Raw genomic sequence first — 42,938 nt, 5'->3', positions numbered from 1 at the left:
GGTCGTTAGCTCAGTTGGTAGAGCAGTTGACTTTTAATCAATTGGTCGCTGGTTCGAATCCAGCACGACCCACCACTCAATCATCAGCATATATCAAAATCCCCGAAAGCAATTATTCAGTACTCGTTGAGTGCCGGATGAGAACCAGCGCGTTCGACAAATCGTAGGGAACGATTTGCACAGCCGATGTCGCATTATACGATTGCATCAAACATCCTTGTGATACGGTCCAGCCTGCACATCCGTGTGCAGTCGTTCAGGGCTAGCCGAGCTGCGGGCCCTCACTCGTCTCAAGACGCCCTTCACCCAGCACGACCCACCACTCAATCATCAGCATATATCAAAATCCCCGAAAGCAATTATTCAGTACTCGTTGAGTACCGGATGAGACAAGTTTGTCTGGAACAAACTTGAACGCACGAAGTGCGGCCCGAAGGGCGAAGGCAGGGATAGCCTAAGTAGCCAGCGCGTTCGATAAATCGTAGGGAACGATTTGCACAGCCGATGTCGCATTATACGATTGCAACAAACATCCTTGTGATACGGTCCAGCCTGCACATCCGTGTGCAGTCGTTCAGAGGGCCAGACCTTTGGTCCTGTAAACACCCTCTTCACCCATCCACAATGGCTCACCACTGTTATTCGATGATTTTCGGATCTATATTTGCATTTGCACTGCATATAGCCGGGTAATGGTTAAAACAGAAAGTCATAACAGATGACTAAAAAATAAACTGTTGATGCTGCTCTTTCGTATAGTTTCTAGTATAATCCGCACCCTTTTGAAACATGATGTGGTCTGATATGCAGCCGGCAAAAATAGATATCGATTATTCCTTTCCAGGTAAACCTGCCGTTTTAAGCGACGTGCAGCAATCTGCCTATAAGCAACGGATTAAAGCCTTGTTGCAAGAGAAAAATGCCGTTCTGATTGCTCATTACTACACCGACCCGGAAATTCAGGCATTGGCTGAGGAAACCGGCGGGTTTATTTCTGATTCATTGGAAATGGCTCGTTACGGTAAAAATGCGGCGCAAAACACCTTAATCGTGGCTGGTGTAAAGTTCATGGGTGAAACTGCCAAGATTCTGAGTCCTGAAAAAACGGTATTGATGCCGACCCTGGAAGCGACCTGCTCGTTGGATCTGGGTTGCCCGATAAAAGAGTTTGATGAGTTTTGTTCTGCTCACCCAGACAGAACGGTTGTGGTTTATGCTAATACCTCTGCAGCGGTTAAAGCGCGTGCCGATTGGGTGGTGACATCCAGCATCGCACTGGATGTGGTTGAACATCTGGATAGCCAGGGACAAAAGATTCTATGGGGACCAGATAGACACCTTGGCAATTATATCGCGAAGCAAACCGGTGCGGATATATTGATGTGGCAGGGGGAGTGTATTGTGCACGATGAGTTCTCTGCAAAAGCCTTACAAGACATGAAAAACGTCTATCCGGACGCTGCGATTCTGGTACACCCGGAATCACCGGCCAGTGTCGTAGAGATGGCTGACGCAGTAGGCTCAACTTCGCAATTAATTAAAGCTGCGCAAGAACTACCGAATCAGCAATTGATTGTCGCTACCGACAAAGGGATTTTCTATAAAATGCAACAGTTTGCGCCGGGTAAAACCTTTATTGAAGCGCCAACTGGCGGAAATGGGGCAACCTGCAGAAGTTGTGCACATTGCCCATGGATGGCGATGAATGGTCTTGCAGCGATAGAAAGTGCTCTCACGGACACCAGTGGTCATGAAATTTTTGTGGATGATGCACTGCGTGAAAAGGCGTTGATACCCTTAAATCGCATGTTGAATTTTTCAACAGCACGCAAGTAAAAAGAGGATAAACGGGCGGAATCTGGCCCTGGTTAGTGGGTTTTAATGGTGACAGGTGGCTAAATCGCCACTTAAGTCACATTTTCACAATTTTTACTTGATTCAGTGTTTTGAAACCCCTAACATACGCCACCTGTTTTGAGGTGCCTTGGCTGACTAATTTGTCAGGAACAAATTAGACCATGCGAAGCATGGCCCGAAGGGCGAAGGCAGGATGCCGGAGTAACGCGCACGAGTAACGCGCACGAGTAACGCGCACGAGTAACGCGCACGAGTAACGCGCACGAGTAGTGCGCCGACATGCAAACAACACCGAAGTTTGTATGTCACATAAAACAAGTTAATAGGTGAGATGGCTGAGCTGGCTGAAGGCGCACGCCTGGAAAGTGTGTTTAGGTTAACCCCTAACGAGGGTTCGAATCCCTCTCTCACCGCCATATAAACAAAGAGGCCCTGCTCGAAAGAGCAGGGCCTCTTTGTTTATATGTTGCTGAATGGATTCCGAACCCGGAGGGTTCGACCAGATTGCCGGGAGCAATCTGGAACGTCGCTTGCGATGGCCCGTAGGGCGAAATACATGGATGTATTTCGTAATCCCTCATCCTCTATTTCCTATGCCTAACACTCAATCAACAATTATCACATCAAGCGGGTTTTTTCGTATATGGCGGTGAGAAACTATGTGATATGCACAATAAGACAATCCGTCAACAGCAGCAGCCCCTTTAATAAATTCTCTCAATTGAAAAAGACAACTCTTTTCAGGTTTACTCATTCAACACGCAGTAGCCATTGCGGTAAATTTTTTCGCTCTTCGACAGTTTTCCTGCTATACCTTTTTGAAACACAAGGTTAAGGGAACACAATGCGAAACAACACTACAGGAAACAAGGTTAAATTCAGCTTTATTTTGGGTATCGTCGTCATGCTTTTTGGCGTGCTGGTATCTGCCCATGCCACTGCATCCGACACTAGTTACGGCAGTTATGTAATATTAGGGGAAGCTCCTTCCGGCGATGATATTGCCATTGCCCGCACCGTTATCAATATCAATGAAACCTGTCCGACTGTTTCAGAGGTAGGGGGTGACTCAGCTATTACCATGATCTCCCGGGACAATCCTAATCATTTCAGTGTATTAGTGTGCGAAGCGCTAGTTGAGTTTGATAAAAGCTATCAAATCAACTTTGCCACTGGGGCTGTGGAATTGCCCATAGCCAAGTCAAACCCGGAAAATATTCTGGTTTACGGTGATACCGGGTGCAGCCATTGCGCCACTGGTACTGCTGCGGAACCTTTCAAAACCTTGGCTGATGCAGGCGCCTCTGAAAAAGCAGATTTGGTCTTGCATATGGGGGATTTTAATTATCGCGGCACGTCTGGAAAAACTGCCTTCTCATGGTATCAGGACGGCAAGTGGCAGCAATCAGAGGAATATACCTATGATGCCGGCGATGGCGAATCGTTGGGACAGCACTGTGGTCAGGTACCAGGTCAAAGTTTCCTGAGTCAGTCTGCGAGTAATTCCAATCGACCGGATATCTGGGAAAACTGGTTGGATGATTTATTTCTGCCGGCTGACAACCTGATGGCCAGCGCCCCCTGGATTGTAGCGCGTGGTAATCACGAATTGTGCAGTCGGGCAGGGCCGGGGTATTTTTACTTTTTAGATCACAATACCCGCCTGACAGGCAGCAAACAACTCAGTTGCCCTATTCCTGATGCCAGTAAAGACGCTGAACACAATACAGTGCAAATTCCAAATTTTGTGGTGAGTTTTGAGCATCTGGATATTGCCGTAATTGACTCTGCCAATGCCTGCGACAATTCCAGTCAATCTCCGTTTACGCAAAAGTATAAGAAAGTGTTTAGTGATTTGGAGAATGAAGTTGGAGGAAACCCCGCCTGGCTGATGACCCATCGCCCGATATACGGTGTTGAGGGCCCTTCCTCACAAGCAGTTTCCTGTACGAGCAAAGGCGAATTCAGTTGCGTGAACCAGATGATGCAAGCCGCCATAAAACAACAGAAGTCTAAAACATTGCCTTCGGCGGTGGAGTTGATTTTCACAGGTCATATGCATCGCTTTGAAAGTGTGAGTTTTCCCGGTAGTAAAAGACCTCCTAATATTGTAGTGGGATCCAGTGGTGTGAGCCTGTCTTCCGGGGCACCTTATGGCGCAAATACTACTGAGGTAGATGGTGAAAAAGCGCTGGTACTCAGCACCTCAGATAGCCTGACACTAAATGGTGAGGACTATCAGTCTTTTGGTTACATGTCCGTGTCTGTGGCTGCTGATGGTTCCTGGCAGAGTCAGTTGATTAATCCTGATATACCCGTGGTGATCGCTACCTGTAACAGTCAACAAAACTTTGTTTCAGGTGTCTGCGAATTAGGTAAAGGCGTTTCAGTAGAGGCCAAACCCTAAGTCAAAATGGTGGAGCGTGCTGATTTTTGCTGCAAAATTGTGACGCAAAGAGCAGCACACTCTCGACTCAATGTCGTTTTTTGCTCCTGCAAAAAATTTCGGTTTTACTGGTCCGTAACAGCAGAAAATACCTCATCAGCAAAGCCGGGATTAGTAATAAACGGGTTTTCTTTGCCCTGTATTGCCATGATGCGTTCATTGCGCCAGGTTTCTTCGGCGTTTGGACGGTATCTTTTGTGCCACTTCAGCATCAGCGGTAACTGTCCGTAATCCGGTAATTGGTATTGCCAGATAAGGTAAAGCATAGAGCGGGCAATTTCGCCTTTGGCAAACTCTCTGGGCTCTATCCCCCTATCAAAAATCGTGAAATTACAGTAATTGGCTTCGCCGCTGTTTTTATCACTTTCAATAAACAAATAATGCTGTCTGAGCTGCAATGATTTTTCCGCAACCGGCCACAGGTTATGCAGGTCGGCACTGGCTTCCTTATATCGGGCATATTCACATTGATTTTCCGATGGGCAATTCATGGCATTGGCCATCCAGGCCATGGGATATACATGGCCAACCGTTACATCTTGCGAAGTGTTGTCGGACATTGCGCAATAAAGGGTGTGATGTTTTTCCGTATACAATTGCTGCCAGAAAACAGCGTTTTTGACGTGCTGAAATGGTGTCGTATTAGCGGCCACCACCGCAGGGATTGAAATAAGGCAAATAAAAACCAATGTTTTTAGCATTGAATTATTGAGTACTGAATGTCTGATGTGTTTGTAGTTTAAGTTGTGCAGCGCGGCCATGTAAAATTTTTGTGTCCGGATATGAACTTTCGCCAAAGGCTATAGATACCGGTTCACCTGCCAATTTGGACAGTTTGTTTGTTAACTAGTGGAATTGTTACAAATCCGTGACTCTGTCAGCGCAATAAAAATGCACTAAACTGGTCTTTTTGACTGTTTTTAATGCACAACACTAGCTATACTGTGCGCCGCAAAATGAAAGTAAAAGTAAGATATTAAAGGATACATTGTGACTCCTATTACAAAGACATTCCAATATGGAAAACATACAGTAACGCTGGAAACTGGTGTTATTGCTCGCCAGGCCACAGCAGCCGTAATGGCAAGCATGGACGACACAGCAGTTTTAGTGACTGTTGTTGGTAAAAAAGAAGCGAAAGCTGACCAGGATTTCTTCCCTTTAACCGTTAATTACCAGGAAAAAGCCTACGCGGCAGGTAAGATCCCCGGCGGTTTCTTCAAAAGAGAGGGCAGACCCTCTGAAAACGAAACACTTATTGCGCGGTTGATCGACCGTCCAATCAGACCTTTGTTCCCGGAAGGTTTTAAAAACGATGTTCAGGTAATTATTACGGTTGTTTCTGCTAATCCAGAAATTCCCACTGATATCATTTCAATGATCGGTACTTCCGCCGCACTTGCGATTTCAGGTATCCCGTTTAATGGCCCAATTGGTGCTGCGCGTGTTGGTTATCAGGATAACCAATATGTTCTGAATACCCTGGCTTCTGAGCAAGAAAACAGCCAGTTAGACCTGGTAGTAGCCGGTACGTCTAATGCGGTACTGATGGTTGAATCTGAAGCGGCTGTGCTGTCTGAAGAAGTGATGCTTGGTGCGGTTATGTACGGTCACCAGGAAATGCAGGCCGTTGTGAATGCCGTGAACGAGTTCGCTGCTGAAGTGAATACTCCTGCATGGGATTGGCAGCCACCGGTTGAAAATACCGAGTTAAAAGACAAGATCAAAGCAGCTGCAGAAGCTGAAATGGCTGCGGCTTATCAGATTTCTGACAAGCTTGAGCGTAAGGCAGCGGTTGATGCAACCACTGCAAAGGCCACTGCGGCGTTGCTTGAAGCTGATGCGGAGCTGGACGAAAAAGAAGTTCGTGAACTGTTACACGAACTGGAAAGTGACGTAGTGCGTTCACGCATTCTGGCGGGTGAGCCACGTATCGATGGTCGTGATCCACAAATGATTCGTGCCCTTGACGTATCTACTGGTATTCTGCCTCGAACTCACGGTTCAGCATTGTTTACCCGTGGTGAAACTCAGGCAATTGTTGCCGCCACTCTGGGTACTGAACGCGATGCACAGATGATTGATGAACTGAGTGGTGTTTCTAACAGCCGCTTCATGTTGCATTACAATTTCCCTCCTTACTGTGTTGGTGAAACCGGCATGGTGGGTTCGCCTAAGCGTCGTGAAATTGGTCATGGTCGTTTGGCAAAACGCGGTATTCAGGCTGTTATGCCAAGTGCCGAAGAATTCCCGTATGTGGTACGTGTGGTTTCTGAGATCACAGAATCAAACGGTTCTTCGTCTATGGCGTCTGTCTGTGGTACTTCGCTGGCATTGATGGATGCAGGTGTACCTATTAAAGCGTCTGTTGCGGGTATCGCGATGGGACTGGTTAAAGGTGATGAAAACTTTGTGGTTCTGTCAGACATCCTGGGCGATGAAGATCACCTTGGTGATATGGACTTTAAAGTAGCGGGTACAGCTGCGGGTATCACTGCACTGCAGATGGATATCAAAATCGAAGGTATCACCAAAGAAATCATGCAGATCGCGCTTAAGCAAGCGAAAGAAGCAAGATTGCACATTCTGGGCGTAATGGACCAGGCTATCGGTGGTCACAGAACAGACCTGTCTGAGTTTGCACCGCGTATCTACACCATGAAGATTGAGCAAGACAAGATCCGCGACGTGATTGGTAAGGGTGGTGCTACCATTCGCCAAATCACTGAAGAGTCTGAGTGTAACATCGAGATTGAAGATGATGGCACAATTAAGATTTTCGCGACTGAACTTGCCAAAGCTGAAAAAGCCATTGCGCACATTGAAGCTATCACGGCTGATATCGAAGTGGGTAAGGTTTACAACGGTAAAGTAACTCGTATCGTTGATTTCGGTGCATTTGTTGAAGTTTTACCTGGCAAAGAAGGCCTGGTTCACATTTCACAAATCGCTCACGAGCGCGTTAACAAGGTTGCTGATTACCTGAAAGAAGGCCAGATGGTTGATGTCAAGGTTATGGAAATTGACCGTCAGAACCGCGTACGCCTTAGTATCAAAGAGTTGCTGGAAAAGCCACAACCTGCTGAAGAGAAGCCGGCAGAAGAGGGCAACAGTGCTGAATAATTAATTCAGCCAATGACTACTTGAAATGGGAGCTTATGCTCCCATTTTTAGTTACATATTAATGCTTCCAGGATATGAAAAAATATGGATAAATCCTCTCAAGACAAAATCGAAGCCAAAGTGTTCCGCCAACTCCTGGCGCATTTAGATAATCATAAAGAAGTACAGAATATTGATTTAATGATTCTGGCTGATTTTTGTCGAAATTGCTTGTCAAAATGGTATGTTAAAGCCTCCGCTGAAGAGGGAATAGCGTTAGATTATGAACAGGCCAGAGAAATAGTTTATGGCATGCCATACTCTGAGTGGAAGGATAAACACCAATTACCCGCGACACCAGAGCAGTTAGCGGCCTACGAGGCTAAACAATCAAAGAAATCCTAAGTATCCGGACATAATGAAAAGAATCGCGCAAACTTTAAAATCCAGATTGTTATTACCAGGCGGCCTGTTAGTCGCTTTATTCAGTTTATCTGGTTGTGCCGTCAATACCGCCGTCGTTGATACGGACGACTCTCCCAGACAAATGGGGAACTTGCTGTTAGCTGAGCCTGCCCCGGCCAGCTTCAGAAGCCAAATGGCGCTGGCCAGATTGAATCAGGTCTTAACCGAAGTGGAGCAAATCAGCGACGAACAACGCGCCGAATTACTCTATCAACGCGGCACACTCTATGACAGCGTCGGTTTAAGAGGCTTAGCGCAATACGACTTTGACAGCGCCCTGAAATTCAAACCCGATATGGCTGAAGCGCATAATTTCATTGGTATTCACCATACGCAAAATGGTGATTTCATCCAGGCTTATGACGCCTTTGATTCCACCCTGGAAATTCAACCAGACCATGATTTTGCTTTGCTCAACCGGGGCATTGCCTTGTATTACGGCGGACGTCCTGAGCTGGCGGTACAGGATCTGGCACTGTTTTACCAGAAAGACAGGCATGATCCCTATCGTGCTTTGTGGCACTACATCATTGAACGTGAAATAGACAAAGAAAAAGCGGGGCAAACGCTACAGCTGGCGAGAGAGCAACTCAGTGATGAAAATTGGGCGACACAAATTGTGGATTTTTATCTGGGTAAGATTACCGAAAATCAACTGTTAGCGGTGCTGGTGAACGGGGTGACTTCTCAGGAGCAATTGACGGACAGACTCTGTGAAGCTTATTTTTATCTGGGCAAATACCATTCTGCCAATGACAAGTTTGGTAAAGCGTCTAATTATTTCAAACTAACGCTCAGCACGAATGTTTATCAGTATGTTGAACACCGGTATGCGCGCCTGGAGTTAAATCTGTTGCGCGAACAGAATTTCAATTAATTTCAAAACGGGCGTGAGTTATTTTTACAAAGCTGCTTCTTTTTCTTAAAGCAAAAGTTTATTTGCTTGTTCTGATCCTGTTAAGTGGGCAATTGCTTGGTTCCGGTTGCAGTTACGTGCCCCGGCTTTTGGCATGGGCCGAACAGGGTATTGAACCCGAAGTTAACTATTATGCGGCTTTCAAACTGGGCGAGCAAAGCGCTGCGTATAATTTGTTAGCAATAGCTGAACAAAGCAGCAGCCAACACTGGGTAAAGGTACTGGCGCAGAACGAGATACCGGAAGCGCGGTTTTATCTGGCAATGAACACTGAGAGCCCGTCAGAAAAAAGAATGCACCTGATGGCGGCCGGAGAACATGACTACGCCCCGGCATTGTTTGAGTTGGGCATACATGACAACACGCCTGAGTCTAAAGTTCATTTTCTCAACGCAGCCGCGCAACTGGATTACTTTCCGGCGCAGCGGGCTTTATATCAGTGGCACTGGTTTCATGAAGATTATAGCAGTGCACTACCCTGGTTAAAGAAAGTGGCACAGCAGGATGCCAAAGAAGCCACCACGCTGGCACTACATTTTTGGCGGAATCGCAATCGACAGGAAGCGCGGAACTGGCTGGATAAAGCTGCGAAAATGGGTTCGTCGGAGGCGGAAGCTTATCTCCATCTTATCGCGCGCTACTGGAACAAATCCGCAAAAACTCAGGTTCTGGCCGTTGAACCTCAACAATGCACTATGCAGTTACAGTTTGTTGCTACCTCACTGGATTCGATTAAACAGGCACACCAGTTCTACCAAACATTCCTTCAGGATGCGCAATTAGCGCCATTACCGATTTGTTTAAATCCCCCGGTCTGGATTGAGGATGCCGAATTTAATTGCCGCAGTCGCTCAGTTAACAACTACCGTATTGAGTGCCCGTTGCATTTTCTGGATAAAGTATTAACGCCTGACAACTTCACCCATCTGACTGTCTTTGCCAAACAAGGAAAGGCCAACGTCGTCAATGGCGTGATGTATCTCGATTTGGCTGACAAATACTCGGTATTTGTGCATGAACTGGCGCACTTTGTGGGGTTTGTAGATGAATATCCGTTAAGTGAGCAGTTTGCGCATTATTATTGTGATGGTGCACAGCAGTTCCCTAATCTGATCGTGGTACCTGAATCGCAAACTCTGGAGGATGTTTCCCTGGAATATTGGCAAGGGTTATCACAAGACCTGGTGCTTTCAAAAGCGAACACCTGTAAGAATCACAGCGCGCAGGCCTATAAATTCTCTGCGAAATTAACCTTTTTAGAGTTCCACGATACCGGCTACATTCCCGAAGTATACAAAGCTATCTGGCTTGAACGACTGCAATCCCGGCAACATCTGCGTACAGCGGCTCTTGATATCGCCCAGTCACTGGAGCAAGTGGGGAATGTTCCTGCTGCCCAAAAGTGGTGGCGGCGATACAACGAATGGCATTAAACGCATCAAATCACCAATACCTGGCTAAATTTATACTTCTCACCAATACTGAATAACAAACGTGAGCAAGGTTAAATAAGGTTTGGGACATGCAACATAAACGCGAAATTGATTTTAGATTTCTGGCTGAGCCTACCGATGTCAACTACGGTGGAAAAGTACACGGTGGAATGGTAATGAAGTGGCTGGATCAGGCTGGCTATGCCTGCGCTTCGCAATGGAGTGGGTGCTACTGTGTCACGGTGTCAGTGGGAGGAATTCGTTTTAAAAAGCCTATCCTGGTGGGACAAAAAGTGGTGCTGAATGCCAAAATTGTACACACCGGTAAAACCAGTATGCATATTTTTATCACGGTGAATGCCGGCGATCCCAAAGAGCTGGAATTACAGGAAACCTGTACCTGTATTATTTCGTTTGTGGCTATTGATGAGCAGGGGAGCACCGTGGAAGTGGATCGTTGGGTACCAGAAACCGAAGAAGACAAACTGCTGGAGCAGTTTGCCATTCATGCTAAGGATTTTTCTCAGAGGTTACAGGCAGAGTTATGAGAGCTTATTTAACTTCTTCACCCGCAGCCTGTTTATCAGCATGGTAACTGGAGCGTACCAGCGGACCGCAGGCGGCATGTAAAAAGCCAAGTGCATCTGCCTTGCGTTTAAGCGCATTAAACTCTTCTGGGTGCACATAGCGCTTCACCGGGTAATGGTGCTTACTGGGTTGCAGGTATTGGCCCAGAGTCAGCATGTCCACATCGTGAGCGCGCAGGTCTTCCAGTACCACTTCAATTTCCGGGATCTCTTCACCCATGCCCATCATCAGTCCGGACTTGGTGGCAACATCCGGGTGTTGCGCCTTAAATTTCTTTAACAGGTCCAGTGACCATTGATAATTTGCACCGGGACGACATTCCCGATACAAACGCGGAATGGTTTCCAGGTTGTGATTAAACACATCCGGTGCGCCATCTTTAAAGATTTCCAGCGCGCGGTCCATCCGGCCCCGGAAGTCTGGTACCAGTACTTCTATTTTCGTGGCTGGGCTGTGTTCGCGAATCGCGTTGATACAGTCCACAAAGTGCTGAGCACCACCATCGCGTAAATCATCTCTGTCAACAGAGGTGATAACCACGTATTTTAATTGCATTTCTGCGATGGTTTTTGCCAGTTTTAGCGGCTCTTCCGCACTGGGTGGTAGTGGTTTACCGTGCGCAACATCACAAAATGGACAGCGACGGGTACAGATGTCACCCAGGATCATAAAGGTGGCTGTGCCGTGATTAAAACATTCAGCCAGATTAGGACAACTGGCTTCTTCACAGACCGAATGGAGTTTATTGGCGCGCAGCGTTTTTTTGATATTTTCTATGCGATCAGTCGTGCGTGGTAATTTAATTTTTATCCACTCAGGTTTGCGCAACATCTCTGCCTTTTCGGTCGGAATGATGGTGATTGGTATGTGCTTTACTTTTTCATCATCGCGCAGTTTCACACCTGCAGCGGGTTTAGCATTACTCATTGAAACCTTCTATAAATTGTAAATCCTGAATGTTCAGTAAAGAACAAAATGCTTGCACAATGGCTTTGCCGGCGTCTTGCATGTTAGCTATGCCCCCTAATCGGGCACTGTCGGTCATTTCCAGTCCCTGATAACCACAAGGGTTTATGCGCTGAAAGGGTGCTAAGTCCATATTAACGTTAAACGCCAATCCGTGAAATGAACAGCCTTTGCGAATGCGCAATCCAACTGAGCAGACTTTCTGCTGGTTAACATATACTCCAGGTGCATCGGCCTTTGGATAGGCTTCAATACCATCTTTGCTAAGGGTGTTGACGATACATTGTTCCAGCGCAGTAACCAACTCTCTGACACCGGTTTTAAGCCTGCGAATATCTAATAAGATATACATCATTTGTTGACCCGGGCCATGGTAGGTCACTTGCCCACCACGATCTACCTGCACAATCGGAATATCACCCGGGGCTAAGATATGCTCTTCTTTACCGGCCTGACCTTGCGTAAACACCGGATTGTGTTCCACCAACCAGATTTCATCAGGCGTGTCTTTGTCACGGTTGTCGGTGAAAGACTGCATGGCATTCCAGATAGGAATGTAATCTTGTGTTCCTAATTGTCTGACAATCATCAATTACAAAACAACCCTGACCAGTTCCAGGTTCCCCAATTCTGTGTAGATGGTTTCCATGTGTTCTTTGCTGGTGACTCTGACACTGACAGAAACCGAATGATAATTACCTTTAGAGCTGGGCTTAATCGTTGGGTGATAATCACCCGGAGCGTGTTGCTGAAGACAAGCAATTACATCCAGCGGAAGTTGTTCCCCGGCCACACCCATAACTTTAAACGTCTGGTTGCAGGGAAAATCCAGTAGTTCATCAAAACGCGTATCCATGACTTCTACTCAAATAAAACAAAATAGCCTGTCATTATACCTGAATGTAATCGGATGAGATATATAAACGCTGGGAGTCGCCCCGGGCGGGGCGACAAAAAGTGGAATCTTAATTGTCCATACCTAGTTTGAGCTTGATGTAATCGGTCATGCGATCAAAAAAGCCCCCTTCAGCGACAGACTGCAGCGTAACCAATGGATACTCGGCAATGTCTTCACCTTCCAGTTGCAGGTACAGGGTGCCGACTACTTCGCCTTTTTCCAGCGGTGCTTCAAGCTTTTTGTTTAGTTCAAAATTCGCCTGCAGGTTTTTGCGTTGGCCTCTGGGGATGGTGATCGGGGTATCTACGGTGATGCCTAAATCTACGGTATCGCGATCGCCCATAAAAATACGATGGGAAACAAAACTTTCCCCTGCGGTGTAAGGCGTTATGGTTTCAAAGAAGCGGAAACCGTATTTTAATAACTTTTTATTTTCAACTTTGCGGGCTCTTTCGCTCTCCGTTCCCATTACCACGCTGATCAAGCGCATATCATCCTGTGTACCTGAGGTAATAAGGCTGTAACCAGCATCGGATGTGTAGCCAGTTTTAATGCCGTCTACACTCATACTGCGATCCCACAACAAACTATTGCGGTTGTATTGCTTTATGCCGTTATAGGTAAACTCTTTAACTGAGTAATATTTGTAGGCTTCCGGCACATCGCGGATCAGGGCTTTAGCCAACAGCGACATGTCGCGCGGCGAGGTGTAGTGGCTTTCGTCGTGCAGTCCGTGACTGTTCACATAATTGGTGGAACTCATGCCTAGTTTGGCGGCATAGGAGTTCATCATGGTGGCGAATGCAGATTCGCTTCCGGCAATATGTTCAGCCATGGCAACGCAAGCATCATTGCCACTTTGCACCACAATGCCGTGGATAAGGTCTTCAACGGAAACCTCTGTGCCTACTTCGATAAACATCTTAGATGAATCAGGGAAGTTCTTAGCCCAGGCGTTTTCGGAGATCGTCACCATATCGGTCAGGGCAATATTCCCGGCATTTAACTCCTGACCGATAACATATAAGGTCATCATTTTAGTCAGGCTGGCGGGATTCAGTCTGATATCGGCATTTTGTTCCGAAATAATGTGCCCGGTTTGATAATCCAGGAGAATGTGACCCTGGGCATTGACCTCAGGGGCGGGAGGCACAATGACTGCTGCAATACTGTTTGAAATGGCACTCACAGAGAGCGCGACAGCGGCAACAAAAGAATAAAGCTTGTTGTTTCTTAACATTTTCAATCCGACTTTATAGGTTGCTGTTTGATCTCATCCGTTGAGACTGAGAAAATTCGCCGTAATATAACAGATCCCTACGACGTAATAAAAAACCATTCGTTAAAATTTGTGTGTCAGTCTGCAGCCACTAATTTATAAGCCTCAGAAAAACCACTGCTTCTTAATTCCTGCAATAATTTTTCCGGGTCGATATCACTGCTCAGTGGACCCAGCCTCAAACGAAACACACCTCCGGCTTCCGGCGTATGAGTGGGTACCTGATAAAGCTGTGCTAACCCCTTAGCCAGTTCAGACACTTTCTGGCTGTCTGAAAGCGCGGCAACCTGAATAAAGGTGCCTTTTTGTTCCGGCGTTTTTGAAGGTGTTTGCTGCACTTTACCAATGGTCACTACGCCCGCTTCGTCAACGTGAATGACTTCCAGTTTCACCTGGGCCGTACCGGTTTTCAGCACATCCAGTTTTTTTGCGGCCGCCCACGACAAGTCGATAATTCGGTTGTTGTGGAATGGCCCGCGATCATTCACCCGAACGATGGCAGTTTTGTTATTTTGGGTATTCGTGACTTTTACAAAAGAGGGCAGCGGCAGGGTTTTATGCGCTGCTGTCATGTCATACATATTGTAAATTTCACCATTCGCGGTCAGGTGGCCGTGAAACTTTTGGCCGTACCAGGATGCCTCGCCCTCAGCTTCGTAACCTTTGCCCTCCGGAATAGGGAAATAATGCCTGCCCAACACGGTATAGGGACGATTGTTGGCCTCTTTATATTCCACATATTGTGGTTGTGCATCATTGAGGCTGACCTCCAGCGGCGTTTGCCGGGGGGCTGAATCGTGTTTTTGGCTGTAGCGATCGGTAGCCACACAGCCTGTAAATAACAGGGCTAACGATAAGACCAGTAAGCGTTCCATATCACTGCCTCTGCATCGCTGCTCTGAGTTGTTCACTGAGTTTGAATACCACCATGGCATATAGCGGGCTATGGTTGTAGCGGGTAATCACATAGAAGTTATCCAGTACTACCCAATACTCTTTTCCTTCTTCCAGCTCCAAAGCCAATAGTTTTGCCGGGGTATCGGGTGATGGCTGGATAGTATCTTGTAACAGAACTCCGGCTTCAGAGAGTTCTTTCCAGCTATGATTGATTCTTAAGTCACTTTCTACCAGTTCCAGCGCTTGCTCATTTCCGATACTGGCTTTGAAAGCCACAGCTTCGCCGGTTTGCCATTTGTGTTGTTTAAAGTAATTGGCCACACTACCAATTGCATCTACGGGGTTGTTCAATAGGTCTCGCTGACTGTCACCGTCAAAATCAATGGCGTAATGGCGATAGCTGGAGCTGATAAACTGTCCCCAACCCATGGCACCCGCATAAGAGCCTCTGGCTGCCAGTGGGTCCCAGCCTTCTTCACTTACCAGCTTTAGATATTGGCCCAGCTCCTTCTTAAAGAAAGCTGCGCGAGGTGGATAGTGAAAACCCAGCGAATACAAGGCATCTAAAACAGAATAGGTGCCGGTATAGGAACCATAAAACGTTTCCACACCGATAATGGCGACAATAATGTGAGCCGGGACGCCTAGTTCAGCTTCTGCTCTGGCCAGCGTTTTTTGGTGTTTTTGCCAAAACGCGAGGCCGCGTTCCAGGCGTTTTTCGGTTAAAAATATCGGATAGTACTGATACCAGGGTTTCGCTTCCCAGGGACGGGCAATGGCTTCTAATACTGTGGAATTTATACTGGCGGCGTTAACTGTATCTCTGACAAATTTGCCATCCAGCCCATACTCCTCAATGGTATCTGTGATGAATTGTTCTACTTCCTGTTCAGTGGCAACGGGATCGTTGCTTTCCTGAGGAGCCGCATAACTTAAGGTGGCCGCAGTCAATGACACACAGCCGAACAGGGCAAGCTTAAGTTGCCTTATTGATTTTTTTAGCGCACACATGCCAATAGCCTCTGTTTACTGGGGATTTTGTTATTGTTGTTATCCCGCATTGCTTTGGTCTGATTTTTATTGGGCGATTATTCCCGCGAAAGTAACTTTCGCCTTGTCGCCACTGACATAAGAATGCCAAATCCTGCCATTAATGTCACCATTGATGTTCCACCATAACTCACTAAAGGCAATGGCACACCAACAACCGGCAATATTCCGGATACCATGCCCATATTCACAAACACGTAAACGAAGAAGGTAAGGGTGATACTGCCTGCCAGTAATTTACTGTATGCTTCCTGTGCTCTCATGGCGATATACATGCCCCTGGACACTATAAATAAATACAGGCAAATCAATAATATGACACCAAGAAACCCAAATTCTTCGCTAAACACAGAAAAAATAAAATCCGTGTGGCGTTCCGGTAAAAACTCCAGTTGTGATTGCGTGCCCTGTAGCCAGCCTTTACCTTCCATGCCACCTGAGCCAATGGCAATTTTGGACTGAATGATGTGATAACCTGAACCCAAGGGGTCAGATTCGGGATTCAGAAAAGTTAAAACCCGCTGTTTTTGATAATCCTTCATTAAAAAGAACCACAAAATGGGCGTAAATGCCGATACTGCGACGGCAAAGAAGCTGAGTAATTTCCAGCGTATACCGGCCAGAAATATGGCAAAAATGCCCGAGCTTGCGATCAGCAATGAGGTACCTAAATCGGGTTGTTTGGCAATCAGTAATGTGGGCGTGACCACTAAAACTAATGCCGCTAAAACATTGAGAGTGCGCGGCGGCAGATCTTTACGGCCGATATACCAGGCTACCATCATGGGTACGGCCAGCTTTAACAGTTCTGAAGGTTGGAAGCGGAAAAAACCTAAATCTAACCAGCGCTGCGCACCTTTACCGGTTACCCCGATCACCAGAACGGCCACCAGTAGCAATACACCAACGATATAGACATACACCGAAAGTCGGCGGAACACAGTAGGAGAGACCTGCGCTAACAAAAACATCACTGTTGTGGCCAGTCCAAGCCGAATTATCTGGCGCTGCACCAGATCCCAGTCTTGTCCACCCGCAGAATAGATGGTAAACAGACCCACTATCATCAGGGTTAATAAACCCAATAACAATGGCCCATCCAGATGAAGTTTATACAGGAACGACTGATTTCTGGCGTCCATTTTTTCAGAATTCATTGTTAGTTATTCCTGTTTTGCGCCAGGGTGGCGTTACCTTCACCAAAATACTGGTCCATGATCATTCTGGCGATTGGCCCTGCCTGAGCACTGCCACTACCGGCATTTTCCAGCGCAACGGCAACCACAATTTCCGGATCGTCGTAGGGGGCAAAACCTACGTACATGGCATTGTCGCGATGACGTTCGTCTAATTTTTCCGCATCGTATTTTTCGCCCTGAGCGATGGATACCAACTGAGCAGTACCGGTTTTACCGGCAGACAGGTAACTGGTGTTCTTAAAGGAATTGCGACCTGTGCCTTTTTCTCTGTGGTTTACACCATACATGGCATCCAGAACAATGTGCCAATTAGTCATATCTGCAACTTCGATGGGCTCCCGGATTTTAGGTTCCGCCACAACCGTTTGTCCTTCCTGATGTATACCCCGGAAGATCTGCGGAACGTAACGGGTGCCATGGTTAACCAGCGCCGTAACTGAACTGGCCAGTTGCACCGGTGTTGCCGTCCAGGGCCCCTGACCAATGCCTACAACAATGGTGTCACCCATATACCAGGGCTCCCCCATACGGGCTTTTTTCCAGCCTCGCGAAGGTAAAATAGCGCTGGATTCTTCGTAAAGATCTAATCCGGAGTATTCACCAAAACCAAACTGAGCCATGTAACCACTGATTTCATCAATGCCCATACGGTAGGCCAGATCGTAAAAGAAGGTATCGCAGGATTGTTCTATCGCATCAGTGACGTTGACATGGCCATGCCCCCAGGATAACCAGTCGCGCCATTTATGGGTGACATTTTTGAGGGTAAAGACACCGCGATCAAAGATTTGTGTATCTAATCTGATGTGTTTGTTCTCCAGTCCCAGCAGGGCCAGGTGTGGTTTTACTGTTGAGGCCGGAGGATATTGACCTTGTGTGGCGCGGTTGATAAGCGGCTTATCGGCAGAATTCAGCAATGCGCTGTAGTTCTTACGACTGATACCATGTACAAATAGGTTGGGATCATAGGCCGGATTACTATACAAGGTCAGCACTCCGCCATCGCGCGCATCCAGTACCACCACCGCGCCGCGATTACCGGCTAAGGCCTGCTGCGCGACTTTTTGCATTTCGACATCGATGTTGACCGTGATGTCTTTGCCTGGCACTGGCGGGACAAAGTTCAATGTGCGGATAATTCGCCCCTGATTATTCACTTCGACTTCCTGAGAGCCCACCTGACCGTGCAACAACGACTCGTGATATTTCTCAATGCCCAATTTGCCGATGTCGTATGTGGCTGCATAGTTTGCTTCCTGACCGGCTTCCTGAAGTTTCTTTAAATCTTTTTGATTAATTTTTGAGACGTAACCCAGTACATGGGTCAGCGTGTCGCCATGCGGATAGTAGCGGGTCAGTCGGGCTTCGATTGATACGCCCGGAAAACGATGTTGATGGGCAGAGAATTGCGCCACACTCTGTTTACTCAATCTGTTCAACAGGGTTACAGGTTTAAATCGCCGTTGACCGCGATAGTCTTTATAAAAATCCTCTACATCGCTGTCAGAAATATTTAAAAGTTGCGCCAATTCAGTGACGGTTTGTTCCAAGTTTTTGATTTCATTGGGCACTAACTGCAGGCTAAACACGGGCCTGTTTTCTGCCAGCAGCACGCCATTGCGATCGTAGATAAGGCCTCTGTTTGGAGCTACAGGGAGTACTTTTATACGATTGCCGTTAGAGCGGGTTTGATAATCGTCGTAGCGTGTTACCTGTAAGTGGTATAGATTAAACAGTAAAGCGGACGCCATCATGGTAATGATGATCAGAGCGATGAAGGAGCGTCGCGCAAACAGATTGGCTTCTGCGGAATGGTCCCGTATGACTACGCGCTTTGGCGCCATTATTTACTCTCTATGGTATGGATGATTATTATTTAGCGACCAACCCCGAAATAAGCTTTCCGCCACGATGACTCGAACCAGGGGGTGAGGTAGTGTCAATGGAGATAGAGACCACTTTTGTTCCGCAAGGTTCAAACAATCTTGCGATAAACCTTCCGGACCACCAATCATCAGGCTAACATTTCGTCCGTCCAGTTGCCATTTTTCCATATTTTGAGCCAGCTTGTGGGTGTCCCAGGCTGCACCTGTGACCTCAAGAGCAATAACGCGATTTCCTTTGGGGATCACGTTTTGAATAAGTTCACCTTCCTTTTGCAGAATTCGGGCGATATCTGCATTTTTGGTGCGCTTTCCTGGTGTGATTTCAGTAAAAGAAACCCGATAATCGGGTGGCATTCGGCGTAAGTATTCTTCAACGCCCCGGCTAACCCAGTCAGGCATTTTGTTGCCAACGGCAACGACATTAATCTGCATTGTAAAGGCTTAGTTCCAAATCTTCTCTAATTGATAATGATCGCGGGTTTCGTCCTGCATGACATGCACAACCACATCACCGTAATCAATAAGCACCCACTCACCAGTGTCCTGACCCTGGACATTCAGTGGCTTTTCACCTATTTGTTTGCTTTGTTGCACCAGATTTTGTGCGATTGATACGACATGACGTTTAGAGTTACCCGAGCAAATCAGCATGGTATCGGTAACCGAGCTTTTGCCGGTAACATCAATGTCAATAATGTCTCTGCCTTTTACATCTTCGATTTTGTCTTTCACAAAACGTTTAAGTTCTTCGTGCTCCAATTTTTCTCCTGCACATTTTCTACAATCGTATTAAGTATAAGTCATTCACCCTGCAAAGCCTTATAAAATAACGTCATTAAAACTTTGCCGGTAAAACGTTTTCCTGATTTAGCCCGTTTGCGTCTGAGTCATCAGTGGTATTCCAGTTGAATCCCGCTCAACGCCATAGGAACAAAGAGCAGGCATAAGTGGCACAGTTCTACATAGGGACGTTGTACTGCACTACTTTTTATTGCGATATCAAAAGCGGATAATTTATCGCGTATTTCATCCAGTTGTTTTGGGGTTAATCTGCGGGCCACGTTGAGGTACAAGGACTGCTTGTTTTTCCAGATACGGTGACTGCTAAACACCCGATCCACAGGTTGAGATGCCTGTTGCGCACGGGTCAGTGAATCCAGGACTTGCCATTCCCGGGTCAGTGCCCAGCAAATAATGGTGGGTTCAATACCTTCACTTTCCAGCCGGGTGAGTAGTTTAATACATCGTTGGGCATCACCGGCCAGTAGTGTATCGGTGAGCTGAAAAACATTGTATCTGGACTGCTCAGACACCATGCCGGAAATATCCTGGCGGGAGATCTGGCCATCCGGAAACAGCAACTTCAGCTTTTCCATTTCCTGTACAGCGGCTATCAGATTACCCTCAAAAAAATCACAGAAAAAACTCACCAAATCCGGTGTGTTCTGAATACTGTGTTCCCGCAACTTATCATTAACCCACTGTGTAAGGCGGTTGCCTTCTGGTTGAAAACAGGGCAGGTACACGCCTTGTTTATCAAGGGCTTTAAACCATTTGGTGTTTTGTACGTCTTTGCCGATTTTGCCTCCGTGAACGACTAAGACAATATCCGGGTTAGCTTTTTCGCTGATCTCTAGTAAGGTTTTTGCCCCTTCAGTGCCGGGTTTACCGGTGGGGATTTCCAGTTCAATGAGTTGTCTCTCAGCAAACAGACTCATGCTTTGGAACGCGTCTATCAGATGCTGCCATTCAAATTGAGCATCGGCCACCAAACTGTGGCGCTCAGTAAAGCCCTCTGTCTGGGCTTTGTCTCTCACCCGTTGCAGAGCTTCCATTTTTTGCTGTGGTTCTTCACCAAACACCAAAACGGTGTTAGGTAAAGACTTATTCAGATGTTGTGCAAATTGATTGGGATAAATCTGCATCAGTTTTGATTGTCAGTCTTGCTAAGTTGACGAATGATGCGATCTGCAGCCTGGCGACGCATTTCGGCCAGTATCAGGTCCAGTTCCCGTGATTTAGCCAGTACCTGGTCGGGATCATCCTGATATTCCCGGGTAAGCTGAAATTCAAAGTCCCGAATATCACCACTGGGCATTTGTACCTGGTATTGGCAAAAATAAATGAGTTCGTATTCAGCAACCTGTCCAGTTGGGAACAGAGACAACAGGCGTCGTTCCAGCTTTTCCGGCAAAATAAACAGTGTCGGTACCTGAAACTGATGATGCTCTTTGGGATGTGTTTGATTTATTACTTCGGCAGAATACACGGCCAGGCGCCTAATCAATACATCGGTGAGTGGCGATTTTTGCGTAGCGTTTTGCACTCTGACTTTTTGGAATTGATCCGCTATCTGAAAGTCATTGCGCAATTTAAAGCCACAACCACTCATCAGAGTGATTGCGACTACGATTCCCGCCAAAATCGTGGCTTTAGACATTCTTCTGGACACTAGTTAGCCACAATGTTCAGTAGTTTACCTGGAACGTAAATCACCTTGCGAATGGTTTTACCTTCGGTAAAGTTTTTCACGTTTTCATGGGCAAGGCCTTCCGCTTCAACGGATTCTTTGGCGGCGTCCGCGGCAACGGTAATTTTTGCCCTGACCTTGCCATTCACCTGCACCACAATCAGTTTTTCATCTTCAACCATGGCGCTTTCATCAGCTAACGGCCAGCCAGCGGTTTCAATGTCTGAGTTGTGGCCCAAAATCTGCCATAGCTCATGGCAGATGTGTGGTGTAATGGGGTTTAGCATCTGAGTCATGGCAACCGCGACTTCACGTGCGATAGCTCTGTCCTGCGCAGAATCTTGTGGTGCTTTTTGTGCCGTATTTAACAGCTCCATAATGGCTGCGATGGCAGTGTTAAAGGTTTGACGACGATTAATGTCGTCAGACACCTTGGCGATGGTTTTATGCAGATCGCGGCGCAACGCTTTTTGTTGACCATTCAGGCTGCTGATATCCAGTGCTTCCACTTCGCCCTGAGCCATGTTTTCTGTGACATAACGCCAGAAACGTTTCAGGAATCGATGGGCACCATCTACCGCAGAGTCAACCCATTCCAGGGTTTGCTCTGGTGGCGCGGCGAACATGGTGAACAAACGAATAGTGTCGGCACCGTACAATTCAATAACGGATTGCGGATCAACACCATTGTTCTTGGATTTGGACATCTTGGTCATACCACAGTGTTCTACCGGTTGACCGTCAGATTTCAATATGGCTGCCGTGATGCGACCTTTTTCATCACGCTGTACTTCTACGTCAGCTGGGTTAAACCAGATATCACCGCCTTTTTCGTCTTTACGACGGAAAGAATCGGCGAGTACCATGCCCTGGCATAACAGACGGGTGAAAGGTTCGCTAGAATTAACTAATCCTTCATCGCGCAATAACTTATGGAAGAAGCGGGCGTACAACAGGTGCAAAATTGCATGTTCGATACCACCGATATACTGATCTACTGGCAACCAATGGTTAGCTTCTTCGGGGTTTAACATTTGCTCAGCAGATGGCGAGCTGTATTTTGCATAATACCAGCTGGATTCCATGAAGGTATCGAAGGTATCCGTTTCACGTTCTGCTTGTTGACCCTGAATTTGCACTTTACGCCACTCAGGATCCGCTTTGATGGGCGAGGTTACGCCATCCATTTGCACATCTTCCGGTAACTCAACCGGCAGTTGTTCTGGTGGTACGGGTACTGAAGTGCCATCTTCCAGGTTGATCATCGGAATCGGCGCACCCCAATAACGCTGACGGGACACACCCCAGTCACGTAACCGGAAGTTTACTTTTATCTGGCCTTTACCTGCGGCGATTAAATCATCCGCGATGGCTTTAAAGGCCGCTTCGCTGTCCAGACCATCGAACTTACCAGAATTGATCAGCAAACCCTTTTCAGTGTAAGCCGATTTATTCAGGTCACAGCTGTCTTCGCCGACAGGGGCAATAACCTGGGTGATATTCAAAGCGTATTTAGTGGCAAATTCCCAGTCTCTTTGGTCGTGACCAGGTACGGCCATTACGGCACCGGAGCCGTAATCCATCAATACGAAGTTAGCCACCCATACAGGCACTAAATCACCGGTAATGGGATGCTCTGCCATTAACCCGGTGGCACAGCCTTTTTTCTCCATGGTGGCTAAATCCGCTTCCGCCACCTTGGTGTTTTTACATTCATCAATGAACGCCGCAAGTTCTGCATTGTTTTTTGCGGCTTCCAGCGCCAACGGATGCTGCGCAGCAAGTGCCACGTAAGTTACACCCATTAAGGTATCTGGGCGGGTGGTGTAGATATCAAAGGACTCGTCAGAATCGGCCACCTTGAAGGTCATTTCTACACCTTCGGAACGACCAATCCAGTTGCGCTGCATGGCTTTAACCTGTTCAGGCCATCCTTCCATGTTGTCCAGCTCATCCAGCAGTTCTTGTGCGTAAGCCGTAATTTTAATAAACCACTGAGGAATTTCTTTTTGTTCAACTAATGCACCGGAGCGCCAGCCACGGCCGTCGATAACCTGCTCATTGGCCAGTACAGTCTGGTCCACGGGGTCCCAGTTAACCGTAGAGTTTTTGCGATAAACCAGGCCTTTTTCATACAACCGAGTGAAAAACCATTGTTCCCACTGATAATATTCTTTTTTGCAGGTGGCCAGTTCGCGGTCCCAATCATAACCAAAGCCCAGAGATAGCAACTGTTGCTTCATGTAATCAATATTGGCGTAGGTCCATTTTGCCGGAGCCGTTTTATTTTGAATGGCTGCATTTTCAGCCGGTAAACCAAACGCATCCCAGCCAATGGGTTGCAGTACGTTTTTACCCTGCATTCTCTGATAGCGGCTAATCACGTCACCGATGGTGTAATTACGAACGTGACCCATGTGCAGGCGACCACTGGGATAGGGGAACATAGAGAGACAGTAGAACTTTTCTTTACTGTCATCTTCTGTGGCTTTGAATGATTGGTTTTCTTGCCAGTAGTGTTGAACGTTGGATTCGATTTCTTGAGGACTATATTCTGAGGTCATTCAGGGTTCCGTTTAATACAACTTTTTCTGCAGTCTCGGTATTCATTTTCCGAGTGATAAAATTACTGCAAGAATACAATAGTCGATACCTGTGGAACAACCGTTAATTAGAGCCTTCGTAGTGAAATGACGGATTTATTTTGTGATTTGTAGAGGAATCTGGCAATTGCGCTAAAAAACTGTTTTTCATTCCGGTGGATTGAGAAATTCCGCTAACCCGCCCAACTGTTGCGCCTGCACTTTATCGACTATGGGTGCCAGCGTGTCGTAACCGCCAGGATTGATGCCGCTGACGGTATATTTGAGGGTAATTTGTGTTTGACCTTGCTCGTTTTGCTCAAAGCTCCAGTCCAATGCACCGTGCATACCCATACTCTGCAGTGGCCCTAGTCCGCCAGTCATACGCAACAGGGTGTATTGATCCACAAAGCTGATGCGCATGTGCTCGGCGGAATTATTACCGGCGGTTTCACAAAAGCAACCGCCGGCCTGTTCATCGATGGATAGATTTTCGGCTTTGCCCCACCAGGTGTGATCGGCCGGCCACCATTGCCCAACGTTATCTATCATTGCTCGCCATGCTTGCTGCGGCGAAGCATCCGTTTGCACTTTGTTTTCGATGATAAATCCATGCTGATTAACGTGTATTACATCAGCATTAACGACTGGTGACAGGAGTGCAGAAACGGTAATCAGACGAAGCAGTGACTTTAGAAACATAACTATACTCGGCAAAGGTTGATTGAATATCCGGGTCGATCGAAAATTGGGCAAAAAAAAGCTCAATGTGAATCATGGTTTGACAGCGACAAATAATCAAGCTTCACTAGGCTAGAAAATGATAAAAAGCGACGATTTATTAAGGAAATCATGAAGTCTATTGCACCTCTGACGCCAGAACAACTATCAGCCAATATTCACAAACGGATCATTAACCACGCCCTGAAAGATGATGCCGTGTTACACAGCACTTTTATTGGTCAGGAGCGCGCTCGAGAGGCGCTGGAATTCGGCTTAGGCATAGATGCAAAAGGCTACAATCTCTATGTTATGGGGGAGCATGCAACAGGGCGTTATACTCTGGTACAGGAATATGTCGAAAAATTTGTAAGCAAAACTGACACGCCCGATGACTGGTGCTACATCAATAATTTTGACGATGAGCGCGAGCCGATAGCTTTGCGATTAACCCCGGGTGAGGGCAAGCAACTGGTTAAGGAGGTCAACGCCCTAATCGATGAATTGTTAGATACCTTTCCGGCAGTGTATGACAACCCGGGTTACCAGCGTAAAAAAGCGGCGGTCGCTCGCGACTACGATCAACGTTACGACAAAGTCATTGATGAAATCGAGACCTATGCGCAGAAGAAGGATGTGGCACTTTACGAAGAAGATGGCACCATCAGCTTTTCACCTATTATCAATGGCAAACCCATAGATGACGAAGAGTTTGCCAAACTCTCTGATGAAAAACGCCAGTACTTTTATGACCTTATTGATGACCTGGAAGAAATTCTCAATGAAAAGTTAATTGAGTTACCGCAATGGAAACGGGAGTCATCAGAACGTCTGAGGATTTTGAAAAAGGAAACGGCGGAACAGGCTATTAAACCTATTCTTAAGCAACTGGAACATAAATACAGTGCTGATCTGGGGATATTGAAGTTCCTGCGCCAGTTGAAACCTGATCTGGTTAAAATCGTGGTTGAAGTACTGGCACCGGATAGCAAAGAAGACAAACACGACGAATATGATAAACGCACCATTTTAGAAGAACAGTACCTGCCTAATATCATTACCAGCCATGAGCCGGACAGCGGTGCGCCGGTAGTATATGAACCCAATCCCACCTACCAGAATATTTTTGGCCGTATTGAATACAGTAACGTGCAGGGTTCATTGTTTACCAACTTCCGTATGATTCGACCCGGCGCCCTGCACAAAGCCAATGGCGGCTATCTGTTGCTGGATGCCGACAAGATGATTCATCAACCCTTTGTCTGGGAATCGTTGAAGCTGGCACTGAAGTTTGGTGAAGTAAAACTGGATATTTCCCAACATGACTATGGCATGGTGAATTCCATCACCCTGAATCCGCAGCAAATTCCCCTGAGTGTCAAAGTGATCCTGTTGGGCACACGTGATTTGTATTACATGTTGCAGGAATACGATGACGAATTCGAAGAGCTGTTCAGAGTACTGGTGGATTTTGATTCTGAGATCCCTCTAAATAAAGGTAATCTGTACGATTTCGTGGGGCGGGTGCGCAATCATGTGAAAAAGTTGGAGTTTGCCAGCATTTCCAATCCTGCCATGCATAAACTGGTGGAATACAGTTTACGTACTGCAGAGCATCAGGAGCGACTGTCTGCCCGTTTTGCCGACGTAATAGAGCTGCTGCAGGAGGCCGCCTATTTTTGTCGCCAAAAAGGGGCAATTGAAATGGATGTGTCACATATCAATGAAGCGCTGGAAGCCAAAACCCGGCGCAGTGGCCGTATCAGTCAGGCGCTTCTGGACGACATCAAAGAAGGTCAGGTATTAATTGATACCGAAGGGGAGGCCGTGGGTAAAATCAATGGCCTTACCGTGCTGGAAATTGGTGACAGCGTGTTTGGCACACCGGCACGAATTACCTCTACTGTATATGCCGGTTCCAACGGTGTGGTGGATATTGAACGGGAAGTCGAGTTGGGGCAATCCATTCACTCAAAAGGCGTAATGTTGTTAACCGGTTACCTGGGGCATAAATACGCACAGGATTTTCCGCTAACCTTGTCCGCTAACATTGCTATCGAACAATCTTACGGCCATGTGGATGGCGACAGTGCTTCGCTGGCGGAGCTGGTGGCATTGCTGTCGGCACTTACCGGCGTGCCGGTGAAACAGGAGTTGGCGGTAACCGGGTCTATCAATCAATATGGCGAAGTGCAATCCATTGGTGGTGTGAATGAAAAGATCGAGGGCTTTTTCAAGTTGTGTCATCACCGTGGATTCAGCGGAAAGCAAGGGGTGGTCATACCGAAATCCAATCAGATCAATCTGATGCTAAATAGTAAAGTCGTTGAAGCGGTAAAAAAAGGCGTGTTTCACATTTACTGTGTGGCGACTGTGGATGAAGCCGTTACCATACTGACGGGTATTGATGCAGGTAAACTCTCCGCGAAAGGCAGGTTCCCCAAATCATCGGTGAACTACAAGGCATTGCAGCGCCTGAAAAAGATCTCCGACAGTATTAATGGTGCGGATGAAGATTAGCGACTGATTCAGCGGTTATAGCTGAACAGTGTCATTCTCGTTCAAAATCAGTAGTGGTACTGAGAAGTTTAACTGCTGGTGCATATGCAATAGCCTAAGCAGGGCAGAGTGGGAGCTGTGATCTCCCATTTGCCAACTGTTGTTGCCATAACCCCAGGGGATCATCACCTTACATTCCAGCTCTTCGGCAGCAATGAGAGCGTCCTCAGGCGTGGTGTGAACAAATCGGTACCAGGACCCTGCTTCTGGGTGATAATAGGACGCAATCGGCATTAGACAGACATCCATTGCCCCAAGACGGTTTTTAATCTCTTTGAAATGTGGCGAATAGCCCGTATCACCCGCAAAGAAAATTTTGTGTTCAGCTTGCTCAATTACCCAACCGCCCCAAAGCGTGGTGTTTTCGTCTTCGTACAAAAAGGGAACCCAAATCCTGCCACTGAAATGGTTTGCAGGTACAAAGGTCAAATTGAGTTCATTCACTGAAGTTTCGGAAAACCAACTCATCTCATTAATAGTATAACCGCCATCAGGGAAATGCTCTGCAAAACCCATAGGCGTATAGTACTTAGCGCGGTTACCGATGGCTTCGATATCACTTTTGTTAAAATGGTCGTAGTGAATATGGGAATACAAAACGGCGTCTACAGATTTTAGTGTTTGCTCAGATAGCCATGCCGGTTCGCTGCGCTTAACACCGCCAGTCAGTTGGAACGCCCAGTTAACCGGCCAGTCGAATTGCCGACTAACAGGGTCAAGCAGTACCAGGCTGCCATCTGAACTTTTAATGGAAAAGCTGGCGTGCCCCAGCCATTGTATTTCAAATCCGCTTTGTAACTCAGTGGTGGATTGAGGGCCTGTATATCGACAATTCTGTGCCGGTGTCTGGCATTCAACCCAGGGTGATTCTGGATAACAATCCTCGGTGCAGGTCACCGGATATTCTGGCTTTTTGGAAATCAGATTGTTAAAGCGCACTTTGCTGGTGTCTTTCTCATTGTATTTGATAACGGCATCAGGCCCATTAATTTGCGTGATGCGGTTGTTACTACTACAACCGGCAAGAATCGCCATAGCTGACAGCACCACCAGACAGCCGCTAACTCTTTTATGCACTTTAATTCACCCCGAAAAAAACGCTATATTCTATCCGGATGATCGTAAATTGGTATTCTTTTTAGCAATAGTTTCAGCGCTTGCCAATAAATACCCCACAGGGTTTTGATGGTGATGTGGGGGAATTTAAACAGGGTTTTACCCATAGTGCGATTGTTTAACGGTGAACGTTTCAGAGCAATCGCTGCTGAAAAGTGCTTGTGCTCTTTTATGCAATCCAGCTGTAATTTTAGCGATTGACCGGGCGCTGCTATTTGCCATTGATATTGCATGTCGATGGGGTTAAATGGCGACACGTGAAAGGCTTTATCAGTCATATCTTGTTGTGCTAAATCCACCAGGTAGCAATGTCTTTCGTTCCAGGGGGTGTTGCTCACCTCAGCCAGCATGTGGGTGAAGTTTCCGTCAGTATCCTGCAAGTAGTAAAAATTAACCGGGCTAAAGTACATTCCTAAGATACGCAGTGGCGAAAGCAGAAATATCTTGCCAGTTAAGCTTTTACCGGCAAGCGACGACATGGTTTCCAACGCTTCCTGTTTCAGACTGTTTTGGTTTTTAGACAGGTAATCACTGCGCCTAAACTGTACCCAATTAAAGCGGCCTTCACTGAAAAAGCGCAATTGTTTGTCCAAAAGCTGAACTTCGTCCAGGTCCAGCCAAAACATCATGATATGGTATTTAAAACTGTGCACTTTAGGGCTGTACCTGTGATGCCAGGTTTCACCAATGTACAGAGCACTGTTTAATTGAATATCATCTTTATTCACAGGGTTGCACCGAAACGTTGGCATACATCTAAAGCACTCTTCAGGCCATCTTCATGAAAACCGTTGTACCAATAAGCGCCGCAAAAGTGCAATCCCTCAACTCCACAAATTTGTTCCCGCTGTTGCTGTGCTTTGATGGTCTGCTCACTAAATTGTGGATGTGCATAGTTAAATTTGCGCAGAATCTTTTCCGGGTTGATTTTGTGCGTGGCATTGAGGGTGACACAGAAGGTGGTGTCGGATGTCAGACGCTGCAAGATATTCATATCATAGGTTAGTGTGGCCGGTGCGGTTTGTTCATCACTGCTACCATCCAACAGATAATTCCAACTGGCCCAGGCTAATGGCCGTTTTGGTAACAGGTTTGTGTCTGTGTGTAAAACCACTTCGTTGTCAGAATAGGGAATGGCTCCCAGAATTGCCTGGAGCTGTTCGCTGGGGTTATCTAACATTTTCAGGGCCTGGTCACTATGACAGGCGAAAATTATCTCGTCATAAATACCATTCAGGTTTTCGTTGTGGCTTTCGACAAAATAACCTTGCTCATTTTTAACCACCTTTGTTACGCCACTGTTCAGAAAAATTCGGTCTTTAAAGTTGGTAGTTAGTGGGCCAATGTAGCTGCGCGAGCCACCTACCAGGGTATACCATTGTGGGCGGTCAGTGATGTTGAGCAGCCCATGATTCATAAAAAACTGCAAAAAGAAGCGCAAAGGGAACTGCCTGACACTTTCCAGGCTGGAGGACCAGATGGCGGCACACATGGGTAGGATATAGTTGTGAGCAAAATCATCACTCAACTGGTGTTTATTCATTAAGTCGCCCAGTGTAGCATTGCTGTCAAACGTTGGGGTCGAGTGTTCCAGTTTGCACAGCTTGTTGAACTTTAGGATATCCCTGACTATGCGAATAAACTTTGGTCTTAACAGGTTACGCCGTTGGGCGAACAGGGTATTCAGGGTGTTGCCATTATATTCCAGGTTTTGTGCGGTGTTTTTGACACTGAAACTCATTTCAGTGGGTTGCCGTTGTACCTTTAACCGATCCATCAGTTTAATGAAATTGGGATAGGTCCAGTCATTGAATACGATAAAGCCGGTATCAATCGCGTAAGATTTACCCGCCACGTCAACATCGACAGTGGCAGTATGACCGCCGATATAATCATTGGCTTCGAAAATCGTGATGTCGTGGTGTTTGTTTAATAAGTAGCCGCAAGTTAACCCTGATATTCCGGTACCGATAATCGCAATCTTTTTGCTCACAGTTATGCCTTGTAATTCTTGATTTTGTTTTTGACGAATCGAACCAGAGTTTTAAGCACCGGAATGTGTTCATAGAACATGGCCCCCATGTCATAAAAATCGGTTTGCGCAACAATTAAATTGTTATCTATTTTGAGTTCACTTACGCCGTCCAGCTTAATTTCGTTGCCTCCGGCCAGTTTGGGATGTTCCAGTATCATTACCCAGCGAACAAAGGCGAAATCCGTCGCGTTGGTGATGTGTTGGATGTGAAACTCACAGCGCCGGGTGCTTTCCAGCAGGTGTTTGAAATATTCATGCACAGTCACCAATCCCACATGGCTCCCCACCGGGTCGGTAAAAATGATATCTGGGTGGTAGATAGTTTGCAGTTGTTCCAACTTATCTGTTCGTAAATCTTTGTAGAAATCGGTAAAGTTATCTAATACTGACATTGAAGTCGCTCGTGGTAGAGTCTGAATGTTCCTTCGATTAGTACAGGCCAGAAGGAATTTAAGATCAAGGTTAATCCATATGTGTGCCGATTCAGTAAACAACAGTAACGACGAGTTATTGGGAGAATAAAGTTTTGTCAGATTCTGTGCAAATTCCGTTATTTCCTCTGTCCGCTCATATTTTTCCCGGCGGCAAGATGGCGCTTCGGATATTTGAAGCCCGCTATCTGCGCATGGTGAAAGAAACCTTAAAAGCGCAAACCGGATTTGGCATTTGTATGTTTAACGCCCATGGTGATAAAGAAAAAAATCAACATATTTATCCGATAGGCACATACGTCAAGATCATTGACTTTGACATGCTGGATGATGGTTTGCTTGGTATCACTATTGAAGGGCAGTACTTGTTCACGGTGGGGGAAATTCAGACACAGCAAGACGGCTTGCGGGTGGGGGAAATTGAGGAATTACCTTTGTGGTCATCAGATACCTTTCCCGGTATAGACGCCCCGTTATTGCAGGAGCGTCTGGTGCAAATCATAGCCAGTTATCCGGAGCTTCAATCACTGTACACCGATCCTCCCCTCAAAGACTTGTCCTGGGTGGTGTTTCGGTGGTTGGAATTGCTACCCATAAAGGCCGCTGACAAACAACAATTGATGACGCAACAAAACCCCAAAGTCGTCGTGGAATTTTTAGAATCGTTAATCAGGTGATCTTTTTATCGCTAATGTCCGTAGTTTTGGATAAGCTCACAAAAAGGTAGAAATCATGCTGGTTGGAATGTCGGTGACTAAAGAGCAGGCGCGCGTTCGGGAACCCAAAGAATGCGCAAACGAAATGTCTGATTGCCTGCGTAAAGTAGCGGAACAGCGATGTCGGGTATCATTCTCCACGTTGTTCAGTTTTTTTGCTCCGAGGGTTAAATCTTACGCGCTCCGTCAAATAGGCAACGATGCGCTGGCCATGGAGCTGGTGCAGGACACCATGACCAATGTTTGGCAAAAAGCACACCTGTTCAATCAGGAAAAGGGCTCTCCTTCAACCTGGATATTTACCATTGCCCGAAATATTCGTTTTGACATGCTGCGCAAGCAGCAAAATCGCAAAGAAGACATATGCTCCGATGACTTGTGGCCAGTGCTGGTAGAGCAAACTGCCGATCCCGGCGAAGTCGATATCGAAGAGCAAACTACGCTCGACCAGGTGGGAGAATATCTGGACAAACTTCCGGCGAAACAGCAGGTTGTGATAGAGGCAATCTATGTCAAAGGCAAATCCCAACAAGAAGTGGCTGATGAGTTGCAAATCCCCTTAGGTACGGTGAAATCCCGTACCCGGTTAGCACTGCAAAGATTGAGAGAGATTTTAAAGGAACATGATTAAGTACCATCCCGACCACAATCAATTGCTTCAATTTGCCAGGGGCGAGGCAGAACCCGCCTGGGCGCTATTGATTGCTGCTCACGTTGATATGTGCCCGCATTGCCAGGATGAACTGGACAGCATCACCGAAAAGTTGAGTGAGCAGCTGTTACCAGAGGCGTCACCGGCGACAACGGAAATCAGCTTCGATAGCATGATGTTTGACATAATGAAGCTGGAACCCATCAAGACAGAGACAGTTATACCTGAAAAACACTTTCTGGAATGGGAAGGTCGGCAGTTCGAGTTACCGCGGGCGCTGCGAAGAGTCGCGACAAAAACGGAGTCATGGACAAAACTGGTGGGTAAGCTTTGGCAGGCACCAGTAGACCTGGGTGATATGGGGAAAGGTCACTTTATCTATATGGAAAAAGGTGGCAGCGTACCGGAGCACACACATCGTGGCAACGAGCTGACCCTGGTGATCAATGGCGAATTTGAAGATGGTCATCGCTGCTATGACACCGGTGATTTTATTTTGATGAACCAGGACAATACTCATATGCCGGTTTCCAATCATGACGATGGATGTCTGGTGTTTAGTTTTGTGGATCAGCCACTGCACTTTACCTCGGGACTAGCCCGTTTGCTAAACCCCTTTAGCCATTTATTCTTTAAATAAGCGAGCCGCTTTAGATAAAAGCGGCTGGTTTTTATTTCTGCCCCCATTGCCCGTACCGCTGACTAGCAATTAACCTGTAGGTTGAACTTTATTGCCATGGATGGTGTGAATGCCGGTTTTGTAGGGAACGAAAATTGGCTAGTTCGGCAAAATATTCAAGGTTACTACTGTTTTAGGCCTTTTTTGAAACATCAACCTTCAGTGTTCTGATGTACTTTTTTCTTAGGGGAGCTCCCCTAAAACCCCCCTTTGCCCCGGGTGCGAGAAAGCATAAGCCTCAAGCGAAGAACCTGAAAGACCGACAATGATGGCACGTCCTTGTGCCAGCATTGCCTGAGACATCATCCCTGATGTCTCTCTTTCAGGATTTTTCTTCACTTTCGGCTTATCTCGCACAGGGGCAGGAAACCTATGGACTTCGAACTACACAGTCGAGGAGCAATGAAAGAACCAAAAATGAATGTCGTTGTTATTTTGAATAACAAAAAAAACACTCGAACTGGCTGCTTTTTAAAGATAGATGTCACTCACCTTGTACTTCTCCACTGACTGCTAACACACCAAAGCAGTCGTTAATACTATTCATCAGCGGTAATTTTTGCGATGGATAAAACTATCCGTTGCATGATTTTGTTAGGCTCTTCGTTGATACTGTAAAAAGATGCACTGCTAGTGCTCAGAAACTCACTTTGGGCAGCACAGCGTAGTACGTAGGATATGTCTTGGGTCATGGAGCCAGATGCCTTTATATAATGAGGAACGATTCGAGGTTCTTTTACTTCAACTGGAAGCACGACTAGGCAATCTTTTGGATTCAAAGGCATAAAAACGTACTGCCTACCTTCGTGATGCCCAAATATATTACATACATCTGGCAATACAAAATCCGGTGTTTCTGAGCGTACGATAACCCAACGACTATACATTATTGGCCTAGCCAACTTATCGTAGAACTCGTTCTGCCTGTAGAGTGTTTCATAAACATCTCTCATGTACCGCTCGTCTTCCGCTTTATCGGCCCCCACTTCGGAGGCAACCAAGGGAGCAACAGGTTTTTTTAATGACTCCATGAAATGAGGGTTTCGTATCCTCTGAATTACTATGAAGCCGATCAACGCCTCGCGTTGAGGCCGATTCAAAGGCTCCACATCTAACATCATTTGGATAGGTCGAACCGCATCTCCCTCCAAAAGCCCAAAATAGGCCTCTAACCTTTCAGAGTACAGGTTTTTTCTAAAACCCCAGCTGCCAAAAGGAGTTTCCTTTTTTTCCTCAATCCCTTCAGGTGTTTTGATGTTTCTGTAGATAAATTGACCTTCTGACCAGTACCTTTTGATGAAGGACTTCGGGATGAAATGATTGTTTTCAACTGCCTTGGGTGTAATAGTTATTTTATTTGTATTTTTTTCCTTTCTCAGAGCAGCAACTGTTTTTGGTTTCCATCTTTCATTATATTTGCGTAACCATATTTGGCTTGCACAGTTTTTCGCAGTATTTGATATTCGCTCTTTACCTTCTAAACTGAAACATTGCTCGCGTTCTAAATGCTGGTCAATTTCATTTATAGCCCGTCCGCTCGTTCGATCAGATGCGACTTTCTCTGAAATAAATAAGATTAATTTAGCTAGCTCATGCGCCATCTCTTCACGAAGATTGATATGCAAGTCATCCATTTGAGGATTCGCGATATCGAACATTTCCTTTATTATCGAGCTAACTACCTCGCCCCAGATCTCCGCTAGCTGCTGAGCCTTTTCTGGAGAGGCAGACGGATCAATCTTGTATATTTGGTTCATCATCTCTATGAAAGCCAGTTGGAGTGTATTTGAGTAACTTGCAGTTGTTTAGAGACACCCACAATAAAATTTAGTGCGAGGGAGAGGATTCGAACCTCTCTACGTTCCTATTGGCCAGCAAATACTTCTGGTAAAGCCGCATCTCTCGTAAGGGTTGGAATGTCCCACCATGGCCCCGCAAGAACGCCACTCCGCACCATACACATGAATTAACGTTTGTAATTTTCATAGCAAGCTCCTTAAGTTTATTTACGCCAAATTTAAAGGTTTCAATTAGCTCAGTCACTTGGGATTCCAACCCAAACGAGATGTCGACATTTACCTCCATACTCACATTTATAGCCAATTCTTTTTCCCATACGCGGAATTTTATTTGTGCAACATAACATCTTATTATTGAGGGTCAAGTGGGCCGGACTCTTGCAAGCAGAACGACCGCTTTTGGCACATAGCGGCCTTCTTACATTCACCAATCGAACGTCAGCAAAACGGTATAAGCCGCTAATGAGCAAACTCATTTTAAATTGATTACATAATGCCTGGATGTTAGTTCGAAGCTCGGATAAATCTGGCCCTTTCGCGAGATAAACTGAAGGCGCAGATAAAACCCGAAGATTGGCAACAAGGAAGTTGCCCAAGTCAAAGCTGGCACACGGAAGTGCCATCATTGACGGTCTTCGGGTTCTGCGATTGAGGCTTATGTTGTCTCGCGTCCGGGCCAAAAGGGGGTTGAAGGGGATCTCCCCTTCGAAGAAGCAACATCATAGAACCAAATTTGAAGATCAGCATCCATCTTCAAATTGGTAAATTCCAGCGACAGATATACGGTAACCCCTGCCTTCTAGCAATAACCGCCACAATACTCATTTTGAATCCCGTAAAATCCTATGCCTTTATCAGTTCGAAGTACGACAAATCTGGTCCTTTCGCGAGATAAGCTGAGAGGGCAGGAAAAACCTGAAGATTGGTAACAGAGAAGTTGCCCAAGTCAATGCTAGCGCAGGGATGCGCTATCATTGAAGGTCTTCCGGTTCTGTTCTTGAGGCTTATGTTGTCTTGCGTCAGGGCCAAAGGGGGGGGGAAGAGGATCGCCCCTTCGAAAAAAAACAACAGAGAACTAATGTAATAGTTTCGCACCCTTCTTTAAACCTAATATGCCGGAATTACGGCCAAATCGCAGACACAAAAAAACGCGCCGAAGCGCGTTTTTTAATATCTGTTTAGCAGAATAAAACTTATCCCAACAAGTCACTATTGGGATAGTTTAGCCTCAGGGTTTCCATGGCATTATTTTTCAGTTCTTCCAGGCCCAGTAAATCGTAACATTCCACCATAATTTCCAGTGCGGTTTGTACATGCACGGTATCGGAGAAGTTTTCCACTATGTACTGACCTCTGTTAGCAGCTGCCACATAGGCTTCGCGCTTTATGTAATACCTGGCGATAGCTAATTCATAGCGGGCCAGGCGATCTTTAATAAACACCATACGCTTTTTAGCGTCAGCGGCATATTTGCTTTCGGGAAACTTAAAGATCAAATTGTTGAAGTCGTTAAAGGCTTCGCGTGCTTTGGATGTATCTCTGTCGGCGCGATCTAAATTAAAAATCTCCTGAAAGAAATTTTTATCAAACTCCATATTCACGATGCCCCGCATGTAATAGGCGTAGTCTACATCTGAATGATTGGGGTTTAGTCGGGTGAAACGATCAATAGTCGCCAGGGCTTCATCATTCTTACCGGATTTAAAATACGAATAAATCAGATCCAGTTGCACCTGACTGGAAAATGGGCCAAATGGATAACGGGAGTCCAGGGCACTTAAAATGGTTGCAGCGTTACTGTAGTTACCAATTTCCATTGCGGCTTTGGCATCTTCATATAATGCTTCTGCACCTTTGTTAGCAATTGCCAATTCTTCATCATCCGGGGAAGACGAACAGGCGGCCAGTACAGCAGTGAATAACAACGAAATGAGAGCGCGTCTAAAATTTGTTCGAGTCATATAAAATTTTATCTTGTTGTGCATTTAATTCGGGTCGCGTTTAGCGTCGACCGGCAATACTATACGATTCCCGTGCTGATAAGAACAATTAACTGCTATAAAAGTTCCGAATTCTGGTAACATAACGCTAATTTTTTGAACCTGAGCTGAAGGCTGTAACAGGTTTTCACACACATGAGTTTATTTAGGAAATTCTTTTGCAAGTTGTATCGTTAAGTGCCGAATTAGAACTTCAACATGCCGGGCTGCGTCTGGATCAATGTCTGGCCGAATGTTTTGATGATTTTTCTCGTTCACGATTAAAAAACTGGATATTAGAAGGCAATGTCAAAGTCGATGGGCAGGTTGTCGTTACTCCAAGACTGAAAATGAAAGGCATTGAAGTGCTTGAACTGGAAGCACAGGTAGAAGATGAGGTTGGATATCAACCTGAAGATCTGCCAATTAACGTGGTGTATGAAGATGACGATATCATCATCGTGAATAAACCTGTGGGTTTAGTCGTGCATCCCGGTGCAGGAAATCAGTCCGGTACTTTGTTAAATGCACTGCTTTATCATTACCCTGATATTTCAGTGGTGCCCCGTGCCGGTATTGTACATCGTCTTGATAAAGACACCTCCGGCTTAATGGTAGTGGCGAAAAATATTGCAGCCCATACGCAACTGGTTACCCAATTGCAGGCCAGAGAAATAAGCCGTGAATATGAAGCGGTTGCCATTGGGGCAATGGTGGGTGGCGGTACGGTAGATAAACCTATTGGCCGACACAGTACCAAGCGCGTTGCAATGGCCGTGAAAGAAATGGGCAAAGAGGCGGTTACCCATTATCGCGTTATTGAGCGGTTTCGCGAACATACCCATCTCAGGTTAAAGCTGGAAACTGGCCGTACTCACCAAATCCGCGTGCACATGGATTACATTAAACACAGCCTGGTGGGCGATCAGCTTTATGGCATTGGCTTGAAGTTGCCAAAAAGTGCGACAGAGCAGTTAACAGAACAGCTCAGAGGATTCAGACGTCAGGCGTTGCATGCTGTGCAGTTGGGTTTATTCCATCCGTTAACCGGTGAGTGGATGAGTTGGCAGGCACCGTTACCAGACGACATCAAAGCTCTGTTGGTGGCTTTACGGGAAGACACCGAAGCCTTTGATGAGTTTGCGTAATCAATAAAATTCATGTCCCATTATCTTATTCCTGAATGGCCGGCACCGGAATCGGTAAAGGCCATTTCTACATTGCGCACCGCTGGTGTAAGCCGGGCGCCTTTTGCATCGCAAAACCTGGGCTTGCATGTGGGTGATGTCGCGGAGTCGGTGCAGCAAAATCGCAATAATTTACCCTGTCCCGAACAGCCCTTATGGCTCAATCAGGTACACGGCACTGATATCCTCGAACTCAACCATCAGTTAATTGTAAACAACACGGCAGATGGTAGTTACACCCGTGCTAAGCAACGAGTTTGCGTGGTGATGACGGCAGATTGTTTGCCTGTATTGCTCACTGATACCGCCGGCAGCTTTGTGGCTGCGCTACATTGTGGTTGGCGGGGTTTGGCTGGTGGGATACTAGAGAAATTAATACAAACTATTACGCCTGAAGGGCAGGTGTTAGCCTGGTTGGGGCCTGCAATTGGTCCGCAAGCCTTTGAGGTAGGAGGCGAAGTTCGCGAGGCGTTTGCCTCACAGCAAAATGCGTTCAAGCCTATGTCGGGTGATAAATATCTGGCCGACATATTTGCAATAGCAACCATGAAGCTCAATGCCTGCGGCGTTCATCAGGTGTATTCCAGCGGGCTTTGTACCTATTCTGATGAATCTCGCTTTTTCAGTTATCGCAGAGATGGACAGACCGGAAGAATGGCAACACTTATCTGGTTGCAATAACTCCTGTCATCACAATTGCATTATTTTTAGTTAAATCTATTCTTGAATCTGTGCCCGGCAAACCCATCTAGTTCTGTAGTTAGTATTATTCGGAAGTAAGAATGAGATTAGATCGCTTAACCAGTAAATTTCAGGTCGCTATATCTGATGCGCAATCCCTCGCGTTAGGACGGGATCATCAATACATCGAGCCTGTTCATATCATGATGGCCCTCATGAATCAGGAAGGCAGTACCGTTAAATTATTAATGGAAGCCGCTGGCGTCAACGTTAATAGTCTGCGTTCTGTACTTGCTGAAGCACTTGATAAGTTACCACGCGTCTCCGGCATCGGTGGTGATGTCCAGCTTTCCAAGGAAGCGGTTGTCACATTGAACTTGTGCGATAAGGTGGCGCAAAAACGCAAAGATGATTACATCACCTCGGAAATATTTGTTTTGGCGGCCACCAAAGAGCCGGGCAAATTGGGTGAGTTATTGCGTAAGTTGGGTGCTACTGAACAAAATATCGAGGCGGCCATCGAGAAATTACGTGGCGGTCAAAAAGTGACTGATCCCAATGCCGAAGATGTCAGACAGGCATTGGAAAAGTACACCACCGACCTGACTCTCAGAGCGGAGCAGGGCAAGCTGGACCCGGTAATAGGGCGCGATGAGGAAATTCGTCGCACTATCCAGGTATTGCAGCGCCGTACCAAAAATAACCCGGTATTAATTGGTGAACCAGGCGTAGGTAAAACCGCCATTGTGGAAGGCCTGGCCCAACGCATCATTAATGCAGAAGTGCCTGAGGGGCTAAAGCACAAACGCGTTTTGTCACTGGACATGGGCGCGCTGGTGGCGGGCGCTAAGTACCGCGGCGAATTCGAGGAACGCTTAAAAGCGGTTTTATCTGAGTTAGCCAAAGAAGAAGGCAATGTCATCCTATTTATTGATGAGTTGCACACCATGGTGGGCGCCGGTAAAGGCGGCGAAGGGGCCATGGATGCCGGGAACATGCTCAAACCCGCGCTGGCACGCGGTGAATTGCACTGTGTGGGTGCCACCACTTTGGATGAATACCGCAAATACATTGAAAAAGATGCCGCCCTGGAACGTCGCTTCCAGAAAGTATTGGTGGAAGAGCCCACAGTGGAAGACACCATTGCCATACTGCGTGGTTTAAAAGAACGCTATGAATTACACCATTCGGTAGATATTACCGATCCGGCCATCGTTGCTGCCGCCGCTTTATCTCATCGTTACATTAGTGATCGTCAGTTGCCAGACAAGGCGATAGATTTAATTGACGAAGCGGCATCCCGTATTCGTCTGCAGATTGATTCAAAACCAGAGGATATGGATCGTCTGGAACGCAAAATCATTCAGTACAAACTGGAAGAACAGGCGCTCTCCAAAGAAACCGATGAAGCCAGCTTCAAGCGCCTCGCGGCCATGGAATTGGAACGAGAAAAGCTGGAAAACACGCTGGCAGAGCTGGAAAAAGTGTGGTCAGCAGAAAAAGTGGCCATGCAGGGTGCGCAACACATCAAACAAGAACTTGAACAGGCAAAACTGGATCTGGAAATTGCTCGTCGTGCCCAGGACCTGAACAGAATGTCTGAATTGCAATATGGTCGTATTCCTGAGCTGGAACAAAAACTGGACTTTGCTAATCTGTCCGAGAAGCAACAGCATTCTACCTTGCTAAGGAATAAAGTAACTGATGTTGAAATAGCAGATGTGCTGTCACGCTGGACCGGCATACCAGTAAATAAAATGCTGGAAGGCGAAAAAGAAAAGTTATTGCAAATGGAAGAGCAATTGCATTCCCGGGTTATCGGTCAACAACAGGCTGTCGGCGTGGTGTCCAATGCCATTCGTCGTTCCAGAGCCGGGTTGTCTGATCCCAATCGCCCCATAGGTTCGTTTTTATTTTTGGGGCCCACCGGTGTCGGTAAAACTGAGCTGTGCAAAGCACTGGCTGAGTTTATGTTCGATACTGAAAATGCCATGGTGCGCATAGATATGTCTGAGTTTATGGAAAAACACTCAGTCGCCCGATTGGTAGGCGCGCCCCCTGGATACGTAGGGTATGATGAAGGCGGTTATCTGACCGAAGCGGTAAGACGCAAACCTTATTCGGTTATTCTCCTGGACGAAGTGGAAAAAGCCCACCCTGATGTCTTCAATATTTTATTGCAATTGTTAGATGATGGTCGCCTGACAGATGGTAAAGGGCGCACGGTTGACTTTAAAAATACTGTGGTGATCATGACCAGCAACCTGGGCTCAGATCTGATTCAGGAACAGCACCTGGAAAAAGACTACGAGCAAATGAAAACTACCGTCATGGAAGTGGTTGCTGACCATTTCCGTCCGGAATTTATTAACCGTATCGATGATACCGTGGTATTCCACCCGCTAGGCAAGTCACATATTAAGTCGATAGCGTCTATTCAGTTGCAGCACTTGCATAAGCGACTGGTGGAACAGGAAATGACCTTAGAGGTCACGGACGCGGCGTTAGCGAAAATTTCAGAAGCTGGATTCGATGCAGTGTTTGGCGCGCGCCCACTGAAAAGGGCGATTCAACAGGAAATTGAGAACCCATTGGCGCAACGATTATTGTCAGGTGACTTTAAAAAAGGTGACAATATTACAGTAGATGTTGACGGTGAAAACCTGACTTTCAATGCAAACGCCTAAGGAATTATTCTCTTAATCTAAAAGCATCAACACGGTTGGTGCTTTTTTATTTTTACTTCTGTTAATAACCCTGTGTTTTTGTGCTATTTTCTCTGTCTACTTGGAGGAATGAATGACAGAAACAAAAAAGAAAGGCATTTACCTGTTGCCTAATCTTCTCACCACAGCTGGTATCTTCTCAGGATTTTATGCTGTTGTTGCTTCAATGAATGGGCAGTTTATCTCTGCAGCCGTTGCTGTATTTATTGCCATGATCTTTGATGGGCTGGATGGCCGGGTTGCCCGGATGACCAATACCCAAAGTGAATTTGGTGCTGAATATGATTCAATGGCAGATATGGTTTCTTTTGGTATGGCGCCAGCGTTAATAGCCTACAACTGGGCTTTGTCCGGACTCAATAAATTGGGTTGGTTAGCCGCATTTATTTATGTCGCCGGTGCTGCCTTAAGGCTGGCTCGCTTCAACACAACCGTAGAAACTGCAGATAAGCGCTTCTTTCAGGGGCTGCCAAGCCCATCTGCTGCAGCACTGGTAGCCGGTATGGTTTGGGTCGGCGAAGAATACCAGGTAAAAGAAGTGTTCAATCTGGCATTTGTCGAGGTGCTGGTATGTTTAATTACTGCCGCCGCCGGAATTTTGATGGTGAGTAATTTCAAATATAATTCATTTAAAGAAGTAAACTGGCATGGCAAAGTGCCTTTCGTTGCCTTGTTACTGGTTTGTGTCGTATTCATCATTGTGGCAACTGAGCCATCTTTAGTTTTATTTCTGGTCTTCGCCCTATACACAGTCGCCGGGCCCATCAATACGTTTCGAACTGTAGACAAGGTTAAGTTGGAGCACGTCCTGGGTGATGCGGAAGAAGGCGATGCTGATTTTAAAGAATCAAAGCCCGCAGAGGTAACAGACAGTAACCAGGATAAAAAGCAGAGCGAAGGCAGTTAAACCTCTTTTATATCGTTAATCCATAAAAAGCCGTCTGAAAGACGGCTTTTTTGTTGTTTAAATATACAGTTCTCAATTAACTATCTGTTTTTTATGGATAAAATCGAATTATAAGACTTCAGATAAAATAACTATTAATTTCTTAAATAGCGCTTGCAATCGCAAATTATCTGCTTATAATGCGCGCCACATTGAGTTGAACAGCTCAAGTCCAGGTTCTCAGAACTTAGATTTGAAAAGAAAGTTAAAATTTTTTAGAAAAAAAGATTGACACTGCAACTCAACAGCGTAGAATGCGCCTCCGCTTCGGGAGATAAACGAAGCAGCTAACAAAAACAAGTTGGCAACGTTCTTTAACAATCAGCAATAAGACAATCTGTGTGGGCATCGATTGATTTTGATGTCGACCCAAAAAATTTATATATTCGATTTTAATTGAAGAGTTTGATCATGGCTCAGATTGAACGCTGGCGGCAGGCCTAACACATGCAAGTCGAACGGTAACAGGATAGCTTGCTATCGCTGACGAGTGGCGGACGGGTGAGTAATACTTAGGGATCTGCCCCGGGGTGGGGGACAACCATTGGAAACGATGGCTAATACCGCATAACGTCTACGGACCAAAGAGGGCTTCGGCTCTCGCCCTGGGATGAACCTAAGCGAGATTAGCTTGTTGGTGAGGTAACGGCTCACCAAGGCGACGATCTCTAGCTGTTC

General features: G+C 46.4%; 37 protein-coding genes, 1 tRNA gene and 1 rRNA gene. 17 read left to right on the top strand and 22 right to left on the bottom strand.

Features of this window, described 5'->3' with window-relative positions:
- Nucleotides 1-804 precede the first annotated feature (804 nt).
- From nadA to AC0J20_RS19000, 3 genes are all read left to right on the top strand, one after another.
- Entirely contained in the window at nt 805-1,836 is a 1,032-nt protein-coding gene (gene nadA / locus AC0J20_RS19010; protein WP_473022938.1) for a quinolinate synthase NadA, read from the top strand.
- A 346-nt stretch (nt 1,837-2,182) separates the two neighbouring features.
- Nucleotides 2,183-2,273: transfer RNA gene (locus AC0J20_RS19005), tRNA-Ser, on the top strand.
- 428 nt (nt 2,274-2,701) lie between these two features.
- A complete protein-coding gene (locus AC0J20_RS19000) occupies nt 2,702-4,264 on the top strand; it encodes a metallophosphoesterase (RefSeq protein WP_473022937.1) in 1,563 nt (520 codons plus the stop codon).
- A gap of 104 nt (nt 4,265-4,368) precedes the next feature.
- Here AC0J20_RS19000 and AC0J20_RS18995 read toward each other — a convergent pair whose 3' ends face one another.
- Nucleotides 4,369-5,064, bottom strand: a complete 696-nt coding sequence (locus AC0J20_RS18995; protein ID WP_473022936.1) for an endonuclease — start codon at nt 5,062-5,064, stop codon at nt 4,369-4,371.
- A gap of 229 nt (nt 5,065-5,293) precedes the next feature.
- Between AC0J20_RS18995 and pnp the strand changes: the two genes are divergently transcribed.
- The 5 genes from pnp to AC0J20_RS18970 all read left to right on the top strand — a co-directional run bounded on the left by pnp (nt 5,294) and on the right by AC0J20_RS18970 (nt 10,767).
- The gene (pnp, locus tag AC0J20_RS18990) at nt 5,294-7,426 is read left to right on the top strand and encodes a polyribonucleotide nucleotidyltransferase (RefSeq protein WP_229528829.1); all 2,133 of its coding nucleotides are present in this window, start codon (nt 5,294-5,296) and stop codon (nt 7,424-7,426) included.
- 84 nt (nt 7,427-7,510) lie between these two features.
- Nucleotides 7,511-7,810 carry a DUF1244 domain-containing protein gene (locus AC0J20_RS18985; protein WP_229528830.1) on the top strand — a complete coding sequence of 100 codons (300 nt, stop codon included), beginning with the start codon at nt 7,511-7,513 and terminating at the stop codon, nt 7,808-7,810.
- A 13-nt stretch (nt 7,811-7,823) separates the two neighbouring features.
- The gene (nlpI, locus tag AC0J20_RS18980) at nt 7,824-8,747 is read left to right on the top strand and encodes a lipoprotein NlpI (RefSeq protein WP_473022935.1); all 924 of its coding nucleotides are present in this window, start codon (nt 7,824-7,826) and stop codon (nt 8,745-8,747) included.
- A gap of 62 nt (nt 8,748-8,809) precedes the next feature.
- The gene (locus tag AC0J20_RS18975) at nt 8,810-10,219 is read left to right on the top strand and encodes an SEL1-like repeat protein (RefSeq protein ID WP_473022934.1); all 1,410 of its coding nucleotides are present in this window, start codon (nt 8,810-8,812) and stop codon (nt 10,217-10,219) included.
- 89 nt (nt 10,220-10,308) lie between these two features.
- On the top strand, nt 10,309-10,767 hold the full coding sequence (locus tag AC0J20_RS18970) for an acyl-CoA thioesterase (RefSeq protein ID WP_229528833.1): 459 nt from the start codon (nt 10,309-10,311) through the stop codon (nt 10,765-10,767).
- 4 nt (nt 10,768-10,771) lie between these two features.
- Here AC0J20_RS18970 and lipA read toward each other — a convergent pair whose 3' ends face one another.
- From lipA to AC0J20_RS18900, 14 genes are all read right to left on the bottom strand, one after another.
- A complete protein-coding gene (lipA, locus tag AC0J20_RS18965) occupies nt 10,772-11,734 on the bottom strand; it encodes a lipoyl synthase (protein WP_473022933.1) in 963 nt (320 codons plus the stop codon).
- Nucleotides 11,727-12,362: a lipoyl(octanoyl) transferase LipB gene (gene lipB / locus AC0J20_RS18960; protein WP_229528849.1), complete on the bottom strand. Its 636-nt coding sequence runs from the start codon at nt 12,360-12,362 to the stop codon at nt 11,727-11,729. Before lipB ends, lipA begins: the two co-directional genes overlap by 8 nt.
- A 3-nt stretch (nt 12,363-12,365) precedes the next feature.
- Nucleotides 12,366-12,629, bottom strand: coding sequence for a DUF493 family protein YbeD (gene ybeD / locus AC0J20_RS18955; RefSeq protein ID WP_229528850.1), 264 nt, complete (start codon nt 12,627-12,629; stop codon nt 12,366-12,368).
- A 109-nt stretch (nt 12,630-12,738) separates the two neighbouring features.
- Nucleotides 12,739-13,911, bottom strand: a complete 1,173-nt coding sequence (locus tag AC0J20_RS18950; protein ID WP_229528851.1) for a serine hydrolase — start codon at nt 13,909-13,911, stop codon at nt 12,739-12,741.
- 116 nt (nt 13,912-14,027) lie between these two features.
- On the bottom strand, nt 14,028-14,825 hold the full coding sequence (locus AC0J20_RS18945) for a septal ring lytic transglycosylase RlpA family protein (RefSeq protein ID WP_473022932.1): 798 nt from the start codon (nt 14,823-14,825) through the stop codon (nt 14,028-14,030).
- Nucleotide 14,826: 1 nt separating this feature from the next.
- Nucleotides 14,827-15,858 carry a lytic murein transglycosylase B gene (gene mltB, locus AC0J20_RS18940; RefSeq protein ID WP_473022931.1) on the bottom strand — a complete coding sequence of 344 codons (1,032 nt, stop codon included), beginning with the start codon at nt 15,856-15,858 and terminating at the stop codon, nt 14,827-14,829.
- A gap of 77 nt (nt 15,859-15,935) precedes the next feature.
- The gene (rodA, locus tag AC0J20_RS18935) at nt 15,936-17,054 is read right to left on the bottom strand and encodes a rod shape-determining protein RodA (protein ID WP_229528854.1); all 1,119 of its coding nucleotides are present in this window, start codon (nt 17,052-17,054) and stop codon (nt 15,936-15,938) included.
- Between the two features lie 2 nt (nt 17,055-17,056).
- A complete protein-coding gene (mrdA, locus tag AC0J20_RS18930; protein WP_473022930.1) occupies nt 17,057-18,940 on the bottom strand; it encodes a penicillin-binding protein 2 in 1,884 nt (627 codons plus the stop codon).
- Between the two features lie 3 nt (nt 18,941-18,943).
- Nucleotides 18,944-19,414: a 23S rRNA (pseudouridine(1915)-N(3))-methyltransferase RlmH gene (gene rlmH, locus AC0J20_RS18925; protein ID WP_473022929.1), complete on the bottom strand. Its 471-nt coding sequence runs from the start codon at nt 19,412-19,414 to the stop codon at nt 18,944-18,946.
- 9 nt (nt 19,415-19,423) lie between these two features.
- A complete protein-coding gene (gene rsfS / locus AC0J20_RS18920) occupies nt 19,424-19,741 on the bottom strand; it encodes a ribosome silencing factor (RefSeq protein WP_229528857.1) in 318 nt (105 codons plus the stop codon).
- Between the two features lie 131 nt (nt 19,742-19,872).
- Nucleotides 19,873-20,907, bottom strand: coding sequence for a DNA polymerase III subunit delta (holA, locus tag AC0J20_RS18915; protein WP_229528858.1), 1,035 nt, complete (start codon nt 20,905-20,907; stop codon nt 19,873-19,875).
- Entirely contained in the window at nt 20,907-21,422 is a 516-nt protein-coding gene (locus tag AC0J20_RS18910) for an LPS-assembly lipoprotein LptE (RefSeq protein WP_473022928.1), read from the bottom strand. Before AC0J20_RS18910 ends, holA begins: the two co-directional genes overlap by 1 nt.
- Before the next feature lie 11 nt (nt 21,423-21,433).
- Entirely contained in the window at nt 21,434-24,016 is a 2,583-nt protein-coding gene (gene leuS, locus AC0J20_RS18905) for a leucine--tRNA ligase (RefSeq protein ID WP_229528860.1), read from the bottom strand.
- Nucleotides 24,017-24,202: 186 nt separating this feature from the next.
- On the bottom strand, nt 24,203-24,736 hold the full coding sequence (locus AC0J20_RS18900; RefSeq protein ID WP_473022927.1) for an SRPBCC family protein: 534 nt from the start codon (nt 24,734-24,736) through the stop codon (nt 24,203-24,205).
- A gap of 150 nt (nt 24,737-24,886) precedes the next feature.
- On the opposite strand from AC0J20_RS18900, the gene AC0J20_RS18895 reads away from it, so the two are divergent.
- The gene (locus tag AC0J20_RS18895) at nt 24,887-27,274 is read left to right on the top strand and encodes a Lon protease family protein (protein WP_473022926.1); all 2,388 of its coding nucleotides are present in this window, start codon (nt 24,887-24,889) and stop codon (nt 27,272-27,274) included.
- A 15-nt stretch (nt 27,275-27,289) separates the two neighbouring features.
- Here AC0J20_RS18895 and AC0J20_RS18890 read toward each other — a convergent pair whose 3' ends face one another.
- From AC0J20_RS18890 to AC0J20_RS18875, 4 genes are all read right to left on the bottom strand, one after another.
- A complete protein-coding gene (locus AC0J20_RS18890; protein WP_473022939.1) occupies nt 27,290-28,348 on the bottom strand; it encodes an MBL fold metallo-hydrolase in 1,059 nt (352 codons plus the stop codon).
- A gap of 65 nt (nt 28,349-28,413) precedes the next feature.
- Complete coding sequence (locus tag AC0J20_RS18885) at nt 28,414-29,157, bottom strand: DUF1365 domain-containing protein (protein WP_473022925.1); 744 nt, start codon at nt 29,155-29,157, stop codon at nt 28,414-28,416.
- Nucleotides 29,154-30,422, bottom strand: coding sequence for an NAD(P)/FAD-dependent oxidoreductase (locus tag AC0J20_RS18880; protein WP_473022924.1), 1,269 nt, complete (start codon nt 30,420-30,422; stop codon nt 29,154-29,156). Before AC0J20_RS18880 ends, AC0J20_RS18885 begins: the two co-directional genes overlap by 4 nt.
- A 2-nt stretch (nt 30,423-30,424) precedes the next feature.
- On the bottom strand, nt 30,425-30,856 hold the full coding sequence (locus AC0J20_RS18875) for a nuclear transport factor 2 family protein (protein ID WP_473022923.1): 432 nt from the start codon (nt 30,854-30,856) through the stop codon (nt 30,425-30,427).
- 134 nt (nt 30,857-30,990) lie between these two features.
- Between AC0J20_RS18875 and AC0J20_RS18870 the strand changes: the two genes are divergently transcribed.
- Genes AC0J20_RS18870 through AC0J20_RS18860 form a run of 3 tightly spaced genes read left to right on the top strand, consistent with a single transcriptional unit; the run spans nt 30,991 to nt 32,903 of the window.
- On the top strand, nt 30,991-31,572 hold the full coding sequence (locus tag AC0J20_RS18870) for an LON peptidase substrate-binding domain-containing protein (protein WP_473022922.1): 582 nt from the start codon (nt 30,991-30,993) through the stop codon (nt 31,570-31,572).
- 55 nt (nt 31,573-31,627) lie between these two features.
- Nucleotides 31,628-32,242, top strand: a complete 615-nt coding sequence (locus tag AC0J20_RS18865; RefSeq protein WP_229528867.1) for a sigma-70 family RNA polymerase sigma factor — start codon at nt 31,628-31,630, stop codon at nt 32,240-32,242.
- Nucleotides 32,235-32,903: a ChrR family anti-sigma-E factor gene (locus tag AC0J20_RS18860; protein WP_473022921.1), complete on the top strand. Its 669-nt coding sequence runs from the start codon at nt 32,235-32,237 to the stop codon at nt 32,901-32,903. The genes AC0J20_RS18865 and AC0J20_RS18860 overlap by 8 nt, the downstream gene beginning before the upstream one ends.
- Before the next feature lie 222 nt (nt 32,904-33,125).
- Here the strand turns inward: AC0J20_RS18860 and AC0J20_RS18855 are convergent, their stop codons facing one another.
- The 3 genes from AC0J20_RS18855 to AC0J20_RS18845 all read right to left on the bottom strand — a co-directional run bounded on the left by AC0J20_RS18855 (nt 33,126) and on the right by AC0J20_RS18845 (nt 36,702).
- Entirely contained in the window at nt 33,126-33,299 is a 174-nt protein-coding gene (locus AC0J20_RS18855) for a hypothetical protein (RefSeq protein ID WP_473022920.1), read from the bottom strand.
- 182 nt (nt 33,300-33,481) lie between these two features.
- Nucleotides 33,482-34,702 (bottom strand): DUF4238 domain-containing protein, encoded by a 1,221-nt coding sequence (locus AC0J20_RS18850; protein ID WP_473022919.1) that lies wholly within the window; start codon nt 34,700-34,702, stop codon nt 33,482-33,484.
- 1,232 nt (nt 34,703-35,934) lie between these two features.
- On the bottom strand, nt 35,935-36,702 hold the full coding sequence (locus tag AC0J20_RS18845; protein ID WP_229528874.1) for an outer membrane protein assembly factor BamD: 768 nt from the start codon (nt 36,700-36,702) through the stop codon (nt 35,935-35,937).
- A 197-nt stretch (nt 36,703-36,899) separates the two neighbouring features.
- Between AC0J20_RS18845 and rluD the strand changes: the two genes are divergently transcribed.
- The 5 genes from rluD to AC0J20_RS18820 form a co-directional block, all read left to right on the top strand.
- The gene (gene rluD, locus AC0J20_RS18840) at nt 36,900-37,868 is read left to right on the top strand and encodes a 23S rRNA pseudouridine(1911/1915/1917) synthase RluD (protein ID WP_473022918.1); all 969 of its coding nucleotides are present in this window, start codon (nt 36,900-36,902) and stop codon (nt 37,866-37,868) included.
- Between the two features lie 12 nt (nt 37,869-37,880).
- The gene (gene pgeF / locus AC0J20_RS18835; protein WP_473022917.1) at nt 37,881-38,588 is read left to right on the top strand and encodes a peptidoglycan editing factor PgeF; all 708 of its coding nucleotides are present in this window, start codon (nt 37,881-37,883) and stop codon (nt 38,586-38,588) included.
- Between the two features lie 101 nt (nt 38,589-38,689).
- Nucleotides 38,690-41,275, top strand: coding sequence for an ATP-dependent chaperone ClpB (gene clpB / locus AC0J20_RS18830; protein ID WP_229528876.1), 2,586 nt, complete (start codon nt 38,690-38,692; stop codon nt 41,273-41,275).
- A 112-nt stretch (nt 41,276-41,387) separates the two neighbouring features.
- Nucleotides 41,388-42,221, top strand: coding sequence for a CDP-diacylglycerol--serine O-phosphatidyltransferase (pssA, locus tag AC0J20_RS18825; protein ID WP_229528877.1), 834 nt, complete (start codon nt 41,388-41,390; stop codon nt 42,219-42,221).
- A 432-nt stretch (nt 42,222-42,653) separates the two neighbouring features.
- A 16S ribosomal RNA gene (locus AC0J20_RS18820) occupies nt 42,654-42,938 on the top strand; the annotation flags it as partial.

The sequence above is a fragment of the Planctobacterium sp. R6 genome (genome assembly GCF_055755215.1).
This window is presented reverse-complemented; position numbering and strand designations above follow the sequence as displayed.

Coding starts and splice junctions, on each gene's coding strand:
- rodA (WP_229528854.1), bottom strand. CDS start 17,054: ATGAATTCTGAAAAAATGGACGCCAGAAATCAGTCGTTCCTGTATAAA.
- AC0J20_RS18950 (WP_229528851.1), bottom strand. CDS start 13,911: ATGTTAAGAAACAACAAGCTTTATTCTTTTGTTGCCGCTGTCGCGCTC.
- AC0J20_RS18970 (WP_229528833.1), top strand. CDS start 10,309: ATGCAACATAAACGCGAAATTGATTTTAGATTTCTGGCTGAGCCTACC.
- AC0J20_RS18890 (WP_473022939.1), bottom strand. CDS start 28,348: ATGGCGATTCTTGCCGGTTGTAGTAGTAACAACCGCATCACGCAAATT.
- mltB (WP_473022931.1), bottom strand. CDS start 15,858: ATGTGTGCGCTAAAAAAATCAATAAGGCAACTTAAGCTTGCCCTGTTC.
- AC0J20_RS18900 (WP_473022927.1), bottom strand. CDS start 24,736: ATGTTTCTAAAGTCACTGCTTCGTCTGATTACCGTTTCTGCACTCCTG.
- pgeF (WP_473022917.1), top strand. CDS start 37,881: ATGTCCCATTATCTTATTCCTGAATGGCCGGCACCGGAATCGGTAAAG.
- pssA (WP_229528877.1), top strand. CDS start 41,388: ATGACAGAAACAAAAAAGAAAGGCATTTACCTGTTGCCTAATCTTCTC.
- AC0J20_RS18985 (WP_229528830.1), top strand. CDS start 7,511: ATGGATAAATCCTCTCAAGACAAAATCGAAGCCAAAGTGTTCCGCCAA.
- AC0J20_RS18945 (WP_473022932.1), bottom strand. CDS start 14,825: ATGGAACGCTTACTGGTCTTATCGTTAGCCCTGTTATTTACAGGCTGT.
- nadA (WP_473022938.1), top strand. CDS start 805: ATGCAGCCGGCAAAAATAGATATCGATTATTCCTTTCCAGGTAAACCT.
- AC0J20_RS19000 (WP_473022937.1), top strand. CDS start 2,702: ATGCGAAACAACACTACAGGAAACAAGGTTAAATTCAGCTTTATTTTG.
- clpB (WP_229528876.1), top strand. CDS start 38,690: ATGAGATTAGATCGCTTAACCAGTAAATTTCAGGTCGCTATATCTGAT.
- holA (WP_229528858.1), bottom strand. CDS start 20,907: ATGCAGATTTATCCCAATCAATTTGCACAACATCTGAATAAGTCTTTA.
- AC0J20_RS18995 (WP_473022936.1), bottom strand. CDS start 5,064: ATGGCCGCGCTGCACAACTTAAACTACAAACACATCAGACATTCAGTA.
- lipA (WP_473022933.1), bottom strand. CDS start 11,734: ATGAGTAATGCTAAACCCGCTGCAGGTGTGAAACTGCGCGATGATGAA.
- AC0J20_RS18875 (WP_473022923.1), bottom strand. CDS start 30,856: ATGTCAGTATTAGATAACTTTACCGATTTCTACAAAGATTTACGAACA.
- AC0J20_RS18850 (WP_473022919.1), bottom strand. CDS start 34,702: ATGATGAACCAAATATACAAGATTGATCCGTCTGCCTCTCCAGAAAAG.
- leuS (WP_229528860.1), bottom strand. CDS start 24,016: ATGACCTCAGAATATAGTCCTCAAGAAATCGAATCCAACGTTCAACAC.
- AC0J20_RS18860 (WP_473022921.1), top strand. CDS start 32,235: ATGATTAAGTACCATCCCGACCACAATCAATTGCTTCAATTTGCCAGG.
- AC0J20_RS18910 (WP_473022928.1), bottom strand. CDS start 21,422: ATGTCTAAAGCCACGATTTTGGCGGGAATCGTAGTCGCAATCACTCTG.
- rlmH (WP_473022929.1), bottom strand. CDS start 19,414: ATGCAGATTAATGTCGTTGCCGTTGGCAACAAAATGCCTGACTGGGTT.
- mrdA (WP_473022930.1), bottom strand. CDS start 18,940: ATGGCGCCAAAGCGCGTAGTCATACGGGACCATTCCGCAGAAGCCAAT.
- nlpI (WP_473022935.1), top strand. CDS start 7,824: ATGAAAAGAATCGCGCAAACTTTAAAATCCAGATTGTTATTACCAGGC.
- AC0J20_RS18895 (WP_473022926.1), top strand. CDS start 24,887: ATGAAGTCTATTGCACCTCTGACGCCAGAACAACTATCAGCCAATATT.
- ybeD (WP_229528850.1), bottom strand. CDS start 12,629: ATGGATACGCGTTTTGATGAACTACTGGATTTTCCCTGCAACCAGACG.
- lipB (WP_229528849.1), bottom strand. CDS start 12,362: ATGATTGTCAGACAATTAGGAACACAAGATTACATTCCTATCTGGAAT.
- AC0J20_RS18865 (WP_229528867.1), top strand. CDS start 31,628: ATGCTGGTTGGAATGTCGGTGACTAAAGAGCAGGCGCGCGTTCGGGAA.
- AC0J20_RS18845 (WP_229528874.1), bottom strand. CDS start 36,702: ATGACTCGAACAAATTTTAGACGCGCTCTCATTTCGTTGTTATTCACT.